This window comes from Pseudomonas sp. NPDC087817, assembly GCF_044742875.1.
Classification (GTDB): domain Bacteria; phylum Pseudomonadota; class Gammaproteobacteria; order Pseudomonadales; family Pseudomonadaceae; genus Aquipseudomonas.
Map to the genome: position 1 here is coordinate 71,526 of NZ_JBIUVJ010000005.1, position 44,871 is coordinate 116,396.

The following is a 44,871-nucleotide window of genomic DNA, read 5'->3' on the forward strand; positions in this document are numbered from 1 at the left end:
GCAACACTTCAGCCAGGAGCGCGAGACGATTGTTTTCAAGAAACAAGCGTCGAGCCTAGAACAACAAGGCCATTGGCTGGCCTGCCACGAACATTTGTCCGCAATGCCGGAAGGGCTGCCATCCCCTTAGCCAAACAGGTGACGCCACACGCACGATGAGGCGCGCCTTTATGATCGGAGCAGATCATGAATAACAACAACAACGACCAAAGCCTTACGCAGATTGAAACCCACGGGGTCGAACAGATCCCGGACCACGAACGCAGCGCAGGCCCGACGGACTTGTTCCGGATGATCTTCGGCGGCTCGAATACCTTTGCCACCGCCGTGCTCGGCAGTTTCCCGGTGCTGTTCGGCCTGTCGTTTCAGGCCGGCGTCTGGGCGATTGTTGCGGGCGTGCTGCTCGGCTCGCTGATCCTCGCACCGATGGGCCTGTTCGGCCCGCTCAACGGCACCAACAATGCCGTGTCGTCCGGTGCGCACTTCGGCGTGCACGGGCGGATCGTCGGTTCGTTCCTGTCGCTGTTGACCGCTATCGCGTTTTTCTCGCTCTCGGTGTGGAGTTCGGGGGATGCGCTGATCGGTGGTGCAAAACGCCTGATCGGTCTGCCGGAAACCGACCTGACCCTGGGCCTGGCCTACGGTCTGTTCGCGATTCTGGTGCTGACCGTGTGCATCTACGGCTTCCGCTTCTTGCTGTGGGTGAACAAGATCGCGGTGTGGAGCGCCAGCCTGTTGTTCCTGCTGGGCATCTTCGCCTTCGCCGGTCCTTTCGACGCGCATTACGCGGGCACCGTCAGCCTCGGTCAACCGGGCTTCTGGGCCGCGTTCATCGGCGCTGCACTGGTAGCGATGAGCAACCCGATTTCCTTCGGTGCGTTCCTCGGCGACTGGTCGCGCTACATCCCCCGTGAAACCTCCAAGCAACGGATCATGGCGGCGGTTGTGCTGTCGCAGATCGCCACGTTCATCCCGTTCCTGTTCGGCCTGGCCACCGCGACCATCGTTGCGATCAAGGCGCCGGACTACATCGCGGCGAACAACTATGTCGGTGGTCTGCTGGCGGTGTCGCCGAGCTGGTTCTTCCTGCCGGTGTGCCTGATTGCGGTGATCGGCGGCATGTCCACCGGCACCACCTCGCTGTATGGCACCGGGCTCGACATGTCCAGCGTGTTCCCACGGGTGCTGTCGCGCGTGAAAGCGACCTTGCTGATCGGCGTGCTGTCGATTGCCTTCATCTTCATCGGGCGCTTTGCGGCAAACCTGGTGCAGAGCGTGTCGACCTTCGCCGTGCTGATCATCACCTGCACCACCCCGTGGATGGTGATCATGATCATCGGCCTGCTGGTGCGTCGCGGTTTCTACTGCCCGGATGACCTGCAAGTGTTCACTCGCGGCGAGCAAGGCGGACGCTACTGGTTCAGCCACGGCTGGAACTGGCGCGGTCTGGGTGCGTGGATTCCGAGCGCGGCGGTGGGCTTGTGCTTCGTCAATTTGCCGGGGCAATTCGTTGGCCCGCTGGGCGAAATGGCCGGTGGCATCGACATCAGTCTGCCGGTGACCCTCGGTCTGGCGTCGGTGGTGTACCTGACGCTGCTGAGCCTGTTTCCGGAACCGCGCGAAGTGTTCGGCCCGACGGATGCGCGTAGCCAAATCGTGGAAAAAAACTGCGCCAGGCTGCCTGACGCAGATCCCCTGTAGGAGTGAGCCTGCTCGCGATAACTGCAGCACATCCAATAAAGATGTGACTGACAGACCGCTATCGCGAGCAGGCGAAGGCCTACAAAGGGCAGCACCACTGAACCAAATTTGTTTCACCATAAAAAAGACAATCGGAGACACGCCATCATGGCTTTGGATTTATTCGTCGTCCTCATCTACGCCGCCGGCATGCTCTTGCTCGGCTACTTCGGCATGCGCAAGGCCAAGACCAACGAAGACTTTCTCGTGGCCGGTCGTAACCTAGGCCCGAGCCTGTATATGGGCACCATGGCCGCGACCGTGCTCGGTGGCGCATCCACCGTCGGCACCGTGCGTCTGGGCTACGTGCACGGCATCTCCGGTTTCTGGCTGTGCGCGGCACTCGGTTGCGGCATCGTCGCGCTGAACCTGTTCCTCGCCAAACCGCTGCTGAAACTGAAGATCTACACCGTTACCCAGGTCCTGGAAAAACGCTACAACCCGATGGCCCGCTCGGCGAGCGCGGCGATCATGCTGGCCTACGCGCTGATGATCGGCGTGACTTCGATCCTCGCCATCGGCACCGTGCTGCAAGTGCTGTTCGGCCTACCGTTCTGGATCTCGGTGTTGCTCGGCGGTGGTGTGGTGGTGGTCTACTCGGCCATTGGCGGCATGTGGTCACTGACCCTGACCGACATCGTCCAGTTCATCATCAAGACCGTTGGCCTGATGTTCATCCTGTTGCCGATCTGCCTGTACCGCGTCGGCGGTTGGGATGAGTTGGTGCTGAAACTGCCGGCCACTGCCTTCAGCTTCACCACCATCGGCTGGGACACGATCATCACCTACTTCATGATCTACTTCTTCGGCATCCTGATCGGTCAGGACATCTGGCAACGGGTGTTCACCGTCAAGACCGCCAAAGTCGCGCAATACGCCGGCAGCATTGCGGGTATCTACTGCATCCTCTACGGCCTGGCCTGCGCGCTGATCGGCATGGCCGCGCACGTGCTGATCCCGGATCTGGACAACGTCAACAACGCCTTCGCCGCCATCGTCAAACTGTCGCTGCCGGACGGCATCCGTGGTCTGGTGATCGCTGCGGCACTCGCGGCAATGATGTCCACCGCCAGCGCCGGCCTGCTCGCCGCTGCCACCACCCTGACTGAAGACCTGTTGCCGAAACTGCGTGGCGGCAAACAGTCGAGCCTGGGCATCAACCGCCTGTTCACCCTGCTGACCGGCATCGTTGTGCTGGGTATCGCGCTGGTGGTAAACGATGTGATCAGCGCTCTGACCCTCGCCTACAACCTGTTGGTCGGCGGCATGCTGATCCCGCTGATCGGGGCGATTTTCTGGAAACGCGCGACCACCGCCGGCGCCATCGCCAGCATGGGCCTGGGCTTTGCCACCGCGCTGCTGTTCATGTTCAAGGACGGTCTGGACGCCAACACGCCGATCTACTACAGCCTGGCTGTCGGTCTGGTGAGTTTCGTGGTGGTCAGCCTGGTCTCCCCTCGCCCGGCGACCGTGGCGAGTGCGATCTAAGCTTTGATGTAACGACTTGATGCTTTCTTCGACGGGTGTGGCGTCGGTTGCCACACCCGTTTTTTTCGTCTGGAGAAAATGATTTATGAAGATCGTTTCTCGCGATCAGTGGTTTGAAGTGCAGCACCTGAGTGACGGCATCCGGTTGATTCATGAGCCGCACATTCGACCGTTCTACCGCTGCAACCTGTGGCACGTACAGGGCCGCGACAAAGACCTGTTGCTCGATAGCGGTTCAGGGCTTGTCAGCCTGCGCGAACAATTGCCATGGATTACCGAGCGACCGTTGGTGGCAGTGGCCAGTCATTGCCATTTCGACCATATCGCCGGGCATCACGAATTCGCTGAACGACTGGTGCATCCGGCCGAAGCGGACATTCTGGCTGCGCCCGATGGCGAGAATGATCTGAGCCGCGCTTTCGTCGGCGATGACATGTTCGAGGCGCATCCGGATTGCCCGTTGTGCTACGCCGAGTACCGGGTCAAAGCCGCGCCGGCGACCGGGTTTGTCGAGGATGGCGATGTGCTGGATCTGGGCGATCGCAGCCTGCAAGTGCTGCACACGCCGGGGCATTCGCCGGGCGGGATCAGCCTGTATGAAGCGGCGACACAAACGCTGTTCAGTGGCGACATCATCTACGACGGGCCGTTGATCGAAGACGCCTACCATTCGAATCTGGATGACTATGCGGCCAGTCTGCGGCGTTTGCAGGCATTGCCGATCCGCACCGTGCATGGCGGGCATTTCGGCAGTTTCTCCGGCGAGCATTTGCGTTCGATGATTGACGAGTGGTTACGCGGGCACGCGTGACGCCTGCTGTAATCAAGCAAAACAACAATCAGAAATATCTGCCATGAGAAGAGCTGCCGTGCGTGCCGCCGTGCACCGATATATTCGGCGCCTGCTGGAAACCCGCGAATTCAACGACAACACCAGTCTGGTGCAACTGGGTTTGGAGAAAGCTGATATCGAGGATCTGATCTTTCATCTGGAAGATGAATTCGGCCTGACGGCGTTTACGGCGGAGGAAGACCGGATGCTCAAGACCGCGAAGACCGCGAATGACTTGAGCCGGTTTTTACTGGAGATCGGGCGGCATTGAGAGGTATTGCCAAATACATATGTCAGGATGCTGGAGATCCCTGTGGCGAGGGGATTTATCCCCGATGGGCTGCGAAGCAGCCCCAAAACCATTAAACCCGGTTCGACCTGTAAGAATGTGATTGCTGCAAATGGGGCTGCTCCGCAGCCCATCGGGGATAAATCCCCTCGCCACAAATAACCCCATTCACCTGATGCTTACGTCTGCCTAGCGCCGACGCGGTTGGCGCCGACGCTGTTCGTCGTCTGTGCGAATCGGTACGGGTTGCAGAGGCGGTTCGATCAAGCCGAGGGCAACACCTAAATCGTGCAGCCAGTTCTGAATTTTCTCTTTCATCGTCATGCCCCCTTCAGGGTGGTGCTGAGCGGCCGGAATTCTGAGGCCGCTTCGCACTGATAATAGTCCGAAGTCCTACGCAATGCTCGGCGAAATCCGCAATGATCTGTTACTGAATTGAACAGAATTCCTGTCCATTCGTTCAAGCCGTTTCCCGGCTTTCATTCAGAGCCGCAGGATAGACGGCTTGCTGCACTTCAATCCACGCGTTGAGGTTGGCGCCAAGCATGCCTTTGCGCCACATGAGCCATGTTGTCGCACTCACGAACGGCTCAGCCAATGGATGCGCGGCAACGTTCTCGCGACCCGGCAGACTGGCGAGCATCGACTCCGACATCAGCGCCACGCCACTGCCCGCCACCACACAAGCAAGCATGCCCTGATAGGACTCGATTTCCATCGCCCGGCCCATCGCCGCATGGGCGTGGGCAAACCACGCCTCCAGGCGCATACGGTAGGAGCAGCCCTGGCGGAACGTGAACACCGAACGCCCTTCAACATCCGCGGCGCTGCGCACCGGTGGATGATCGATTTCCGTGATCAACACCAGACGCTCTTCGCACAGCGGCACACCATCGAGCCCGGCCAGCTCCAGCGGGCCGTCCACCAAAGCCGCATCGAGGCGACCGGTGAGCAAGCCTTCGAGCAGTTCGCCGCTCGGTGCCGACTGCACTTGCAGGTTCACCGCCGGGTACTGCTTGTGATACCGCGCCAGCAACGCCGGCAAATGGATCGCTGCGGTGCTGTACATCGTACCCAGAACAAAATCCCCCGCCGGCTGCCCACCCATCACCGCCGCAGTGGCCTGATCACGCAGGGCAAACAGTTTGCCGGTGTAGTCCAGCAAGACTTTTCCCGCAGGCGACAGCTGCAAACGCTGACGTTCGCGGACGAAAAGCTCTACGCCGAGTTGCTCCTCCAACTGTTTAAGCCGGGTCGACAGATTCGACGGCACTCGGTGCAGGCGTTCGGCGGCGCGGGTGATCGACCCTTCCTGCGCAACGGCCTGAAAAATCCGCAGTTGGCTGAATTCCACGACCTTTCTCCAGAACAGAACAAGTTACTCACTATTATTCAATTTTAAAGAAAGTCAATCAGTCTTAGCCTGACGGTCATTGATCCTCTAAAGGAATCCAGACCATGTCGCCGCTGATTCGCTTATCCGCTTGCTTCGTCGCTCTGATGATGGCCATGGGCATCGGCCGTTTCGCTCTCACACCGCAAATGCCGCATCTGCTCAGTGAAGGGCAGTTTGACCTGACGGCCGCCGGTCTGATTGCGGCGGCCAACTACCTCGGTTATTTGCTGGGTGCGGTGGATGCAATGTTCGCCCGCCGTCCCGAGCAGGTGCAGCGTCGCCTGCACGGCGGATTGTGGCTGTGCGTGCTGCTGACGCTGGCATCGTTCTGGGCCAACGGTTTCTGGTCGCATCTGGTATTACGCTTCGGTACCGGCGTGGCGAGTGCCTGGGTTCTGGTGATGATCACATCACTGAGCCAGCCATTGGCTGCGGCGGCAGGGCGTCCTCGGTTGGGCGCATTGGTGTTTGCCGGACCAGGTCTGGGAATTTTTCTGACGGGATTGCTGGCACTCGTCTCACATCTGCTGCAGCAGACGTCGGCGACGTTGTGGCTGATTTATGCCGTGGCGGCCTTGGTGATGATGCTCGGCGTCTGGCGCTTTTTGCCGCAACCGGTCGCCGCGCCCATCGTTGCAACGACTTCCATCAATCCAGCCAATCGCGGCATTGCCCGTCTGGCCGTTATTTACGCGTTGTACGGCATCGGCTACATCATCCCGGCGACGTTTCTGTCGCAGATGGCCAACGCGCAGTTTCACGGGCAATGGCAAGCGGATCTGTTCTGGCCGTGCTTCGGCCTTGGTGCGGCCATCGGCGTGTTGCTGGTGAGTTTGCGCCGGCATGATCCGGCGACCACGCGCCACTGGTTGACGGCGACGCTGTGGCTGCAAGCCGCCGGGGTTTTTGCCTGCTTGTTGGGCAGTGGTTGGGGTCTGGCACTGGGTGTGGTTCTTTGCGGGACGCCGTTTCTGGCCTGCATGCAGTTGGTCATGCAACGCTCCCGGGAGCTGGCGCCGCATGCCACCCAGCGCAATGCCGGCATGTTGACCGCTTGCTTTGCCGTCGGCCAGCTCAGCGGCCCGTTGCTGGCCGCGCTGAGCAGCCATTTCAGCGGCGGTTTGCAGCCTGCGCTGGTGATCGCCGGCAGCGGCTTGTTGATGGCCGGTGGCCTGGCGCGGCAATCGACTAGCGCTGGCCGAGCGCTTTGCGCAAACGCCGACGCAGCCACTGCTCGGCGCTGACAAAAGTGATGCCGAGCAATACCAGCACCGCACCGATGACAAAGTTCAGGCTCAGGTGTTCGCCGAGCAGCAACACGCCGAAGGTGACGCCGAACAACGGCGTCATGAACGAGAACACCGCGAGGTTGGCGGCCAGATAACGGCGCAGCAGCCAGAACCACACCAGGTAACTGAAGAACGACACCACCAGGCCTTGAAACAACACGCTGGCCACTGCCACTGTAGTCAGGCTGACATGAGTAATCTGGCCGCTGAACAGCGCGATCAGCAACAGGCCGAGAAAGCCGACGATCAATTGATAGAACAGGGTCAGCGTTACCGGTGCCTCGGACAACCGCGAAGCGCGCACCACCACCGTCGTCGCGCCCCAACAGGCGCCAGCCAAGACACCAAAGGCGTCCCCCAGCAGCATCCGCCGGTCGAGGTTGTCCCACGACACGCCGCCAGCGAAGGCAATCGCGATACCGATGAAGGCGAGCAAAATCCCCAGCCACTGCAAGGGCCGCAAACGCTCGCTGGCCAACAGGAAGTGCACGCCCAGCGCGGTGAAGATCGGCGCGGTGTAGAGGAACACTGACATGTGCGCCGCCGTGGTCAGTTGCAGGCCTTCGGCGATGAAAAAGAACTCCAGGCCGAACAGCGCACCGGCCAACAAGCCGCCGCGCCAGGTCTTGCCGACCTGATTCCAACCGCCCTTCCAGCAGATGAGCAGTCCTACCAGCAATGCGGAAATGCCCGAGCGCGCCGCCGCTTGCATGACCGGCGCAATGTCGGGCGCCGCCCACTTGATCATCACTTGCTGCACGCCCCAGATCAGGCACAGGCCAATCATCACTTGCAGGGCAAAACTATCGGCATTGCGCCGCTCGATACTCACGGCAACACCTCGTATACACACAACATGGCAGGCCATCCAATGGTCATAACAAAGCCCCGGATCGATGTCCGGGGCGAATAGTGATGGCGTCGATTATTCACCAGTGCGGCAGAAAAAGCCGTCTGGAAAAGACATTTAATTCTTCCGTTGCGTCAGCGGTGAATGGCTGTCGGCTGCGCCGTCAATCGCTGGCAAGCGAGCTCCCACAGGGTTGCATAGTGTCTACAGATTCTACGTTCGGCACAAAACCCTGTGGGAGTCTGGCTTGCCAGCGATGAGGACGGGCGAAGCAGCACAACTCAACGCTTCGAAACAGCAAACCGCCGAGCCACACAAAACCCGACCGTACAAGCCACCGCCGTGGCAAACGTCCCCCATCCCCAATCCAGCAATGTCACCTGCACCGACCAGCCGCGCAATGTCGCCCAATTGGTCAGGTCATACGTCCCATACGCCACCAGCCCCAACAACGCTCCCATCCGCGCCGCTTGCTGCCAACTGAGCGCGGGCAACACCACAAACTGGATACAACCAAAAACATACAGGCAATAAAAAACCGCTGCGGGAACCAGCAGCGGTTTTTCGAGCATCAGCGGACCGAGCAGTTCGCGATAGGTCGGTGCCATCAGCAGGCCGAGCCAGATGCCGTCAAGCAAAAGAAACGTCACCAACGTGGCGACGTAGGCAATCAACGCTTTTTTCATTTACCCGACCTCCTGTGAGCCCATGCAACATGGGCCACACCAGGCTCAGGTTAGTTCAATGCGATCGGCGTGAATGACGATCTTGCCATCCTTGTACAGCGAACCGATGGCCTTCTTGAAGTTGCCCTTGCTGACGCCGAACAGGCTGCTGATCAGTGCCGGGTCGCTCTTGTCGCTGACCGCCAGCGTGCCGTCGTTCTCGCGCAATTTGGCGAGGATCTTCGACGACAGGCTGCTGGCCGCTTCCTGGCCGACCGGTTGCAGGCTCAGGCTGATCTTGCCGTCACTGCGCACTTCCTTGATGAAACCCTTTTCACGCATGCCGGAGCGCATGAACTTGAAGATTTCATTCTTGTGAATCAAACCCCAATGCTTGTTGTTGATGATCGCCTTGAAGCCCATGTCGGTGGCTTCGGCGACCAGCAGATCAACTTCCTGGCCTGCGCTGTACGTGGCCGGGGTCTTGTCGAGGTAGCGATCCAGACGCGCGGTGGCGGTGATGCGGCGGGTGTGCTTGTCGAGGTAGACGTGCACTACGCAGTACTCGCCGGCAGTCATCTGCCGCTTCTCTTCGGAATACGGCAGCAACAGATCTTTCGGCAAACCCCAATCGAGGAATACGCCAATGCTGTTGACTTCAACAACTTTCAGACTGGCAAACTCGCCCACCTGAACTTTTGGTTTTTCCGTGGTAGCGAGAAGTTTGTCTTCGCTGTCCAGATAAATAAATACGTTGAGCCAGTCTTCATCTTCGCTGGGAATATCTTTAGGGATATAACGGTTGGGCAAAAGAATTTCGCCGTCGGCACCGCCGTCCAGATATAAACCGAAGTTAGTGTGTTTAACCACTTGCAAACTGTTGTAACGCCCGACTAAAGCCATTTTCCAGAACCCTCATTGCGTGGGCGGCATTCTACCCGGTTTTGCCGCGTCCGTTCGCGGGCAAACCGGCGAGGCCGCAAATTCTGTGACAAGCCTTGATTTTCCTCGGTCGCGGGCCGGCGACCTGCCGCTCGTCAGTCTGATTTCGCGCCTCGCGATCGAGCATCACGGCGCCACGGAACATCAATGTTCTTATTTAAAACAGCAGGTTAGCCGGATATTTCGAGTATTGAATCGAGAGTAATGCAGCAACGCACTGGGTTATTCCGAAGGATATTTACCAAGCTATTGTCAAGTTATTCCTGTACGATGCCTAGCCGAGTTACTTTTCTACAGGTTAATGGCCGCCATGCGTGTAAAAGCATCCACCAGCAAAGCAAAGCCAGCTCCAGCCGTTGAAACCAGCGAATCGATCAACGATCAGATCGCAGCGTTCCTCAAGTCCGGCGGCGAGATTCAGCAAATTGCCAAAGGCGTCAGCGGCCAGACGTTCGGCCCGTCCAAGCAGATCAGCCTGGGCAAGAAGTAACACCCGGTAATACACCCGTCCTGAGGCGCTTTGAGCTTCGAAGCGTCTGGACTGGCACCCTCGCCACACCCCACCTCTGTTTAATCAAACTTGTATAAATCGACGAACGGCCTTCAATGCCGATCATTCGCCGGTATCCTTGCACGCGTCTAGATCAAGCGTTTCAGCAGGCCCGCCGGCCAGCGCTCGCTGTTCATGGAGTGACGCATGCGCAAAACATCCTGTTTATTGCTTGTAGGCCTGCTGGCATGCACGACTGCGCACGCGCAGATTTTCCAGCGTGAGCTCGGCGATTTCGACCTCAAACTCGGCACCACTCCGAGCCGCAGCATGGCCCAAGGCCTGGTCAAACCCGCGGCGGTCGGTTCATTCCACGGCGGCCTCGATCTGAGCCATAACAGTGGGCTCTATGTTGGCCAATACGCACCGAGCATGGGCATCACTCCGGGCAAAAACCTCGAGATCGATTCCTACGTCGGCTTCAAACAACCCTTCGATAACACCCTTGGCTATGAAGTCGGGATGATTCACTACAGCTATCCCAAGGTGGATACCCTCGACAGCCAGGAACTGTTCGGTGGCCTGACCCTACTCGGCAGCCGATTCGGCATCGCCTTGAGCAACGATCCGGACAAACAGAACAACACCCTGTTCGCCGACCTTGGCGGCAATCAGCCGTTTGGCATTGGCGTCAGCATGAAATACACCACCCACCAACTGAACACACCGGTCGCTGTGGACGGTGGCTACGTCAGCAGCTTCACCGATTGGTCGGTGAAATTCTCGCGTCCGATCATGGGCGTCAATCTGGACCTGGTCTACAGCAATTCCAGCCTCAGCGGCAGCGATTGCTCGGCCTACTCCGGCCATAACAGCGAGTGCGACGGCCTCGTCACGCTCAAGGCCGAACGCGCGTTCTATTGATCGGCTGAACTGCTGCACACCTTCTGCGTTCACATAAGAATCAGACTTTCGAAGCCAGGCTCACGCAAGGATTCGCCCATGTCTCGCAGCTTCAAAAACATTGCCGCCCTGTTGATATTCACCCTCGCTCTCGGCGCCTGCAGTCGCGTCGGCCTGGCCTATCGCAACCTCGACGTGATCATCCCGTGGACGCTCAGCGACTATGTGGACATGAACGGCGAGCAGAAAGACTGGTTCAACGAGCGACTCAAGGAACACCTGAGTTGGCACTGCACTACGCAATTGCCAGGCTATCTGGATTGGCTGGATCGCTTGCAGACCATGGTCGAAACCAATCAGGTCACCGACGCAGCACTTCAGTCGCGCACCGTGGAAGCCAAACAGGCCATCGCTGAAACCGCACGAGAAATCACTCCGTCTGCAATCGAGTTGTTGCAGGGGCTGGATGACAAGCAGGTCGCGGAAATGAACGACGCGTTTGCCAAGGATCTGCGCAAACGTCAGGAGGAATACCTCAAGCCACCGCTCAGCCAACAGATCGCCGAACGCGCTGCACGCATGGATAAACGCCTGAACGACTGGCTCGGCCCTTTGAGCGCGCCTCAGGAACAACGGGTGATGGCCTGGTCAACGGCGCTGGGCGATCAGAACACCCAGTGGATCGCCAATCGTGCGCATTGGCAGAAGCAGTTCAGCGCCGCCGTCGCGCAGCGTAACAGCCCGGAGTTCCCACAACGAATCGAAACACTTCTGGTCAATCGCGAGAGTTTATGGACAGCGGATTATCGCAAAGCCTTTGCCGATACCGAGGCGCAGGGACGCGCACTGGCGGTGGACTTGATGGCGGTAAGTACGCCGCAGCAGCGTCAGCGGTTGTTGAAGAAGATCGAGGGTGTACGGAAGGATTTCAATGACTTGAAGTGTCTGAAGGCCAAGCAAAAACCCTGAGCATTACGTATTTCAATTTTAGGAGTGAGCCTGCTCGCGATCGCGGTGTGACAGACGCTGTTTATGTGGCTGTCACAATGCGATCGCGAGCAGGCCCACTCCTACAGGGCGATCTGCGTAAACTCAGGCAATCTGGGCTTTGGACGCCACTTCATCAAATGTCGCCTCATCCAGCGCATCCTCCTGCTCATCCAGCACCTGGCGCGGATGATCATTGCCGGGGATGCTGCTGTCGATCAGGCTCAGCAGGCTGGATCCGCGCGGGGTCAGAATGAAATTGTTGCCGGTACTGCCTTCGTGGTCCGGGCGCGGCGCGATATACCCGCGGTCGAGCAGCAGACCTTCATACTCACAGGCCAGCGTTTTCAGATGATCCAGATTCTCGATCTGTTCACCTGAATTGGCTTTCTCCGCCGCATAGTCCTCGGCGTATTTTCGAGGCGCGAAACTTTCGCCAGCGCTGTTCTGCACTTCGTGCAGCAAACGCTCAATCAAATCCCACTTATAAGTCGTCATCCTGATTCAACCTCCGATGCGCATGGTTTATGGCGCTGTCATAGGTTGTGACCCGAGCCTGTCGCAGCCGTTCAGCCGCGTTTTGCGAGATGACCGACCGGCGGTCTGTCGAATTCCCTGTTGGTCAAGCGACTAGTCTGAAACAGACGGTTTCAACCCCGCAGGAGAAATCATCATGAACGTTGAGAATCATCCGGTGGTGTCGCGCGAAGAATGGCTCACCGCCCGTAGGCAACACCTCGATCACGAAAAAGCCTTCACCAAGGAGCGCGACCGCCTCAGCGCGGAACGCCGCGCCTTGCCGTGGGTGAAGATGGAAAAGGACTACCACTTTCAGGGCCGGAACGGCGAACTGAAACTGGCGGACCTGTTCGGTAAACACAGCCAGTTGGTCGTTTACCACTTCATGTTTGCCAAGGATTGGGAAGAAGGCTGCCAGGGCTGCTCATTCCTCAGCGACCACATTGATGGCGCCAACCAGCACCTGGCCCATCACGACATCGCTGTCGTTGCTGTTTCCCACGCGCCGTTCAACGAATTTCAGGATTTCAAACGGCGGATGGGCTGGAAGTTTGACTGGGTGTCTTCAGAAGGCTGCGACTTCAACTATGACTTCGGTGTTTGTGCCCGGGCTGGGGATGTGGCTGCAGGAAAGGCTACGTACAACTATGAAAGGACCGACAGTGCCGAGGAAGAGATGCCGGGGCTGAGCGTTTTTTATCGCAACGATAAAGGCGAGATATTCCATACCTATTCAACCTATGCCCGTGGCCTGGACATGTTGGTTGGCGCCTACAACTACCTCGATCTCACACCCAAGGGCCGCAATGAGGACGAGATCATGGAGTGGGTTCGTCATCATGATCGGTATGAGGCAAAAGCAAAGTCCAGTTGCTGCCATGGAGACTGAAAGGCAAGTACAGATTCTGAACTTTTCCCGCCACCCAGGCCTCAACCGGTTAACCCGCCTTAACCGGAACTGAGGCCTGCCACGATGAAAACCCTGATCAAGCTCACCCTCGCTGCCACTCTTGCCTGCGCCCTGCCCGTCTGGGCCTGCACGCCGGAAGAAGCCACCGCCAAACGCGAACAACTGGCCAAGGAAGTCGCCAAGCTCACCGAGCAGAATCCAGCCAAGGCCAAGGAAATCAACGCTGAGTTGCAGAAGATGGATCTGGGCACGGCCAGTGCGGATCTGCCGGACAAGTGTCAGTTGATTGATCAGCGGTTGAAAGAGCTGGATACAGCAGAGAAGAAAACCGAAAGCTAAAAAGCTAAAGATCGCAGCCTTCGGCAGCGCCTACACCGAACTCTGTAGAAGCTGCCAAAGGCTGCAATCTCTCGACCGTGAAAATGCATTAATGCATTTATTTATTTGCACAAATGCATATTCATGACTACGGTTACATCGAGCAAGGAGATCGGCACCGGCCATCGGAGATGGCAACCGTTGAATACCGATCGCTCTGTAATGCCGCAACACCCATACAAGCTGGACGCTTGTTTTCACTCATGGAGGATTGAAAATGTTAACCACAGAAGCAACCCGATTTACCGGCGAAACTTTGCCAAGGTGCCTGATCGGCCATCTTCTCGACCCGCAACTGGTCGAAGTCGAAGCCGCTGTACAGGTCAACGCGCTGGCCGCCAGTCTCAACTTCAACATGCAAAAGCAGACCCAGACCAACTGGTGCTGGGCCGCCGTCTCCGCCTCGGTCGGCAACTATTACGGCACCGGAAACTGGACCCAGTGCGGGGTCGCCAGTTCGGCACTGGACCGCAACTGCTGCAATCAACCCGGTCCGTGCAATGTCTATGGCTATCTGGACACCGCGCTGCGGATCACCCGCAGTTACAACGGCATGAATCAGGGCTCGCTGCAGATGTCGGCCATCCAGAACCAGATCAGCATGGGCCGACCGGTCGGCCTGCGTTGCGCCTGGTACGGCGGCGGTGCGCATTTCCTGACGATCTACGGCACCAACGGCGATTACGTGCTGGTCGCAGACTCGATCTACGGCTACTCGACCCGCGCCCTGAATGCCTTCCCCCGTTCCTACAACGGCGGCGGCAACTGGACCAACACTTACTTCACCGTAAAAAACTAGGAGGGCAACATCATGCAACTGACTTATCCAAAGGCGCCTTCCAACGGCGTACAGACCTTGCGTCCGGTACTGCAAGCCGCCCTGCAAACCCGGGGCTTTGGCGTAAACCGCCAATTCGCCAACGCCGCTGCGGCGAAGATCAGTCTCAGCGAGGCTTATCGTGGCTACTCGCTCAGTCTGGACGACCTGAACAACGGCAAAGGTCTGCAGAACGCGCGAATCGGCGATTGGCATTACCTGGTGTTTGCCGATGGCGTAACGATTGCCGATGCACAATTGGCTGAAGTGCGCGGGCATGTCGAGTTCGCCTCGTTGAACCACGGCGACCTCGCCGCCGCCACGGTGGGTGCGCTGAAACTGGCAGAGCAATCGCCGCAGTTGCAGGGCAAAACCGTGGAGCTGCGGCTGTTGTTTGTATCTGCGCTCAACGTTGTGGCGATCTGGCTGCATGCTGACGGTGAAGAGCTGCTGATCCCGATCGAACCGACGCCCAGGGACCTGGCCGTCACTCGGTTGTACAGCGAGGCTGCCCTGCTCGCTGCATTGAAACCGGCGGCTGCTCAGGCGAAACAGCGCTTTGATGCCGACACCAGCGGCCTGCTGGGCAACTGACAAACGCTGGACGAAAAAAAACCCGGACATTGTCCGGGTTTTTTCTGTGTGCCTGAATCGACTTACTCAGCCGCAGGCTCTGCCGGCTTGCGGCGCTTGAGCGGGGCCATGCCGTCGCTGCTCACCAGAGAGTCCGGTTTCGGGCGGTTGACACTCTTGCGCTTGGTCGGCGTCTTGGCGGCGGTTTTCTTCTTGTCGCCCTTGGCGTCGGTCTTTTTCTTCTTCACGCCGACAGCTTTGCCCGAGGCCTTGACCTTTTTCGGTCCGCCGTAGGTGCCTTTGACTTCCTTGATGGTGCGGCGCTCGAAGCTCTGCTTCAGATAACGCTCGATGCTCGACATCAGGTTCCAGTCGCCGTGGCAGATCAACGAGATCGCCAGACCGTCGTTACCGGCGCGGCCGGTACGACCGATACGGTGTACGTATTCGTCGCCGCTGCGTGGCATGTCGAAGTTGATCACCAGATCCAGGCCATCAACGTCCAGACCACGGGCCGCGACGTCGGTGGCCACCAGAATCTTCACGCCGCCCTGCTTCAGACGGTCGATCGCCAGTTTGCGATCCTTCTGGTCTTTCTCGCCGTGCAGCACGAACGCCTTGTATTCCTGAGCCACCAGACGCCCGTAGATGCGGTCGGCCATGGCGCGGGTATTGGTGAAGACGATGGCCTTCTGATAGGTCTCGTTGGCCAGCAGCCAGTTCACGATCTGTTCTTTGTGCTGGTTGTGGTCGGCGGTGATGATCTGCTGACGGGTCGTCGAGTTCAGCTGGCTGACCGCGTTGAGCTGCAAGTGCTCGGGGTTGTTCAGCACCTTGGCGATCATCTCGCGCAGGCCGGAACCGCCGGTGGTGGCGGAGAACAGCATGGTCTGCTGACGGTTCGGGCATTCGTCGACCAGACGCTGGACGTCTTCGGCGAAACCCATGTCGAGCATGCGGTCGGCTTCGTCGAGCACCAGTACTTCGACTTCTTTGAGGTCGAGGTTGCCGGCGTTGAGTTGCTCGATCATCCGGCCCGGGGTGCCGATGAGGATGTCCGGCACTTTGCGCAGCATCGCCGCCTGCACCTTGAAGTCTTCACCGCCGGTGATCAGGCCGGACTTGATGAAGGTGAACTGCGAAAAGCGTTCAACTTCCTTCAAAGTCTGCTGGGCCAGTTCGCGAGTCGGCAGCAGGATCAGGGTCTTGATGCTGACGCGAACCTTGGCCGGGCCGATCAGGCGATTGAGGATCGGCAGGACGAAAGCGGCGGTTTTGCCGCTACCGGTTTGCGCAGTCACCCGCAAATCACGCCCTTGGAGCGCCAGCGGGATGGCCGCGGCTTGCACAGGCGTTGGCTCGACAAATTTCAGCTCGGCCACAGCTTTAAGCAGGCGTTCGTGCAGGGCGAATTGGGAAAACACGGGTGCTACCTCGAAGATATGCAAAAAAACAGCTGCATAGGTTACCGGTTTCGAGCGCTCAGGCCGAGTTTCTTTATACAAACGGACGTAATCAGTGGCTTTTTTGTTGCTCGATTTGTCTCTAACGGTAATACACAGCGTCTTAAATGCTCTAATTGCCCATCGCGTCTTACAGAAGAATCGTTTCTCTCATGGATTTCAAACAGCTCTGGCTCAAAGCCCAGGACCTCTGGGGCACCCTCGAACAGCATCCGTTCCTGCAGGCCGGCCTCGCCTTGACCTTGCTGCTGGTGATCGCGCTGGTACTCGGACGAGTGGCGCGTTATCTGATCCTGCACACCAGTCGCATGCTCGGTCGCCAGCCGTCCCTGCACTGGATCAACGACTTTCGCCACAACAAGGTGTTTCAGCGCCTGGCGCAGATGACGCCGTCGCTGGTGATCCAGTTCGGCCTGCACCTGGTGCCGGAGCTGAGCAAAACCGCGATGACGTTCCTTGGCAACGTCGCGCTGTCGTTCACCATTCTGTTCCTGCTGCTGTCGATCAGCGCCCTGCTCAATGCCTTGCTCGACATCTATGCGCGCACCGAACACGCCCGTACCCGCTCGATCAAAGGCTACGTGCAACTGGCAAAAATGGTCTTGTACGTGTTTGGCGCGATCATCATCGTCGCCACGCTGATCGACCGCTCGCCGCTGTTGCTGCTGTCCGGTCTTGGCGCGATGTCGGCAGTGATTCTGTTGGTCTACAAGGACACTCTGCTGTCGTTCGTTGCCAGCGTGCAACTGACCAGCAACGACATGCTGCGGGTCGGCGACTGGATCGAGATGCCGCAAGTCGGCGCCGATGGTGACGTGGTCGACATCACGTTGCACACGGTCAAGGTGCAGAATTTCGACAAGACCATCGTCTCGATCCCGACCTGGCGGCTGATGTCCGAGTCGTTCAGAAACTGGCGCGGCATGCAGCAGTCCGGCGGGCGACGGATCAAGCGCAGCCTGTTCATCGACGCCAGCGGCGTGCGTTTCATCCGTGACGATGAAGAAGAGAAGTTGAGCCAGGTGCATCTGCTGACCGGCTACATGAGCCGCAAGAAAGCCGAGCTCAAGGCGTGGAACGAGGCGCAGGGCAACGTCGCGGCAATGTCGGCCAACCGCCGGCGCATGACCAACATCGGCACCTTTCGCGCTTATGCGCTGGCGTATCTGAAGAGTCATGTCGAGGTTCAGCCGAACATGACCTGCATGGTCCGGCAGATGCAGACCACGGCGCAGGGCATTCCGCTGGAGATCTACTGCTTCACGACGACCACGGTGTGGGCCGATTACGAGCGGATTCAGGGGGATATTTTCGATTATCTGCTGGCGGTGCTGCCGGAGTTTGGTTTGAGCCTGTATCAGCAGCCGAGTGGTGGGGATTTGCGTACCGGGTTGCTGCCGGCGGTGTTGGGCTCGGCGCATATTCCCGAACCTGAAAAACATCTGATGTAACTTCACTGAAACCTGTGGGAGCGGGCTTGCCCGCGATGAGGGAGTGTCAGCGAGAAACCCATCGTCTGGTACTTCGCTATCGCGGGCAAGCCCGCTCCCACAGAGATATTTGTCAGTCGGAAGTCAGCTGGTGACTGGTGATTTGCGGATACCCAACCGACTGATCCACACCGCTGCCAGGATCACACTCCCGCCAAGGAACAACCTGCCCAGTTCCTCATGCTGATTCCAGATCAGCAGGTTAAGCAAAAGCCCCACCGGCACGTGCAGGTTGTTCATCACCGCCAGCGTGCCGCCGTTGACCATGCACGCGCCCTTGTTCCACCAGTACATACCCAGCGCGGTCGAGACCAGGCCGAGGAACAGCAGCACGCCCCATTGCAACGGCGCTTCCGGCAGGAAGTTGGCCTTGCCGAACATCAGGAATGCCGGCAAGACCACCGCCAATGCACCGAGGTAGAAAAAACCGAAGCGCCGGTAATGCGGCAGATCGCTCGGGTGTTTCGCCACCAGATGCTTGTACATCACCTGCCCTGCCGCGTAGGTGAAGTTGGCCAGTTGCAGCAGCAGGAAACCCATAAAGAAGTCCGGATTGATGCTATCGAAGCGAATTACCGCCGCGCCGCCCACCGCCACCAGCGCCGCAATCAGCGCCCACGGATTGAAGCGGCGGTTCAGCGCGTCTTCGATCAGCGTCACATGCAGCGGCGTGAGGATGGTGAACAACAACACTTCCGGCACCGTCAGCACGCGGAAGCTCAGATACAGGCAGACGTAGGTCACGCCGAACTGCAACGCGCCGATCAGCAGCATGCCGCGCATGAACGCCGGTTCCACCGAGCGCCAGCGCGTCAGCGGGATGAACACCAGCCCGGCCAGCACCACACGCACCAGCACTGCGAAGTAACTGTCGACATGCCCGGCCAGGTATTCGCCGATCAGGCTGAAGGAAAACGCCTGGATCAGCGTGACAAAAAGTAGATAGCCCATGGTCGCCTCTGTTTCGAATGGCGGCGACGATAGCGGGTTTTGCGCCAGACCGCGAACCCTCAAACAACACAAATCCCCTGTGGGAGCGAGCTTGCCCGCGATGAGGGTGTGTCAGGCAATTTGATGTGTCTGAATGACCGCCATCGCGAGCAGGCTCACTCCTACAGGGGTTCTACGTCGTTCACTGAATCGTGGGCAAAAAAAAGCCCGATCTCGCTAAGGCGTTCAATCGGGCTACAGCACTCAGGAGCAACAAGTGCAAAGGGAGGTTCGATGCGCGTAGAGCCTTGAAGGGGTTGCGCCAGGTCACTAAAACAATCGGCGATTATCTGGCGATTAACATATCAAGCGACCTGGGACAGCTTGGCGTTGGCCTGATTCAAGCCTTTCTCCTGGAAGTCGCCGCCAAGGTTCATGCCTTCGGCGTGAATGAAGGTCACGTCGTGGATGCCGATGAAACCCATGACCTGACGCAGGTACGGTTCCTGGTGATCAGCCGGGCCACCGGCGTAGATGCCGCCCCGTGCGGTGAGCACATAGGCACGTTTGCCGCTGAGCAAGCCTTGCGGACCGGTTTCGGTGTACTTGAAGGTCACGCCGGCACGCAATACGTGGTCGAGCCAGGCCTTGAGGGTGCTCGGGATGGCGAAGTTGTACATCGGCGCGGCCATGACCAGTACGTCGGCGGCCAGCAATTCATCAGTCAATTCGTTGGAGCGGTCAAGCGACGATTGCTCGAGGGCGTTGCGCTGTTCGGCGGGTTTCATCCAGCCGCCCAGCAAATTGATATCCAGGTGTGGCACCGGGTTCACGGCGAGGTCACGTACGGTGATCTGATCGGCAGGGTGCGCGGCTTTCCACTGACTGATGAAGGTCTGGGTCAGTTGACGGGATACCGAGTCTTGCTGGCGGGCGCTGCTTTCGATGATCAGAACGCGGGACATGTTGTGTAGCCTCCATCCGAGAATGTTGTAGGTCGATGGAGTGAAGGTTAAACAGAGTCGAATCGATGAAAAAGCGCAAATAATTGCTGCAAAGCATCGAATAATTCGTTTAGATGCACCTAAACCCTGTGGGAGCGAGCCTGCTCGCGAAGGCGGTGTGTCAGCCAAGGAATGTGTTTACTGACACGCCGCCTTCGCGAGCAGGCTCGCTCCCACAGGTAAATACGGTGTTATTTCGGGGTGCAGGTCAGGTTGATGCGCAGCTTGATGATCTCGCGGGTGAACTTGGCCGTGGCGTTTTTATGTTTGCCGGCAGGCACGTCGATGGTGCGGGTGCGCGGCGCCTCCGGCCCATTGTTGAACACCGCTTTGCAGGTCGCATCGACATCACCGTAGTTGCTCACTCGTATGGAGCCGATGTCGTTGTCCGTATCGAAGGACTCGTAATCGATCTTCATGCCGTTGAGGTTTTTCTGCACATCGATCGGATACGCAAACGCCGTCAGCGGCAGCAGCGCCAGCAACACACAACAGAATTTTTTCATTCGGCAGTCTCCATGAGGGACCGCCAGCTTAGGACAAGAGGAGCTATTGATGAAAGCGCCCCGCGTGACCCTTGATCAATGGCGAACATTGCAGGCTGTGGTCGACCACGGCGGCTTTGCGCAGGCCGCCGAGGCCCTGCACCGTTCGCAATCGTCGGTGAGCTACACCGTCGCCCGCATGCAGGATCAGCTTGGCGTGCCGTTGCTGCGCATCGACGGGCGTAAAGCGGTGCTCACCGAAGCCGGCGGCGTGTTGCTGCGCCGCTCGCGGCAACTGGTGAAACAGGCCAGCCAACTGGAAGACCTCGCCCACCATATGGAACAAGGCTGGGAGGCCGAAGTGCGGCTGGTGGTCGACGCGGCTTACCCGAGCGCACGCATCGTCCGCGCGTTGACCGCGTTCATGCCGCAGAGCCGTGGCTGCCGCGTGCGTCTGCGCGAGGAAGTATTGTCCGGCGTTGAGGAAGTGCTGCTCGAAGGCGTGGCCGATCTGGCCATCACCGGCATGGGCATCCCCGGCTACCTCGGCGCGGAATTGAGCGACGTCGAGTTTATCGCCGTGGCCCATCCCGACCATGCCCTGCATCGGCTCAATCGCGAGCTGAGCTTCCAGGACCTGGAAACCCAGATGCAGGTGGTGATCCGCGACTCCGGCCGCCAACAACCACGGGACGTCGGCTGGCTCGGCGCCGAGCAGCGCTGGACCGTCGGCAGCCTCGCCACCGCCGCGACGTTTGTCAGCAGTGGCCTGGGTTTCGCCTGGCTGCCACGACACATGATCGAACGCGAATTGAAAGAAGGCACGCTCAAGCTGCTACCGTTGGATCAGGGCGGCAGCCGCAACCCGAGTTTCTATCTGTATTCGAACAAGGACAAACCGCTTGGCCCGGCCACGCAAATCCTCATTGAATTGCTGCGTACCTTCGACACCTTGCCGCTGGACGCACCGTTCGCCGCCCCCGAACAAGCCTGACACGGAGTTCACCGATGGCGTATTTCGAGCATGAAGGTTGCAACCTGCACTACGAGGAATATGGCCACGGCACACCGTTGCTACTGGTTCACGGGCTCGGTTCAAGCACGCTGGACTGGGAAATGCAGATCCCGGCGCTGGCCGCCCACTACCGGGTGATCGTCCCTGACGTGCGCGGCCACGGCCGCTCCGACAAGCCCCGCGAGCGCTACAGCATCGCTGGTTTCAGCGCCGACATGCTGGCGCTGATCGAGCACTTGAACCTCGGCCCGGTGCACTACGTCGGGCTGTCGATGGGCGGCATGATCGGCTTCCAGTTCGGCGTCGATCAGCCGCAACTGCTCAAAAGCCTGACCATCGTCAACAGTGCGCCTGAGGTGAAACTGCGCAGCCGCGACGACTACTGGCAGTGGTTCAAGCGCTGGAGCCTGATGCGCGTGCTGAGCCTGGCGACCATCGGCAAAGCCCTCGGCGGTAAACTTTTCCCGAAACCCGAACAGGCCGATCTGCGGCAGAAAATGGCCGAACGCTGGGCAAAAAACGACAAACGTGCTTATCTCGCCAGCTTCGATGCGATTGTGGGCTGGGGGGTTCAGGAACGACTTTCCCGAGTGACCTGTCCAACCCTCATCGTCAGCGCCGACCGTGACTACACACCGGTGGCACTGAAAGAAACCTATGTAAAACTGCTGCCCGATGCGCGGCTGGTGGTGATCGCCGATTCACGCCACGCCACCCCGCTCGATCAACCCGAACGTTTCAATCAAACGCTGCTGGAGTTTCTCGCCGCAGCCGATATTCAATCTCAGGATCACTGACCCATGCTGAAAAAACTCGCCCTCGCCGCCGGTACCGTGCTGTTCGCTGCCAACCTGATGGCGGCCACGCCAGCCAAGGCACCACACGTGCTGCTGGACACCACCAACGGCCAGATCGAAATCGAGCTGGACCCGGTCAAGGCGCCGATCAGTACCAAAAACTTTCTCGATTACGTCAACAGCGGCTTTTACACCAACACGATTTTCCACCGTGTGATCCCGGGTTTCATGGCTCAGGGTGGCGGTTTCACCCCGCAGATGCAGCAGAAAGACACCAAGGCACCGATCAAGAACGAAGCCAGCAACGGCCTGCATAACGTTCGCGGCACCTTGTCGATGGCGCGCACCTCCAACCCTGACTCGGCCACCAGCCAGTTCTTCATCAACGTGGCTGACAATGCTTTCCTCGATCCGGGTCGTGATGCCGGTTACGCGGTGTTCGCCAAAGTGGTCAAGGGCATGGACGTGGTCGACATCATCGTCAACTCGCAGACCACCACCAAAAGCGGCATGCAAAACGTGCCAGTCGACCCTGTGATCATCAAGTCGGCCAAAGTCATCGACTAAGCTCTGCAGGGCGTATCGAGCGGCGCTGGCCTGATCCCGCGCCGCTCACACCGATAAAAGGAGAGCCCGTGCTCCGGGCGGTTATCTGATGCTCTATCGCCGTTTCGAACAACTGATCGACATTTTTCGTGAAGCCCCGACGGCGTCTCCGCCGGACCGCGTTCTCCCCTTCTACACCTATTACCTGAAGCAGGTCTGGCCAAGTTTTGCCGCCCTGCTCGTCGTCGGCCTGTTCGCCGCGCTGATCGAAGTGGCGCTGTTCAGTTACCTGAGCCGCATCATCGACCTGGCCCAAGGCACACCGAACCCGAATTTCTTCAGTGACCACGCCCTTGAACTGACGTGGATGCTGGTGGTTGCGCTGGTGCTGCGGCCGATCTTCTTTGGCCTGCACGACCTGTTGGTACATCAGACCCTGAGCCCGGGCATGACCAGCATGATCCGCTGGCAGAACCACAGTTACGTGCTCAAGCAGAGCCTGAATTTCTTCCAGAACGACTTCGCCGGACGCATCGCCCAACGCATCATGCAGACCGGCAACTCGCTGCGTGACTCGGCGGTGCAAGCGGTGGATGCGCTGTGGCATGTGGTGATCTACGCGATCAGTTCGCTGGTGTTGTTCGCCGAGGCCGACTGGCGCCTGATGATCCCGTTGCTGACGTGGATCGCCGCGTACATCGGCGCGTTGTATTACTTCGTGCCACGGGTGAAGGATCGCTCGGTGGAAGCCTCCGACGCGCGCTCGAAACTGATGGGCCGGATCGTCGATGGCTACACCAACATCGCCACGCTGAAGCTGTTCGCCCACACCAATTTCGAACAGCATTACGCGAAAGAAGCCATCGAAGAACAAACGGTCAAGGCGCAAATGGCCGGCCGCGTGGTCACCAGCATGGACGTGGCGATCACCGCCATGAACGGCTTGTTGATCGTCGGCACCACTGCGCTGGCGCTGTGGTTGTGGACGCAATCGCTGATCAGCGTCGGCGCCATCGCCCTGGCCACCGGCCTGGTGATCCGTATCGTCAACATGTCCGGCTGGATCATGTGGGTGGTCACCGGCATTTTCGAGAACATCGGTATGGTGCAGGACGGTCTGCGGACCATCTCGCAACCGGTCAGCGTCACCGATCACGAACAGGCCAAACCGCTGGATGTGGCCCGTGGCGAAGTGCGTTTCGAGCACGTGGATTTTCACTACGGCAAGAAGAAAGGCATCATCGGCGACCTCAACCTGACCATCAAACCGGGCGAAAAAATCGGCCTGATCGGGCCGTCCGGCGCCGGCAAATCGACCTTGGTCAACCTGCTGTTGCGCCTGTACGACGTCGAAGGCGGGCGCATTGTGATCGATGGGCAGAATATCGCCGAAGTCGGCCAGGAAAGCCTGCGCGCGCGCATCGGCATGATCACTCAGGACACTTCGCTGTTGCACCGTTCGATCCGCGACAATTTGCTCTACGGCAAACCCGACGCAACGGATGCAGAGCTTTGGGACGCGGTGCACAAGGCCCGTGCCGATGAGTTCATTCCGTTGCTGTCGGACGCTGAAGGCCGTACCGGTTTCGATGCGCACGTTGGCGAACGCGGAGTGAAGTTGTCCGGCGGCCAGCGTCAGCGCATCGCGATTGCCCGCGTGCTGCTCAAGGACGCGCCGATCCTGATCATGGACGAAGCGACCTCGGCACTGGACTCGGAGGTCGAAGCGGCGATTCAGGAAAGCCTGGAAACCCTGATGCAGGGCAAAACCGTGATCGCGATTGCCCACCGCCTCTCGACCATCGCGCGCATGGATCGGCTGGTGGTGCTGGAAAACGGCAAGATCGCCGAGAGCGGCACCCACGCCGAACTGCTGGCCCACCGTGGGCTGTATGCGCGGTTGTGGGCGCACCAGACCGGGGGGTTTGTCGGGATCGATTGATCTTCTCATGATCGTTCCCACGCTCCGCGTGGGAATGCAGCCCGTGACGCTCCGCGTCACTGGACGCAGAGCGTCCCTTGAGGCGTTACCACGCAGAGCGTGGGAACGATCATCACAGGGGATTCGCCGAATCCCGACTGGATAAAACCGCCACAGCCCGCCAACCACGGGCGCTGGCGGTTTTTTTGTGGCCGCTGGAAATCCATAAAAACCCTGCTGTACTCAGCCAAGGCTCCAGCACGGAACCTGTCGTAAGTCTGCAGGGATGCACAACTCGATGCGGTCTCGATAGCACGTCTATCAAGGACTCTCTCATGTCTCTGTTCAAACGTTCAGTTACTGAGTTGTTGGGTACATTCTGGTTGGTATTGGGAGGTTGCGGCAGCGCCGTGATCGCCGCTTCATCACCTTTGGGAATTGGGGTGCTGGGGGTCGCCCTGGCGTTTGGTCTGACGGTACTGACCATGGCGTTCGCCATTGGCCACATCAGCGGATGCCACCTCAACCCGGCGGTCTCGGTCGGGCTGGTGGTCGGCGGTCGGTTTCCGGCCAAAGAACTGCCTGCCTACATTATTGCCCAGGTACTCGGCGCGATCCTCGCGGCAGCGCTGATCGCGCACATCGCCAGCGGCAAGGAAGGCTTCGACATCGCCGCCGGTCTGGCCTCCAACGGTTATGGCGAATACTCCCCCGGCAAGTATTCGATGGCCGCAGGCTTCGTCACGGAACTGGTGATGACCGCGATGTTCGTGATCATCATTCTCGGCGCCACCGATAGACGCGCTCCGGCGGGGCTGGCCCCGATTGCCATTGGTCTGGCACTGACGCTCATTCACCTGATCTCGATTCCTGTGACCAACACTTCGGTCAACCCGGCGCGCAGCACTGGCCCGGCGCTGATTGTCGGCGGCTGGGCGATCGCGCAGTTGTGGATGTTCTGGGTCGCGCCGCTGATTGGCGCGGTAGTCGGTGGCGGGATCTATCGCTGGTTGGGCAAAGAGGAGTCCTGAAGACACGGAAATCCCTTTGTAGGAGTGAGCCTGCTCGCGAAAGCGGTCCGCCTGACAGTGATGAGGTGACTGAAAGACCGCCATCGCGAGCAGGCTCACTCCTACAAGGATCTATGTTTGGCGGTAGGGCAAGGCTGCTCTGGCCTCTTCGGCGTAGGCCAAGACACCAGCGCGTTCCTGGTGCAGGAAATCCTTCACCGCCGCTTTCAAACCCGGATGGCGCAGGTAGTGCCACGAATGGGTGATCACCGGTTCAAAACCGCGAATCAACTTGTGCTCGCCCTGAGCGCCGGCGTCGAAACGCTGAAAACCGTTGGCGATCGCGTAGTCCATGCCTTGATAAAAACAGGTCTCGAAGTGCAGTCGATCAAACTCGGCGAGACAACCCCAGTAACGCCCGTAGAAGCTGTCGCCCCCCACCAGACTGAAGGCCATCGCGACCGGCCGTGAGCCCTGTCTGGCCAGCACCACACGGATCGCCTCGGGCATGCGTTCGGCCAGCAAACTGAAAAACTCCCGGGTCAGGTAAGGCGTTTGTCGCCGCACCGCGTAGGTGTTGGCGTAGCAGGCGTAGACGAAATCCCATTGCGCCTCGTCCAGTTCACGCCCCTCAAGCCATTCAAATTGAAAGCCCTGCCCCGCCACCTGCTCACGCTCTTTGCGCATCTGCTTGCGCTTGCGCGAACTGAGCACGTCGAGAAAATCCTGGAAGTCGCGATATCCGCGATTTTGCCAGTGGTACTGACAGCCGATGCGCTGCAGCCAGCCCGGCTGCTCGGCCATTGCGGCATCGGTAAACGGATCGGTGAAATTGATGTGCGCGCTGGAAAGCCCTTCGATTTCCAGATAACCCGGCAGGCTCTTGAGCAACTCGAAACCGTCCTCGACGTTGGCGGCCAACAGCCGCGGCCCGCTGACCGGACTGAACGGCACCGCCGTCAACAGCTTGGGGTAGTAATCGATTCCGGCACGCGCGCAGGCATCGGCCCAGCCATGATCGAACACATACTCGCCATAGGAATGCCATTTGCGATAACTGGGCAACGCCGCGATCAATCGCCCGTCTTCGATGTGCAGCAAATGCTCGGGCTGCCAACCGGTGTGGGGGCCCACGCTACCGCTGTCTTCCAGAGCGCTGAGAAAGGCGTGACGCAGAAATGGCTGAGTGTCGGGCACCAGCGCGTCCCACATCGCCGGAGCGATTTCAGACAGGTTTTGCAGGCATTGCAACGGCATCGACAAGCTCTCCACAACTGGGTTTCAGCGCCCGGCGAGTATCGCCGATTGCGTTGCATTGCACACCCGCAATCGGCCGACAGCGCTCTAGATCAATAGTTCACGGCAAATGCGCATCGTCATCAACCTGCCATCACCGTGCCACTGCTCTGTCATAAACCATCGCGATACTGGCGCCTGTTTTTAGAGCGCCGGGTTCTACCCGGACACTGTTTTCCGACCTTCAACCGTCGGTTGTGCCCAGGATGGTTCAGCCATCCCTCTCATCTTCGGAGATTGCTATGCGTCTTGCTTCCACGAAAACTGCGGCGGCCCTGTGCGGTGGCCTGTTGCTGGCCATGAGTGTTCCGGCCAGTGCTGCAGTCGACGCCAAACTGCTCGACATGCTCAAGGCTAACGGTTCGATTTCCCAGGCGCAGTACATTGAACTGCAAACTGAACTGGCCAAGGATCAGAAGGCTCAGCAAATCGCGCAGCAGGCGCAGCAAGAGACCAACGAACAAGTCGCGGCTGTCGCGAAGAAGACCAATGAACAAAGCGCCTTCGACCAGAAACTGGCCTGGGCCGCCAAGACCCAGTTCAAGGGCGATGTGCGTTTCCGTCAGGAAACCATCAAGATCGACGGCGAACCGAACAACGGTGGCCGCGACAAGGACCGTCAGCGTATCCGTGCCCGCCTCGGTGCCTACACCGAGATCAACCCGCAAGTCGACACCGGTATCCGTATCGCCACCGGCGGCGGCGATGATGCCCGTTCGACCAACCAGGACCAGGACAACTACTTCGACAAGAAGCAGATCTGGCTTGACCTCGGTTACATCGACTACCACCCCGATCAGATCAAGAACCTGCACATCATCGGCGGCAAGATGCTGCAACCGTGGGTCAGCATGGGCGACGTGATCTGGGACAGCGACATCAACCCGGAAGGTCTGGCCGTTACCTACAAATACCCGCTGGGCAGCAGCGCCGAACTGTTCGGCAGCCTGGGTAACTACAACCTCAAGGACAACGTCGATGGCGATGGCGTGCAATTCCGTCACGACCTGCGTCTGACTTCCGGTCAGTTGGGTAGCCGCTTCAGCATCACCGACAACCTGAAAGTGACTTTGGGCGGCAGCATCTACGCCTACCAGAACGATGAAGACAGCCGTTGCACCGGCACTTCCACGCCGTGCGCCTTGGCGGTCAACGGCAACTCGGCCAACAACGAATTCCGTCTGTATGAAGGGTTCAGCCAGGTCGACATCGGTGGTCTGCCGATGCCATTGTCGTTCTACGGCCAATACGTGAAGAACAACGATGCGGTGACCGATCAAGACACCGCGTGGCTGTTGGGTGCCAAGTCGAAAGTCTTCGGCCTGAACCTCGATTACAACTATCGTGACGTGCAGCGCAACGCCGTGGTCGGCGCCTTCACCGACTCCGACTTCGCCAACGGCACCACTGGTTCGCGCGGTCACAAGTTCAAGGTCGGTTACGACATCGACAAGAACTTCGCCATCGGCGCTACCTACTTCCTGACCAAGGCTGACTTCGCCAGCCGTACTCAGCGTGACGCAGACGCCAACACCCTGCAGCTGGATGCGGAAGCCAAGTTCTAAAACGCGTCACCCTGTAGTCTGGCGCGGGTGGGGCGATCCCCATCATCCGTTCGCTTCACCCACGCCGGGCTATTTCTGCAGGATGCAAAAGCCCTCCTACAGGGGCTTATCTTTTCGCCGCTGTTCAGCCATGCGCTGAGCCAAGGCATCCACACCCTCTTGCGGTTTTTCCGGCATCGCCTTCAGCGTGGCTTGCATCAAACGCATCTGACGAATGAAACGCCGGCAGTTCGGGCAAAACATCAGGTGATGGCGCACCATCAGGTTTTCCCGAAAACTCAGTTCGCCATCGAGATAATCGCTGGAACGCGCCACTTGCTCCTTGCAGGTCAACATTCTCCTGTCTCCTCAAAATGCTCCACGGTCGCAAAGACCTTCAAACGTGCCCGATGCAGCAGCACGCGGACATTGGAGAGCGAGATCTCCAGAAGATTACAGATCTCTTCCAGCTCCAGACCCTGACGTTCGCGCAGCAGCAACACACTGCTTTGCAGTTCCGACAGGCTCAACAGCGTGTGCTCCAGGCATTCGCGCAGTTCGCCTTCGGTCAGCAGCGCTTCGGGGGTGTCCTGATGCCAGGCAAATGGTGCGACCAGCCAATGACCGTCGCCGGTCGAGAAGCGGTCGTCATCAATGGTGCCGTGGGGCGACGGCAGGTCATCCATCAGCACTTCGCGGCGATTGAGTTTGTAACGACTCTTGGCCGAGTTGGCGGTGATGGTCAGCAACCAGGTCTTGAGACTGGAGCGGCCCTCGAAGCTGCCGATATGGCGTACCACCGACAGCCAGGCATCCTGCACCACTTCTTCGACGTGACGCTGGCCAACAATCGCATACGCGACAGCGCGCATCGCGCTCTGATACGTCGTGACCAGCTCCTTGAAAGCCTTTTGCTCGCCTGCCAGCAAACGTGCAAGCAGTTGGGTGTCGTCAGCCGCCATCCATCAATCTCCTTGTTCCGACGTCGAAAATGACTGCGGCAGGATTCGCCAAAAGCGTCTCCTGCCGCGATTTCCGAAAACTACAGCGTTGCAGCCGATTCGGATGTAGGAAAGATCAGCGCGATTAAGCGGAAATTAAACCGCTTTTCAACGCTTGCGCAGAATCACACTGCCGATCGAGTAACCCGCACCGAACGAACTCAGCACCGCCAGCGAACCGCTCGCCAGATCATCCTGATACTTGTGGAAAGCAATCACAGAACCTGCGGAGCTGGTGTTGGCGTAGGTGTCGAGGATTACCGGTGCTTCTTCTTCGGTAGCCTCGCGGCCGAGCAGTTTGCGCACGATCAGGTGGTTCATGCTCAGGTTGGCCTGGTGCAGCCAGAAACGCTTGACGTCGCCGACGTTGAGCTTGTTCTCCTCCAGATGTGCAGCGATCAGTTCGGCGACCATCGGGCAGACATCCTTGAACACCTTGCGACCTTCCTGCACGAACAGCTTGTCGCGGGCGCCGATGCCCTCTTCCGCCGCGCGGTTGAGGAAACCGAAGTTGTTGCGGATGTTGTTGGAGAACTTGGTCAGCAGTTTGGTGCTGACCACATCGAACTGGTGTTTGGAGGTCGCGGTGTCTGCGCGCTCGATGATCACCGCAGTCGCGGCGTCGCCGAAGATGAAATGGCTGTCGCGGTCACGGAAGTTCAGGTGACCGGTGCAGACTTCCGGGTTGACCATCAGGATCGCCCGGGCCTGGCCCAGTTGCACGGTGTTGGCGGCTTGCTGAATACCGAAGGTGGCCGACGAGCAGGCCACGTTCATGTCGAAACCGAAGCCTTGAATGCCCAAGGCTTCCTGGACTTCGATGGCGATGGCCGGGTAGGCGCGCTGCAGGTTGGAGCAGGCCACAATGACGCCGTCGATGTCAGCGGCGGTTTTGCCGGCGCGCTGCAAGGCTTGTTCGGCAGCGCCGATGGCCATTTGGCAGAGTACCGACCATTCGTCGTTGGAGCGCTCCGGCAGACGCGGGGCCATGCGCTGCGGATCAAGGATGCCGTCCTTGTCCATGACAAAGCGGCTCTTGATGCCCGAGGCTTTTTCGATGAATGCGGCGCTGGATTCGGTCAGAGCCTGGATTTCGCCGCTGGCGATGGCGTCGGCGTTGTCCGCGTTGAACTGCGCGACGTAGGTATTGAAAGACTGCACCAGCTCTTCGTTGGAGATGCTGTTGGCCGGGGTGTACAGGCCGGTGCCGCTGATGACGACGTTATGCATGGTCGTTTCTCTAATCTGTTCAGGCAGAAAGTGCTGGAACCGTCGTACCAACACACAAAGGGTCTATTCCCATCAGGGGGGACGCAAACCTGGCATCGCTTTATTCCGCTCCGTGACCGCGCCAAAGGCTCTGGGTCGCGAAACCGGCGTTTATGGTCGCGAAGTTTGCCATAAACCCGAGGTTTTGGCCCCTTTCTCAACTTCAACACCCGCTCCATGTGGGAGCGAGCCTGTGTGGCGAGGGGATTTATCCCCGATCGACTGCAAAGCAGTCGCCAAACCATCAAACTCATTTCAACTGAAGGGCTGAGATGATCGATTTTGGGGCGGCTTCGCCCCCCATCGGGGATAAATCCCCTCGCCACAAAAGCCCGCCCCCACAAGGGGAGTTGCGTATCCTCAAGATCACGGTTCGACCTGGGTCCACTGCTTGTTCAGGCGTTTGTCGGAGATCGGTACTTTCGTGCCCAACTGCTGGGCGAACAGCGAAACCCGGTATTCCTCCAGCCACCAGCGATACAGCTCAAGCTGCGGATCGCGTTTGCCTTCCTGGGCATGCTTGGCCGCGCGAGTCTGGTATTGCGCCCAGAGCCCGGCGAGTTCGCCACTCCAGACGCGATCCTTCTGCACTTGCGCGCCGAGTTTTTCGAAACGCTGCTCGACTGCCTTCAGGTAACGCGGCAGCTCTTTAAGCCACTGCATCGGCGTTTCCCGGACAAACCCCGGATAAACCAGATGGCTGATCTGCTGCTTGATGTCGTTCAACGCCACGGCTTGCGCCAGATCGATCTTGCCTTTGAAGCGTTTTTGCAGACCGTGCCAGATCTTCAGGATGTCCAGGGTCAACCGCGCCACACGCTCGGCGTGCTCGGTCCAACTGCCGCGTTTGCGTTCGGCCAGTGCCGCCAACCCGGCGCCATCTCGCGGCAACGGGTCTTCACCCTCCAGAATGCAGCTGTCGAGGCTGGCCAGCAGAATGTCTTCGACCAGTGCATCGACCCGGCCCAACTCGCGATAGAGCAAGCCCAGTTCAGTCTGCCCCGGCAATTTGCCACGCAGAAACTTGGCCGGCTCGGCCAGTTGTTGCATCAACAGACGCTGCAACGCACGACGATGCTGGAACTCGGCTTCGGCCGGGGTCGAGAACCGCCCTTCCTTGACCGTGCCGCCCTCTTCCACCAGCGCCGGATAGACCGTCATCGACAGCCCGGCGATCTTCTGTTGAGTCTTTTCCGCCACTGGCGCGAAGACCTTCGCCTCCACCGGTTGCTGACTTTTCGCACTCTGCGGCACTGCCAACGCCGCCTGACTGGCTTCGGCAAAACGCGCGGTCAGCTCAGCGAGATCACGTCCTTCGCCGAGGAATTTGCCTTGGCCATCGACGATTTCCAGGTTCATTCGCAGATGCCCTTCGACGCCTTGCTCAGCTTCGGCCCACGCCTCATCGCTGACCCGCGCACCGGTCATGCGCAGCAGCTCACGCCCGAGCGCCTGCGGCAATGAACCGTCGGCAAAAGTCATGCGTTGCAGCGCAGCCTTGATGAAGTCCGGCACCGGCACGAAGTTCTTGCGCAGCGCCTTCGGCAGGTTGCGCACCAGCGCGATGCACTTGGCCTCGATCATTCCCGGCACCAGCCACTCCAGACGCTCCGGCGGCAGCATCGGCAGCAGCGGCGCCGGCACGCGCAGGGTTACGCCGTCACGCGGGTGGTTGGGTTCGAAGTGATAGGTCAGCGCCAGTTCCAGATCGCCGATGTGCAGGGTGTCCGGGTAATCCCGCGCGGTAACTTCACTGGCCTCGCGTGCCAGCACGTCTTCTTCGCGCATGATCAACAGCTGCGGATCTTTCTGGCTGTTGATGCGATACCAACTGTCGAACGTCGCCGTCTGATGAATCTCTGCCGGCAGCCGCGCATCGTAGAACGCGTAGAGGGTTTCTTCGTCGGCAAGAATATCGCGGCGACGAGCCTTGGCTTCCAGTTCGTCGAGCTGCTCCAGCAATCGCTGGTTGGCGCTCAGGCACTTGGCTTTCGACTGAATCTCGCCACGCACCAGACCTTCACGGATGAACAGTTCACGCGACACCACCGGATCGACCGGGCCGTAATGCACCGGTCGACGGCCAACCACGATCAGCCCGAACAGGGTGATCTGCTCGAACGCCACGACCTGACCGCGCTTCTTCTCCCAGTGCGGTTCGAAGTGGTTTTTCTTGATCAGGTGCCCGGCCAACGGCTCGATCCAGTCGGCGTCGATCTTGGCGACCATGCGCGCATAAAGCTTGGTGGTTTCCACCAGCTCGGCGGTCATCAGCCATTGCGGGCGTTTCTTGCCAATGCCCGACGACGGGTGAATCCAGAAGCGTCGCTGACGGGCGCCGAGGTAATCACCGTCCTCGGTTTTCTGGCCGATCTGGCTGAGCAGACCGACCAGCACCGCTTTGTGCAATTTCGGGTAATCCGCCGGCTCTTTGTTGAGGCTCAACTGCATGTCGCGGCAGATCAGGCTCAACTGGCGGTGGGAATCGCGCCACTCGCGCAGACGCAGGTAATTGAGGAAGTTCTTCCGGCACCAGTTGCGCAGCGGGCTCGCGGTAAGGGCCTGGCGCTGTTCTTCAAAACCGCGCCACAAATTGACCAGTCCGGCGAAGTCGGAATCAGTGTCTTTCCATTGCGCGTGGGCCTGGTCGGCAGCTTGCTGACGCTCCGGCGGACGCTCGCGCGGATCCTGAATCGACATGGCACTGGCGACGATCAGCACTTCCTGCAGGCTGCCGAGCTTCGCCGCTTCGAGCAGCATGCGGCCCATGCGCGGGTCCACCGGCAGACGCGCCAGTTGGCGGCCCAATGGCGTCAGCTGACTGTTGCGATCCACCGCCGAGAGTTCTTGCAGCAGGTTGAAACCGTCGCTGATCGCCTTGCCGTCCGGCGGCTCGATAAACGGGAATGCAGTGATCTCGCCGAGGCGCAGATGGAGCATCTGCAAGATCACGGCTGCAAGGTTGGTACGCAGAATCTCCGGATCGGTAAATTCCGGACGGCCGAGGAAATCTTCTTCGCTGTACAAACGTATGCAGATGCCCGGCTCAACCCGACCGCAACGGCCCTTACGCTGGTTGGCGCTGGCCTGGGAAATTGCTTCGATCGGCAAACGCTGCACTTTGGCGCGATAGCTGTAACGGCTGATGCGCGCAGTGCCGCTGTCGATCACGTAGCGGATGCCCGGCACGGTCAACGAGGTTTCAGCAACGTTGGTCGCCAACACCACACGACGGCCCGAGTGCGACTGGAAAATCCGCTGCTGTTCGGCCGGCGACAGGCGTGCGTACAGCGGCAGAATTTCAGTGTGTTTGAGCTGGGCTTTACGCAGCATGTCCGCTGCATCGCGGATCTCGCGCTCACCGGGCAGGAACACCAGCACATCGCCAGGACTGCGGCGTTCGCTGCGCTCGTAAGCGGCGATTTCATCGAGGGTGGCGAGAATCGCCTGATCCACGGTCAGGTCGTCTTCGACGCGGTTGCCCTCTTCGTCCTGCTCCAGGGTCAGCGGGCGATACCAGGTGTCCACCGGGAAGGTGCGACCGGAGACTTCGACAATCGGTGCGTCATCGAAATGTTTGGAGAAGCGCTCCAGATCGATGGTCGCCGAGGTGATGATGACTTTCAGGTCCGGACGACGCGGCAGTAGGGTTTTCAGGTAACCGAGGAGGAAGTCGATGTTGAGGCTGCGTTCGTGGGCTTCGTCGACGATGATCGTGTCGTAGCGCTCCAGATACCGGTCGTTCTGGGTTTCCGCGAGCAAAATGCCGTCGGTCATCAGTTTGATCAGGGTGTTGGAATCGCTCTGATCCTCGAAACGCACCTGATAGCCGACCAGCGCCCCGAGCGGCGTGGCGAGTTCTTCGGCAACGCGGCTGGCGACACTGCGGGCAGCGATCCGCCGTGGCTGGGTATGACCGATCAGGCCATGCTGGCCGCGACCGATTTCCAGACAGATTTTCGGCAACTGCGTGGTTTTGCCCGAACCGGTTTCGCCGGCGATGATCAGCACTTGGTGCTGTTCCAGCGCTTTTTTGATTTCGTCGCGCTTGGCGGCAATCGGCAGGCTGTCGTCGTAACGAATCACCGGCAGGCTGGCGCGGCGCGCCAGCACTTGATCACAGGACGCCTGCATGCGCGTCACCCACTGGGCCAGCTTGGCTTCGTCAGGTTTCTTGCGCAGCTCAAGCAACTGCCGCCGCAGCCGGTGGCGGTCGGCGAGCATGGCGTGATCGAGGTTTTTCAGCAGTTTGTCGATGGAGGGCGATTCGTCGGTCATCGGGTACGCAATTCGGTCGTCTATTTGTGCAGGGGGCGGATTGTCGCAGATTTGCGGCACTGAACACGACTGCGAGGTGCTCTTGTGGCGAGGGGATTTATCCCCGATCGGCTGCGCAGCAGTCGCCGACTGGATATCAAAGTCGATCTGGGGCGTCTGAGTTGAATGGTTTTGGGGGGCTTCGCACCCCATCGGGGATAAATCCCCTCGCCCAATGTGTTCAGGGGGAGTTATTCGTTATCCAGGCCCTTGCGCCGATACGGAAAGACGTCGATGACCTTCCCCGCCCGAATCGCCTCCTGCAACCCCTTCCAGTAATCCGCGTTATACAACTCCCCATGCAACTGATCGAACAACTTGCGCTGCCCCGAATCGGCAAACAGAAACGGCGGAAACTCCTCGGGGAACACATCCAGCGGCCCGATCGAATACCACGGCTCCGAGGCCATTTCATCTTCCGGCGTACGCGGTGCCGGAATGTGGCGAAAGTTGGCCTCGGTCAGAAAGCAGATCTCGTCGTAGTCATAAAACACCACACGCCCGTGCCGCGTGACGCCGAAGTTCTTCAGCAGCATGTCGCCGGGAAAGATGTTCGCCGCCGCCAATTGCTTGATCGCCAGACCGTAGTCTTCCAGCGCCTCACGCACTTGCGCTTCGTTGGCGTTTTCCAGATACAGGTTGAGCGGCGTCATCCGCCGCTCAGTCCAGCAGTGGCGAATCAGCACGGTATCGCCCTCCACCGAGACCGTAGACGGTGCGACTTCGAGCAATTCCTCAAGGCACGCCGGATCGAACTTGCTCAGCGGAAAACGAAAATCGGCAAACTCCTGGGTATCGGCCATGCGCCCTACCCGGTCGACACTCTTCACTAGTCGGTACTTCTCGATCACCGTGGCGCGGTCGACGTTTTTTGACGGCGAAAAACGGTCCTTGATGATCTTGAACACGGTGTTGAAGCCCGGCAGGGTGAACACACTCATGACCATGCCGCGCACACCGGGAGCCATGATGAATTGGTCGTCGGTGTTGGCCAGGTGGTTGATCAGCGCCCGATAGAACTCGGACTTGCCGTGTTTGTAGAAGCCGATCGAGGTGTACAGCTCGGCGATGTGCTTGCCCGGCAGGATGCGCCGCAGGAAACCGATGAACTCCGCCGGTACCGGCACATCGACCATGAAGTACGAACGGGTGAAGGAGAAGATGATCGACACATCGGCTTCGTCGGTGATCAACGCGTCGATCTGAATCCCGCGTCCCTCGCGGTGCAGCAGCGGAATCACCAGCGGCCACTGTTCGTCGCGGGTATAGATGCGCCCGACCAGGTACGCGCCTTTGTTGCGGTATAGCACCGAGGAAAACAGCTCGACGCTCAGTTCCGGGTCCTTGCACACCCAATCCGGCAGGTTCTCGCGCAGTTGCGTTTCGAGGCGGCGCAGGTCGCCCGGCAGGTCGGCGTAATCCTCACTGAAGCGGTAGTCGGCAAAAATGCTCGCGAGCATCCCCGACAACTGGCCCTGGGGTTTGTAGGTGCGGGTTTGCGCGGCCCGGGCACGCCGCAGGCTCGGGCGCGTGGTGTGGATGAACATGCAGCCGTCGCTGATCAGGTCATGGCTGAACAGCCCGCAGAAAATCGAGTTGTACCAGGTCTCGGACAGCTCATCGTCGAAACGCAGGTCGATGACGCTGATGTAGGCGCTTTTCACCAGCGGCCAGCAGCTGACATTCATCAGCGCTTCGTCATCGAAATACTCGCGCAGGCGGGCGATGGTTTCGCTGACCTTTTCTTCGTAGAGGTTGATCCGCGCCGCCGATGCGGTTTGGGTCTCCTGCCAGCGCGCCTGCTCGAAACGCTCCCGGGCACCGTCGGTGATCCGGCGGAAATGCTCGCGGTAGTCGTCAAAGCCATCGAGGATCATGCGGGCGATGTCGGTGGCGGGCCATGGCTGCGGCATAGATAAGACCTCAACGTGCATTCGGAAGGCTTGAGCTTAGCCACGGAACAGACCTGAGGAGAAGTGCAATTTCTGCCAAAACTGAAGCACAGGCGTACGTCAGTGCGTTTTTTCGCCGGGCAGTGGTCGGGAAAAATTAATTGCCCGATTGGCGGTTGCCATTGGCAAGGTGCTCGGCAACACTCTCGTCCCGATCTAGGAAGGAGACCCGTCGTGAGCCCAGTCGATATTTTCCGTATGTTGTCGCTGGCGGCCATCTGGGGCGCGAGTTTTCTGTTCATGCGCATTATTGCGCCGGTGATCGGCACGATTCCGACGGCGTTTTTCCGTGTGTCGATCGCTGCCGTCGGCCTGCTGGTGATCCTCGGGTTGATGCGCATCAGTTGGGATTTCAAAGGCAAGCTGAAAACCGTGATGTTGCTCGGGGTGATCAACTCGGGGATTCCGGCGACGCTGTATTCGGTGGCGGCCCAAGTGTTGCCGGCCGGTTACTCGGCGATTTTCAACGCCACCACGCCGCTGATGGGCGTGCTGATCGGCGGCTTGTTCTTCAGTGAAAAACTGACCGTCGCGAAATTGACCGGCGTGTTCCTCGGCCTGTTCGGCGTCGGCGTGCTCACGCGCGCAGGTCCGGTGGCCTTCGATCTGGAACTGCTGATGGGCGCCCTCGCCTGCCTGCTCGCTACCACCTGCTACGGTTTCGCTGGCTTCCTCACTCGGCGCTGGCTGGATCAAAGTGGTGGGCTCGACAGTCGACTCTCGGCGGTCGGCAGCATGCTCGGTGCTTCACTGTTTCTCCTGCCGTTGTTCGGCTACAGCGTGATCACCGCACCACCGGCAAGCTGGGGCGGCTGGAGTGTCTGGCTTTCGCTGCTGGGCCTGGGCCTGGGCTGCACGGCGTTTGCCTACATCATTTACTTCCGCCTGCTCAGTTCCATCGGCCCGGTGAAGTCAATGACCGTGACCTTCATGATTCCGGCGTTCGGCGTGTTGTGGGGTGCGTTGCTGCTCGATGAGCCGCTGTCGATGGCGCATCTGTATGGCGGGGTGTTGATTGCGCTGGCGTTGTGGCTGGTGTTGAAGCCGGCGGTGGTGAAGTCTTCTGCAGCGCCAGCCCGATGATTTTGCGGCGTTGCTGATTCAGTCTTCGCGGGCAAGCCCGCCCCCACAGTGATTGATGTCGTCCACATCATGGGTGTTCAACACAAAACCCTGTGGGAGCGGGCTTGCCCGCGATGGCGGCTGTTCGGCCGCCATCACCCTACAGGTCAGCCGGTTTTACGGAACACGAACGCCAGACCGACGATGATCAACAGCATCCCCAGCACGCTCAACGCGGCCAAGCGGTTGCCGAAAATCAGATAGTCCATCACCGCTGTCACCGCCGGCACCAGATAGAACAGACTGGTGACATTCACCAGATTGCCCCGTGCGATCAGGCGATACAGCAACAGCGTCGCCAGCACCGACACCACCAGCCCCATCCACAGCACCGGCACGATGAAACCGGCGCTGTGTTCGAAGTGAAACGGCTGGAACGGCACAAAGATCCCGCAGAGCAACAGGCCCGCCAGATACTGCACCGGCAACGTTCCGAGGGGATTGTCGGTGATGCTTTTTTGCATGATCGACCCCAGCGTCATACTCGCCAGCGCCAGCAAGCCAAACAGCATCCCCACCCACGACATCCCGGCCAAACCAATGCCTTGGTAGACCACCATGATCAGCCCGGCCAACCCCAACGCCAGACCAAACATCCGGCTCGCCGAACGCTGCCGCTCCATCAATACCACCGTGAGAATCGGCTGCACGCCCATGATCGTCGCCATTACCCCCGGTGTGACTTTGGTGTTCAGCGCCAGCAGATAGAAAATCTGATAAGCGCCCAACAACACCATGCCCGTGGCGATCGCATACAGCATCGGCCTGCCGCTTTTGGGCAGTTTCAACTTGAGCAACGGCGCCAGCAGCACCAGCCCGCACAGGGCAATGACGAAACGGATCAGCAGAAAGGCAAAGGGCGACGCGTGGGCCAGGCCCCATTTGGAGAAGATCGCCCCGCTGCTCCACAGCAGGACGAACAGGCTCGTGGACGCCGCCGCGAGCGCGGTTTTTTTCGAAAGGACAAACATGAATACCACCTGTAGTCAGGCAAAAAGCCAACTCAGCCGAAGCTGAAGTTCAGTAGGTTTTTTCAGGCGGGCACAGGGGTCAGCAGAAACTGCCGATCAGCCCGAAACGCCAACGCCCGGCGGTGATACGACTGCGCACACCGGCGTGCTACTGACAGGTGGGGGGTAATGACTGATCTGCTTTGGCTGCTGATTCCCGCACGGCACGACGCCAGCGTTGACCGCTGAATCGACTACCGCGTTGATGAGGGATGCAGGCATTGGGGCTGATCTTTTTCCGAGGATGGAAACGAGAGTGATGACTCTCGCGAGCGCCGACTATAACCAGCGTGGGACATGGATTGCAATGATTTGGGCAAAGGGCCGGTAACGACGAATGGATGACGGCTGAATAGGCTGTGGAGCAACCGCAACACCTATCGATGGGGAGACATGGAATGCTCGAAGTCATATGCCAAGGGAACGGAGTTATCTGCGCTATCAGTTGTATCGGTCGCTCGCCAGGAGGCAGGCAAGTATCGCCACTGCTCTATTACAACTTTCAGCAGGACAAGACTTTTCGAAGATACGCTTCGAACCTATCGATGCCCTAGCACTGAGCGCGTTTGAGCTTTGGGAGAATCCGCATTTTTGCTGGCGAGAGATTGCCGCATGGAAGTCACGAGAGCCCTTGTCCCTGGATATCGCGATCTGGTTTGAAGAACAGCTGTGCGGACTTTGTTTCGTCAATCCAAACAAAAGCCGTCAGCGAATTCGAATCGTGCGATTGGAGGGGCGACCCGGCGCGCACCCACTTAAAAAGCGTATTGCGGTTTTGGCGATGATGGCCATCGATGAGTTTGCGCAAATAATCGGCAGTAAGTGCATTGAAGTCCAGGAACCGATACAAGGAGCAATTCCTGTTTATACAAAACTCGGCTTCAAATTTGATTTGGAAGGCCGCCTTGTCCTCACAGTGGAGAGTAAAGTATCGTGAAAACTGTTCAAGTAATGATCAACGAGGGCGGGAGCATGCGTAAATCTGTGAAAAAATCCCCCATTAAGAAACGATCAACCAAAACGGACGAAAAGCTTGACTCCTCCGAGCTATCAGCCAATCAGCAGCGCTTTCTTCAGCTACTGATTACAGGGATCGACAACGAACCCGACGTCCTCGCCGGACGGCGCTGACTTGCAGGCAATAAAAAACCGCTCACAAGAAGCGGTTTTTTATTGCCTGATCCAGGCTCAACCAAACAGCCAATACCCCAACAACGTCAACACCACCACTGCCAGCACCGGCCGCAAAACGCGGTAGGCCTTAGGGTTACGGCGCTTCCACTGCTTGACCACGCCGCTGAACTTGTCACTGAAGTTCTTGCTCCAGGCGTAAGCCTGATTGATACCGCCGACGCGTTCGTCGTCGAGGTTCTGCGGTGCGGTCGCGCGGCCGAGCCAGCCACTGATGAAGCGGTTGATGCGGGTCATGAGGCGGTTGCTCAGCGGCCGCTCGATGTCGCAGAAGAGGATGACGCGGGTCTTGTCGGTTTCGTTCTTGACCCAGTGTACGTAGGTTTCGTCGAACATCACGTCCTCGCCATCGCGCCAGGCGTAGACCTGACCATCAACGAAGATGCGGCAGTCGTCGGAGTTTGGCGTCGACAAACCGAGGTGATAACGCAGGGAGCCGGCAAACGGATCGCGATGCGGATTGAGGTGGCTACCGCCCGGCAACAGCGCGAACATGGCGCCCTTGACGTTCGGAATGGCACTGACCAGCGCGACGGTTTTCGGGCACAGGGTTTCTGCCGACGGCAGCGGTTTGTCGTACCACTTGAGGTAAAAACGCTTCCAGCCCTTCTTGAAGAACGAACCGAAACCGGCATCGTTGTTCTTCTCCGCCGCACGGATGTAACCCTCGTCGAACAGGTGCATGGCTTCGTCGCGAATGGTTTCCCAGTTATCGCGCAGCACATCCAGTTCCGGGAACTTGCTGCGGTCCAGATACGGCTTGGACGGCACGCCGGAAAACAGATACATGAGGGCGTTATACGGCGCGAACAGCGCCGAGTGGTTGACGAACTGGCGCAGCACCGGCAGGCGCGCCTTGCCGCGCAAATGCACGTAAAGGATGCTGCCCACAAACAGCAGCAACACCAACACCTTGGCGGCTAACGAAAAGGTCATCAACGACTCCTTGAATAAAGACAACACTGCGCACGCCCTTTACCCGGCATGGCAGCCGGCCATGATAAACACTACCGGCCTGGGGAAAAACCCGTTAAACCTAATATTCAGTATTAAGAATTGCGCAATAAAGCATTTATTAACATAACGGTCCTGAACGGTGGCTGACCTGAGTCAAAGATCAAAAGATCACAGCCTGCACTGCGATCCTTTGCTTTACCGGGTTACTGCTGGTTCTCCTGCTCGGTGAACAGATCGCTGAACAACATGCTCGACAGATAACGCTCACCGGAGTCCGGCAGGATCACGACAATGGTCTTGCCCTGCATTTCCGGGGTTTCCGCCAGGCGCACGGCAACCGCCATCGCTGCACCGCAGGAGATACCGCACAAGATGCCTTCTTCCAGCATCAAGCGCAGGGCCATCGCCTTCGACTCTTCGTCGGTGACCTGCTCGACCCGGTCGACCATGGCCAGATCCAGATTCTTCGGTACGAAACCGGCACCGATGCCTTGAATCTTGTGCGGTGCCAGCGGTTTGGCCTCTTCACCCGCCAGCGTCTGGGTGATCACCGGCGACAACACCGGCTCCACCGCCACCGACAGAATCGGTTTGCCCTGGGTATTCTTGATATACCGCGAAACACCGGTAATCGTTCCGCCCGTGCCGACGCCAGCCACCAGCACATCGACGGCGCCATCGGTGTCGTTCCAGATTTCCGGGCCGGTGGTTTTTTCGTGGATGGCCGGGTTGGCCGGATTGTCGAACTGCGCCGGCATGAAGTATTTGCCGGTATCGCTGGCAACAATCTCGGCAGCCTTCTCGATCGCGCCTTTCATGCCTTTGGTCGGTTCGGTCAGCACCAGCTCGGCACCCAAAGCCTTGAGGACCTTGCGCCGCTCGATGCTCATTGACGCCGGCATGGTCAACATCAGTTTGTAACCACGGGCGGCGGCGACGAAGGCCAGACCGATGCCGGTGTTGCCCGACGTTGGCTCGACGATGGTCATGCCCGGCTTGAGTTTGCCGCTGCTTTCGGCGTCCCAGATCATGTTGGCGCCGATCCGGCACTTCACCGAATAACCGGGGTTGCGCCCCTCGATCTTGGCCAGAATCGTCACACCACGCGGCGCGATGCGGTTGATCTGCACCAGCGGCGTATTACCGATGGAATGGGCGTTGTCAGCAAAAATACGGCTCATGGCTGGGTCCTTATGCAGCATTGAATTCAGCGCCCAAGGTATGCCTGTTGCCCATTGCAGTCCAGTCGGGTCGAACGTCTGCGGCCGGCAACAGTCAATCGCTTACATCGTTCGGGAATTGCCGTCATGAAACGTCGTTACAGCTGGCCATTAGGGATTATCGCCGTCATCGTCGTGTTGTTGATTGCCCTGCACATCGCTCTGCCTTATGTCGTACGCGATTACCTCAACGACAAGTTGGCGAACATGGGCGATTACCGTGGCCAGATCACCGACGTAGACCTGGCGCTATGGCGCGGCGCCTACAAGATCAACGGTCTGAAAATCGTCAAGGTCGACGGCAAGGTTCCGGTGCCCTTCGTTAACGCGCCGCTGATCGATCTGGCCGTGAGCTGGCATTCGCTGTGGTACGACCATGCGGTGGTGGCGCAGGTGAAATTCTTCAATCCCGAAATCAACTTTGTCGACGGTGGCGCCAACAAGCAGAACTCCCAGACCGGTCAGGGTACCGACTGGCGCGCGCAACTGGGCAAGTTGCTGCCGATCACCCTCGACGAAGTGCAGATTCACGACGGCAAAATCAGCTTCCGCAACTTCAACTCCAAGCCACCGGTGAACATGAATGCCACCAATGTCGACGCCAGCATTTACAACCTGACCAACGTGGTCGACAAAGAAGGCAAACGCGATGCCCGCTTCGAAGGCAAGGCCAAACTGCTCGGCCACGCGCCGCTGGAGACTACCGCCACCTTCGACCCGTTGAGCAACTTCGAAGACTTTGAATTCCGCCTGCGCGCCAAAGATATCGAACTCAAAAGCATGAACGACTTCGCCTCGGCCTACGGCAAGTTCGACTTCAACGCCGGCCACGGTGACGTGGTCATCGAAGCCCAGGCGAAAAAAGCCCAGGTCAGCGGCTACATCAAGCCACTGCTGCGCGATGTCGAAGTGTTCAACTGGCAACAGGACGTCGAAAACAAGAACAAAAGCATCTTCCGCTCGGTGTGGGAGGCAATCGTCGGCGGCACCGAGACTGTGCTGAAGAATCAGGCAAAGAACCAGTTCGCTACCAAGGTCGAACTCAGCGGCAACGTGCATCAGCAAAATATCAGCGCGTTCGAGGCGTTTTTGCAGATTTTACGCAACGGTTTCGTTCAGGCATTTAATGCCCGGTATGAGCGGCCTAAGCCGGATGCGGGCTAAGGCTTTCGATTGACAATGTAGCGACCAGATTCTTCCGCTGCCATCGTCGACCTTTGCTGCAAAGAATCCCAGCCCAGGCATGCTAACGCCAAAGAACGCGGCACCGCCTCACGACCATTACTGTAGCGGCTGATGCTGCGCGCACTGACACCCAATGCCTCCGCAGCCTGATTAAGAGACAGCCCCGTACGGGCACGCCAATCAATGAAAACTCGAGTATTTTCATCGGCCGCATTTTGAGCCAGTGCATCCATATAGAGCGTGTCTGCGCCAATCTGTATATCGGGCTCAAGCCATTCGACCGTCCAGCCGTCGTCGTCCAATGTAGCGGTTAAAAACACCTCGGGATCGAGCAATGGCCGCAGACCTGGATAAGCTTGAATATCCCGGCCCAGATCAAGTATCAGTTCTTGGCCATCAATAAAGGTCAGGGCCAATCGAAAATCTGACAGTGCCTGCACAGCTGACAGACGAGGCCTTTTCATGGGTAACATCGTTTCCACTCCTCCAACAGTTGCGCTTGATGAGCCGAAACCCACGCCAGCGCTTCCTTGATAATCAGCGGCGGCGCCTTGCCCGTTATGACCTCCACGGTTTCAAGGCTCAGCATCACTTCAAAGCCGCCACCTATGAGGTGAACATGGGGTGGCGGGTGATCCTTCTCGCGCAACTGAATGCGGTATTTGTCGCGAAATCTGTATTTAGTCGTCATGCTCGAAGGCTATCGCCAAATCGGCGATACCTGAATACTGGCCAACCGCCGAGACTGAGTCAACATGTGACGCCCCATTCAGAGACTGAATAAGCCGTCTGCGTTCACAGTCGACCGGGCTGCGCGTTATAGTCGGGGCATCCGATTATTTCGCCCCCGCCCTGCCCGTCAGGTCGGCGTTACCGTTCGAGGATTAGCAGATGAAGTTCGAAGGCACCCAGGCCTACGTCGCCACCGATGACCTGAAGCTGGCGGTCAACGCCGCCATCACCCTGGAGCGGCCGCTGCTGGTCAAGGGCGAACCGGGCACCGGCAAGACCATGATCGGATTTGAACTGGTCTTATCTTTAGTCTCTTATGTGATTATCTTTTTCATTATTTTGATTT

Annotated in this window: 44 protein-coding genes and 2 pseudogenes; 25 read left to right on the forward strand and 21 right to left on the reverse strand. The window is 58.9% G+C overall.

The window, feature by feature from the left end; all coding sequences use genetic code 11:
* The 5 genes and pseudogenes from ACIONG_RS06995 to ACIONG_RS07015 form a co-directional block, all read left to right on the forward strand.
* Positions 1-130 (forward strand): annotated as a pseudogene (locus ACIONG_RS06995) (DUF4440 domain-containing protein); the annotation flags it as partial.
* Between the two features lie 56 nt (positions 131-186).
* On the forward strand, positions 187-1,701 hold the full coding sequence (locus ACIONG_RS07000) for a purine-cytosine permease family protein (RefSeq protein WP_401297657.1): 1,515 nt from the start codon (positions 187-189) through the stop codon (positions 1,699-1,701).
* Between the two features lie 147 nt (positions 1,702-1,848).
* Positions 1,849-3,228, forward strand: a complete 1,380-nt coding sequence (locus ACIONG_RS07005) for a sodium:solute symporter (protein ID WP_103306194.1) — start codon at positions 1,849-1,851, stop codon at positions 3,226-3,228.
* Between the two features lie 85 nt (positions 3,229-3,313).
* Positions 3,314-4,039 (forward strand): MBL fold metallo-hydrolase, encoded by a 726-nt coding sequence (locus ACIONG_RS07010; protein WP_213027886.1) that lies wholly within the window; start codon positions 3,314-3,316, stop codon positions 4,037-4,039.
* 43 nt (positions 4,040-4,082) lie between these two features.
* Entirely contained in the window at positions 4,083-4,331 is a 249-nt protein-coding gene (locus ACIONG_RS07015) for a phosphopantetheine-containing protein (protein WP_034153223.1), read from the forward strand.
* 207 nt (positions 4,332-4,538) lie between these two features.
* On the opposite strand, the gene ACIONG_RS07020 is transcribed toward ACIONG_RS07015, so the two are convergent.
* Positions 4,539-4,667 (reverse strand): PA1414 family protein, encoded by a 129-nt coding sequence (locus ACIONG_RS07020; RefSeq protein WP_003184145.1) that lies wholly within the window; start codon positions 4,665-4,667, stop codon positions 4,539-4,541.
* Positions 4,668-4,809: 142 nt separating this feature from the next.
* Positions 4,810-5,703 (reverse strand): putrescine utilization regulator PtrR, encoded by an 894-nt coding sequence (locus ACIONG_RS07025; protein ID WP_213027884.1) that lies wholly within the window; start codon positions 5,701-5,703, stop codon positions 4,810-4,812.
* A 104-nt stretch (positions 5,704-5,807) separates the two neighbouring features.
* Here ACIONG_RS07025 and ACIONG_RS07030 point away from each other — a divergent pair, with 104 nt between their 5' ends.
* Entirely contained in the window at positions 5,808-6,989 is a 1,182-nt protein-coding gene (locus ACIONG_RS07030; protein WP_103306190.1) for an MFS transporter, read from the forward strand.
* Here ACIONG_RS07030 and ACIONG_RS07035 read toward each other — a convergent pair.
* From ACIONG_RS07035 to ACIONG_RS07045, 3 genes are all read right to left on the reverse strand, one after another.
* On the reverse strand, positions 6,934-7,866 hold the full coding sequence (locus ACIONG_RS07035; RefSeq protein ID WP_103306189.1) for a DMT family transporter: 933 nt from the start codon (positions 7,864-7,866) through the stop codon (positions 6,934-6,936). The two genes, ACIONG_RS07030 and ACIONG_RS07035, sit on opposite strands and share 56 nt — an antisense overlap.
* Positions 7,867-8,165: 299 nt before the next feature.
* Entirely contained in the window at positions 8,166-8,570 is a 405-nt protein-coding gene (locus ACIONG_RS07040; protein ID WP_213027882.1) for a DUF2177 family protein, read from the reverse strand.
* Positions 8,571-8,615: 45 nt separating this feature from the next.
* Positions 8,616-9,452 carry a S1 RNA-binding domain-containing protein gene (locus ACIONG_RS07045; protein ID WP_103306187.1) on the reverse strand — a complete coding sequence of 279 codons (837 nt, stop codon included), beginning with the start codon at positions 9,450-9,452 and terminating at the stop codon, positions 8,616-8,618.
* A gap of 340 nt (positions 9,453-9,792) precedes the next feature.
* Here ACIONG_RS07045 and ACIONG_RS07050 point away from each other — a divergent pair, with 340 nt between their 5' ends.
* The 3 genes from ACIONG_RS07050 (at position 9,793) to ACIONG_RS07060 (ending at position 11,853) form a co-directional block, all read left to right on the forward strand.
* Positions 9,793-9,981: a hypothetical protein gene (locus ACIONG_RS07050; protein WP_016985943.1), complete on the forward strand. Its 189-nt coding sequence runs from the start codon at positions 9,793-9,795 to the stop codon at positions 9,979-9,981.
* Between the two features lie 207 nt (positions 9,982-10,188).
* Positions 10,189-10,905, forward strand: a complete 717-nt coding sequence (locus ACIONG_RS07055) for a TorF family putative porin (RefSeq protein ID WP_401297665.1) — start codon at positions 10,189-10,191, stop codon at positions 10,903-10,905.
* 78 nt (positions 10,906-10,983) lie between these two features.
* A complete protein-coding gene (locus tag ACIONG_RS07060; protein WP_401297668.1) occupies positions 10,984-11,853 on the forward strand; it encodes a DUF6279 family lipoprotein in 870 nt (289 codons plus the stop codon).
* 123 nt (positions 11,854-11,976) lie between these two features.
* Here ACIONG_RS07060 and ACIONG_RS07065 read toward each other — a convergent pair whose 3' ends face one another.
* Positions 11,977-12,369, reverse strand: coding sequence for a transcriptional regulator (locus ACIONG_RS07065; protein WP_401297671.1), 393 nt, complete (start codon positions 12,367-12,369; stop codon positions 11,977-11,979).
* 175 nt (positions 12,370-12,544) lie between these two features.
* On the opposite strand from ACIONG_RS07065, the gene ACIONG_RS07070 reads away from it, so the two are divergent.
* The 4 genes from ACIONG_RS07070 to ACIONG_RS07085 all read left to right on the forward strand — a co-directional run bounded on the left by ACIONG_RS07070 (position 12,545) and on the right by ACIONG_RS07085 (position 15,089).
* On the forward strand, positions 12,545-13,279 hold the full coding sequence (locus tag ACIONG_RS07070; RefSeq protein WP_401297674.1) for a DUF899 domain-containing protein: 735 nt from the start codon (positions 12,545-12,547) through the stop codon (positions 13,277-13,279).
* Between the two features lie 84 nt (positions 13,280-13,363).
* On the forward strand, positions 13,364-13,639 hold the full coding sequence (locus ACIONG_RS07075) for a hypothetical protein (RefSeq protein WP_401297677.1): 276 nt from the start codon (positions 13,364-13,366) through the stop codon (positions 13,637-13,639).
* Positions 13,640-13,895: 256 nt separating this feature from the next.
* Entirely contained in the window at positions 13,896-14,477 is a 582-nt protein-coding gene (locus ACIONG_RS07080) for a papain-like cysteine protease family protein (RefSeq protein ID WP_103306181.1), read from the forward strand.
* Between the two features lie 12 nt (positions 14,478-14,489).
* Positions 14,490-15,089 (forward strand): hypothetical protein, encoded by a 600-nt coding sequence (locus ACIONG_RS07085; protein ID WP_401297680.1) that lies wholly within the window; start codon positions 14,490-14,492, stop codon positions 15,087-15,089.
* 62 nt (positions 15,090-15,151) lie between these two features.
* On the opposite strand, the gene ACIONG_RS07090 is transcribed toward ACIONG_RS07085, so the two are convergent.
* Positions 15,152-16,492, reverse strand: a complete 1,341-nt coding sequence (locus ACIONG_RS07090; RefSeq protein ID WP_103306179.1) for a DEAD/DEAH box helicase — start codon at positions 16,490-16,492, stop codon at positions 15,152-15,154.
* Between the two features lie 191 nt (positions 16,493-16,683).
* On the opposite strand from ACIONG_RS07090, the gene ACIONG_RS07095 reads away from it, so the two are divergent.
* Positions 16,684-17,982, forward strand: a complete 1,299-nt coding sequence (locus ACIONG_RS07095; protein ID WP_401297683.1) for a mechanosensitive ion channel family protein — start codon at positions 16,684-16,686, stop codon at positions 17,980-17,982.
* Positions 17,983-18,105: 123 nt separating this feature from the next.
* Here the strand turns inward: ACIONG_RS07095 and ACIONG_RS07100 are convergent, their stop codons facing one another.
* The 3 genes from ACIONG_RS07100 to ACIONG_RS07110 all read right to left on the reverse strand — a co-directional run bounded on the left by ACIONG_RS07100 (position 18,106) and on the right by ACIONG_RS07110 (position 20,461).
* The gene (locus ACIONG_RS07100) at positions 18,106-18,972 is read right to left on the reverse strand and encodes a carboxylate/amino acid/amine transporter (RefSeq protein ID WP_401297686.1); all 867 of its coding nucleotides are present in this window, start codon (positions 18,970-18,972) and stop codon (positions 18,106-18,108) included.
* A gap of 344 nt (positions 18,973-19,316) precedes the next feature.
* The gene (locus ACIONG_RS07105; RefSeq protein WP_401297689.1) at positions 19,317-19,916 is read right to left on the reverse strand and encodes an FMN-dependent NADH-azoreductase; all 600 of its coding nucleotides are present in this window, start codon (positions 19,914-19,916) and stop codon (positions 19,317-19,319) included.
* Between the two features lie 230 nt (positions 19,917-20,146).
* Positions 20,147-20,461 carry a 3-phosphoglycerate kinase gene (locus ACIONG_RS07110; protein ID WP_103306175.1) on the reverse strand — a complete coding sequence of 105 codons (315 nt, stop codon included), beginning with the start codon at positions 20,459-20,461 and terminating at the stop codon, positions 20,147-20,149.
* A 49-nt stretch (positions 20,462-20,510) separates the two neighbouring features.
* On the opposite strand from ACIONG_RS07110, the gene ACIONG_RS07115 reads away from it, so the two are divergent.
* The 5 genes from ACIONG_RS07115 to aqpZ all read left to right on the forward strand — a co-directional run bounded on the left by ACIONG_RS07115 (position 20,511) and on the right by aqpZ (position 25,750).
* A complete protein-coding gene (locus ACIONG_RS07115; protein WP_213027873.1) occupies positions 20,511-21,434 on the forward strand; it encodes a LysR family transcriptional regulator in 924 nt (307 codons plus the stop codon).
* Positions 21,435-21,448: 14 nt separating this feature from the next.
* Entirely contained in the window at positions 21,449-22,252 is an 804-nt protein-coding gene (locus tag ACIONG_RS07120; protein WP_103306173.1) for an alpha/beta fold hydrolase, read from the forward strand.
* 3 nt (positions 22,253-22,255) lie between these two features.
* Positions 22,256-22,819 carry a peptidylprolyl isomerase gene (locus tag ACIONG_RS07125; protein WP_103306172.1) on the forward strand — a complete coding sequence of 188 codons (564 nt, stop codon included), beginning with the start codon at positions 22,256-22,258 and terminating at the stop codon, positions 22,817-22,819.
* Between the two features lie 88 nt (positions 22,820-22,907).
* Positions 22,908-24,740 carry an ABC transporter ATP-binding protein gene (locus ACIONG_RS07130; protein WP_103306171.1) on the forward strand — a complete coding sequence of 611 codons (1,833 nt, stop codon included), beginning with the start codon at positions 22,908-22,910 and terminating at the stop codon, positions 24,738-24,740.
* A gap of 314 nt (positions 24,741-25,054) precedes the next feature.
* Positions 25,055-25,750, forward strand: coding sequence for an aquaporin Z (gene aqpZ, locus ACIONG_RS07135; protein ID WP_401297696.1), 696 nt, complete (start codon positions 25,055-25,057; stop codon positions 25,748-25,750).
* Positions 25,751-25,861: 111 nt separating this feature from the next.
* Here aqpZ and ACIONG_RS07140 read toward each other — a convergent pair whose 3' ends face one another.
* The gene (locus tag ACIONG_RS07140) at positions 25,862-26,986 is read right to left on the reverse strand and encodes a GNAT family N-acetyltransferase (protein WP_401297699.1); all 1,125 of its coding nucleotides are present in this window, start codon (positions 26,984-26,986) and stop codon (positions 25,862-25,864) included.
* 281 nt (positions 26,987-27,267) lie between these two features.
* Here ACIONG_RS07140 and ACIONG_RS07145 point away from each other — a divergent pair, with 281 nt between their 5' ends.
* The gene (locus ACIONG_RS07145) at positions 27,268-28,590 is read left to right on the forward strand and encodes a putative porin (RefSeq protein WP_213027870.1); all 1,323 of its coding nucleotides are present in this window, start codon (positions 27,268-27,270) and stop codon (positions 28,588-28,590) included.
* 96 nt (positions 28,591-28,686) lie between these two features.
* Here ACIONG_RS07145 and ACIONG_RS07150 read toward each other — a convergent pair whose 3' ends face one another.
* From ACIONG_RS07150 to aceK, 5 genes are all read right to left on the reverse strand, one after another.
* Positions 28,687-28,926, reverse strand: a complete 240-nt coding sequence (locus ACIONG_RS07150) for a zf-HC2 domain-containing protein (RefSeq protein WP_401297702.1) — start codon at positions 28,924-28,926, stop codon at positions 28,687-28,689.
* Complete coding sequence (locus tag ACIONG_RS07155; RefSeq protein WP_401297705.1) at positions 28,920-29,531, reverse strand: RNA polymerase sigma factor; 612 nt, start codon at positions 29,529-29,531, stop codon at positions 28,920-28,922. The genes ACIONG_RS07150 and ACIONG_RS07155 overlap by 7 nt, the downstream gene beginning before the upstream one ends.
* Positions 29,532-29,678: 147 nt before the next feature.
* A complete protein-coding gene (locus ACIONG_RS07160) occupies positions 29,679-30,800 on the reverse strand; it encodes a beta-ketoacyl-ACP synthase III (protein ID WP_213027868.1) in 1,122 nt (373 codons plus the stop codon).
* A gap of 405 nt (positions 30,801-31,205) precedes the next feature.
* The gene (hrpA, locus tag ACIONG_RS07165; protein WP_401297709.1) at positions 31,206-35,117 is read right to left on the reverse strand and encodes an ATP-dependent RNA helicase HrpA; all 3,912 of its coding nucleotides are present in this window, start codon (positions 35,115-35,117) and stop codon (positions 31,206-31,208) included.
* A 230-nt stretch (positions 35,118-35,347) separates the two neighbouring features.
* Positions 35,348-37,069, reverse strand: a complete 1,722-nt coding sequence (gene aceK / locus ACIONG_RS07170; protein ID WP_401297712.1) for a bifunctional isocitrate dehydrogenase kinase/phosphatase — start codon at positions 37,067-37,069, stop codon at positions 35,348-35,350.
* Positions 37,070-37,282: 213 nt separating this feature from the next.
* Here aceK and ACIONG_RS07175 point away from each other — a divergent pair, with 213 nt between their 5' ends.
* On the forward strand, positions 37,283-38,191 hold the full coding sequence (locus ACIONG_RS07175; RefSeq protein ID WP_213027866.1) for a DMT family transporter: 909 nt from the start codon (positions 37,283-37,285) through the stop codon (positions 38,189-38,191).
* Positions 38,192-38,337: 146 nt separating this feature from the next.
* Here ACIONG_RS07175 and ACIONG_RS07180 read toward each other — a convergent pair whose 3' ends face one another.
* A complete protein-coding gene (locus ACIONG_RS07180) occupies positions 38,338-39,201 on the reverse strand; it encodes a DMT family transporter (protein WP_401297715.1) in 864 nt (287 codons plus the stop codon).
* A 451-nt stretch (positions 39,202-39,652) separates the two neighbouring features.
* Between ACIONG_RS07180 and ACIONG_RS07185 the strand changes: the two genes are divergently transcribed.
* Together ACIONG_RS07185 and ACIONG_RS07190 are read left to right on the forward strand one after the other, a co-directional pair.
* Positions 39,653-40,177, forward strand: coding sequence for a hypothetical protein (locus ACIONG_RS07185; protein WP_213027864.1), 525 nt, complete (start codon positions 39,653-39,655; stop codon positions 40,175-40,177).
* Positions 40,174-40,371 (forward strand): hypothetical protein, encoded by a 198-nt coding sequence (locus ACIONG_RS07190; protein WP_213028861.1) that lies wholly within the window; start codon positions 40,174-40,176, stop codon positions 40,369-40,371. Before ACIONG_RS07185 ends, ACIONG_RS07190 begins: the two co-directional genes overlap by 4 nt.
* 57 nt (positions 40,372-40,428) lie before the next feature.
* Here ACIONG_RS07190 and ACIONG_RS07195 read toward each other — a convergent pair whose 3' ends face one another.
* The gene (locus ACIONG_RS07195; protein WP_213027863.1) at positions 40,429-41,367 is read right to left on the reverse strand and encodes an aspartyl/asparaginyl beta-hydroxylase domain-containing protein; all 939 of its coding nucleotides are present in this window, start codon (positions 41,365-41,367) and stop codon (positions 40,429-40,431) included.
* Positions 41,368-41,591: 224 nt separating this feature from the next.
* Positions 41,592-42,569 carry a cysteine synthase A gene (gene cysK, locus ACIONG_RS07200; protein ID WP_103306158.1) on the reverse strand — a complete coding sequence of 326 codons (978 nt, stop codon included), beginning with the start codon at positions 42,567-42,569 and terminating at the stop codon, positions 41,592-41,594.
* A gap of 126 nt (positions 42,570-42,695) precedes the next feature.
* Between cysK and ACIONG_RS07205 the strand changes: the two genes are divergently transcribed.
* Positions 42,696-43,772, forward strand: a complete 1,077-nt coding sequence (locus tag ACIONG_RS07205) for a DUF748 domain-containing protein (RefSeq protein ID WP_103306157.1) — start codon at positions 42,696-42,698, stop codon at positions 43,770-43,772.
* Here ACIONG_RS07205 and ACIONG_RS07210 read toward each other — a convergent pair.
* Positions 43,769-44,266, reverse strand: a complete 498-nt coding sequence (locus ACIONG_RS07210; protein ID WP_401297721.1) for a helix-turn-helix domain-containing protein — start codon at positions 44,264-44,266, stop codon at positions 43,769-43,771. The genes ACIONG_RS07205 and ACIONG_RS07210 overlap by 4 nt on opposite strands.
* Complete coding sequence (locus ACIONG_RS07215) at positions 44,254-44,484, reverse strand: DUF4160 domain-containing protein (RefSeq protein ID WP_401297724.1); 231 nt, start codon at positions 44,482-44,484, stop codon at positions 44,254-44,256. Before ACIONG_RS07215 ends, ACIONG_RS07210 begins: the two co-directional genes overlap by 13 nt.
* Before the next feature lie 200 nt (positions 44,485-44,684).
* On the opposite strand from ACIONG_RS07215, the pseudogene ACIONG_RS07220 reads away from it, so the two are divergent.
* A pseudogene (locus ACIONG_RS07220) lies at positions 44,685-44,871 on the forward strand (ATP-binding protein); the annotation flags it as partial.

Excerpts from the sequence above, each read along its gene's own strand:
- aceK (WP_401297712.1), bottom strand. The coding sequence starts at position 37,069 with ATGCCGCAGCCATGGCCCGCCACCGACATCGCCCGCATGATCCTCGAT.
- ACIONG_RS07110 (WP_103306175.1), bottom strand. The coding sequence starts at position 20,461 with ATGAAAAAATTCTGTTGTGTGTTGCTGGCGCTGCTGCCGCTGACGGCG.
- ACIONG_RS07030 (WP_103306190.1), top strand. The coding sequence starts at position 5,808 with ATGTCGCCGCTGATTCGCTTATCCGCTTGCTTCGTCGCTCTGATGATG.
- ACIONG_RS07120 (WP_103306173.1), top strand. The coding sequence starts at position 21,449 with ATGGCGTATTTCGAGCATGAAGGTTGCAACCTGCACTACGAGGAATAT.
- ACIONG_RS07070 (WP_401297674.1), top strand. The coding sequence starts at position 12,545 with ATGAACGTTGAGAATCATCCGGTGGTGTCGCGCGAAGAATGGCTCACC.
- ACIONG_RS07140 (WP_401297699.1), bottom strand. The coding sequence starts at position 26,986 with ATGCCGTTGCAATGCCTGCAAAACCTGTCTGAAATCGCTCCGGCGATG.
- ACIONG_RS07130 (WP_103306171.1), top strand. The coding sequence starts at position 22,908 with ATGCTCTATCGCCGTTTCGAACAACTGATCGACATTTTTCGTGAAGCC.
- ACIONG_RS07150 (WP_401297702.1), bottom strand. The coding sequence starts at position 28,926 with ATGTTGACCTGCAAGGAGCAAGTGGCGCGTTCCAGCGATTATCTCGAT.
- ACIONG_RS07125 (WP_103306172.1), top strand. The coding sequence starts at position 22,256 with ATGCTGAAAAAACTCGCCCTCGCCGCCGGTACCGTGCTGTTCGCTGCC.
- ACIONG_RS07065 (WP_401297671.1), bottom strand. The coding sequence starts at position 12,369 with ATGACGACTTATAAGTGGGATTTGATTGAGCGTTTGCTGCACGAAGTG.
- ACIONG_RS07145 (WP_213027870.1), top strand. The coding sequence starts at position 27,268 with ATGCGTCTTGCTTCCACGAAAACTGCGGCGGCCCTGTGCGGTGGCCTG.
- ACIONG_RS07205 (WP_103306157.1), top strand. The coding sequence starts at position 42,696 with ATGAAACGTCGTTACAGCTGGCCATTAGGGATTATCGCCGTCATCGTC.
- ACIONG_RS07100 (WP_401297686.1), bottom strand. The coding sequence starts at position 18,972 with ATGGGCTATCTACTTTTTGTCACGCTGATCCAGGCGTTTTCCTTCAGC.
- cysK (WP_103306158.1), bottom strand. The coding sequence starts at position 42,569 with ATGAGCCGTATTTTTGCTGACAACGCCCATTCCATCGGTAATACGCCG.
- ACIONG_RS07000 (WP_401297657.1), top strand. The coding sequence starts at position 187 with ATGAATAACAACAACAACGACCAAAGCCTTACGCAGATTGAAACCCAC.
- aqpZ (WP_401297696.1), top strand. The coding sequence starts at position 25,055 with ATGTCTCTGTTCAAACGTTCAGTTACTGAGTTGTTGGGTACATTCTGG.
- ACIONG_RS07045 (WP_103306187.1), bottom strand. The coding sequence starts at position 9,452 with ATGGCTTTAGTCGGGCGTTACAACAGTTTGCAAGTGGTTAAACACACT.
- ACIONG_RS07010 (WP_213027886.1), top strand. The coding sequence starts at position 3,314 with ATGAAGATCGTTTCTCGCGATCAGTGGTTTGAAGTGCAGCACCTGAGT.
- ACIONG_RS07195 (WP_213027863.1), bottom strand. The coding sequence starts at position 41,367 with ATGACCTTTTCGTTAGCCGCCAAGGTGTTGGTGTTGCTGCTGTTTGTG.
- ACIONG_RS07095 (WP_401297683.1), top strand. The coding sequence starts at position 16,684 with ATGGATTTCAAACAGCTCTGGCTCAAAGCCCAGGACCTCTGGGGCACC.
- ACIONG_RS07115 (WP_213027873.1), top strand. The coding sequence starts at position 20,511 with ATGAAAGCGCCCCGCGTGACCCTTGATCAATGGCGAACATTGCAGGCT.
- ACIONG_RS07085 (WP_401297680.1), top strand. The coding sequence starts at position 14,490 with ATGCAACTGACTTATCCAAAGGCGCCTTCCAACGGCGTACAGACCTTG.
- ACIONG_RS07180 (WP_401297715.1), bottom strand. The coding sequence starts at position 39,201 with ATGTTTGTCCTTTCGAAAAAAACCGCGCTCGCGGCGGCGTCCACGAGC.
- ACIONG_RS07105 (WP_401297689.1), bottom strand. The coding sequence starts at position 19,916 with ATGTCCCGCGTTCTGATCATCGAAAGCAGCGCCCGCCAGCAAGACTCG.
- ACIONG_RS07155 (WP_401297705.1), bottom strand. The coding sequence starts at position 29,531 with ATGGCGGCTGACGACACCCAACTGCTTGCACGTTTGCTGGCAGGCGAG.
- ACIONG_RS07055 (WP_401297665.1), top strand. The coding sequence starts at position 10,189 with ATGCGCAAAACATCCTGTTTATTGCTTGTAGGCCTGCTGGCATGCACG.
- ACIONG_RS07020 (WP_003184145.1), bottom strand. The coding sequence starts at position 4,667 with ATGAAAGAGAAAATTCAGAACTGGCTGCACGATTTAGGTGTTGCCCTC.
- ACIONG_RS07075 (WP_401297677.1), top strand. The coding sequence starts at position 13,364 with ATGAAAACCCTGATCAAGCTCACCCTCGCTGCCACTCTTGCCTGCGCC.
- ACIONG_RS07080 (WP_103306181.1), top strand. The coding sequence starts at position 13,896 with ATGTTAACCACAGAAGCAACCCGATTTACCGGCGAAACTTTGCCAAGG.
- ACIONG_RS07160 (WP_213027868.1), bottom strand. The coding sequence starts at position 30,800 with ATGCATAACGTCGTCATCAGCGGCACCGGCCTGTACACCCCGGCCAAC.
- hrpA (WP_401297709.1), bottom strand. The coding sequence starts at position 35,117 with ATGACCGACGAATCGCCCTCCATCGACAAACTGCTGAAAAACCTCGAT.
- ACIONG_RS07060 (WP_401297668.1), top strand. The coding sequence starts at position 10,984 with ATGTCTCGCAGCTTCAAAAACATTGCCGCCCTGTTGATATTCACCCTC.
- ACIONG_RS07215 (WP_401297724.1), bottom strand. The coding sequence starts at position 44,484 with ATGACGACTAAATACAGATTTCGCGACAAATACCGCATTCAGTTGCGC.
- ACIONG_RS07050 (WP_016985943.1), top strand. The coding sequence starts at position 9,793 with ATGGCCGCCATGCGTGTAAAAGCATCCACCAGCAAAGCAAAGCCAGCT.
- ACIONG_RS07185 (WP_213027864.1), top strand. The coding sequence starts at position 39,653 with ATGCCAAGGGAACGGAGTTATCTGCGCTATCAGTTGTATCGGTCGCTC.
- ACIONG_RS07015 (WP_034153223.1), top strand. The coding sequence starts at position 4,083 with ATGAGAAGAGCTGCCGTGCGTGCCGCCGTGCACCGATATATTCGGCGC.
- ACIONG_RS07210 (WP_401297721.1), bottom strand. The coding sequence starts at position 44,266 with ATGTTACCCATGAAAAGGCCTCGTCTGTCAGCTGTGCAGGCACTGTCA.
- ACIONG_RS07005 (WP_103306194.1), top strand. The coding sequence starts at position 1,849 with ATGGCTTTGGATTTATTCGTCGTCCTCATCTACGCCGCCGGCATGCTC.
- ACIONG_RS07040 (WP_213027882.1), bottom strand. The coding sequence starts at position 8,570 with ATGAAAAAAGCGTTGATTGCCTACGTCGCCACGTTGGTGACGTTTCTT.